Source organism: Microbulbifer hainanensis (assembly GCF_014904735.1).
Taxonomy (GTDB): Bacteria; Pseudomonadota; Gammaproteobacteria; order Pseudomonadales; family Cellvibrionaceae; genus Microbulbifer; species Microbulbifer hainanensis.
The window spans coordinates 1-57,671 of record NZ_JACZCR010000007.1; the positions used below are offsets into that span (position 1 = coordinate 1).

Below are 57,671 nucleotides of genomic sequence, written 5' to 3' on the forward strand. Positions count from 1 at the left end.
TGCACGGTGTGGATTGCGACTGGGACACGGCCATGACCCATATGGCCGAGCGCTTTGCACAGACCATCGCCGAGCACGGTCCCGACTCAGTGGCGTTTTACCTTTCAGGACAGCTGCTGACCGAGGACTACTATGTCGCCAACAAGCTGATGAAAGGGTTTATCGGCAGCGGCAACGTGGATACCAATTCGCGCCTGTGCATGTCGTCTGCCGTCGCCGCCTACAAACGCGCGCTCGGCGCCGACGCCGTGCCCTGCTGCTATGAGGACCTGGAACAGGCGGACCTGGTAGTACTGATCGGGTCCAATGCGGCCTGGACGCACCCGATCCTGTTCCAGCGCATGCAGTCTGCCGGTACCCGCCTGGTGGTCATCGATCCCCGCGCCAGCGCTACCAGTGAAATGGCCGACCTGCACCTGGCCATCAGCCCGGGCAGTGATGCGGCCCTGTTCAACGGCCTGCTCAATTACCTGTTGGAGCGCGACCATCTCGACAACGCCTTTATCGAGCGACACACAGAGAACTTTGCCGAGGCAATCATCGCCGCGCGGGACTGGACACTGGCACAGACTGCACAGGCCTGTAGTATCGACGAACTACAGCTGGAAAAATTCTACGCGCTGTTTGCACGCACCCCGAAGACCGTCAGTTTTTACTCGCAGGGCATCAACCAGTCCAGCAGCGGTACCGACAAGAACAATGCCATCATCAATTGCCACCTGGCCACCGGCCGCATCGGCAAGCCCGGCTGTGGTCCCTTTTCGATCACCGGTCAACCCAATGCCATGGGCGGGCGCGAAGTGGGCGGTCTCGCCAACATGCTCGCCGCCCATATGGAATTCCGCCCGGAGGATATCGAGCGCGTCGGCCGGTTCTGGCAGTCGGATCGGGTCGCGCGCCAACCGGGACGGAAAGCCGTGGAGTTATTTCAGGCGATCGAGCGCGGCGACATCAAGGCGGTGTGGATCATGGCCACCAACCCGGCTGTCAGCATGCCGGATGCCGAACGGGTCGCGCGCGCACTGCGAAAGTGCCCGCTGGTCGTTGTATCTGACTGCGTCGCCGATACCGATACCGCGCGCTGCGCGGACCTGCTGTTGCCGGCGACCACCTGGAGTGAAAAGAACGGCACCGTCACCAATTCCGAGCGCCGTATTTCCCGGCAGCGCGGATTCCTGGCCGCGCCCGGCGAAGCCCGCCACGACTGGCAGATTGTCTGCGACCTGGCCGCGCGCCTCGGCTATGCCGAACAGTTCGCCTATTCCCATCCGGTGGAGATATTCCGCGAGCACGCCGCCCTGTCCGGTTTCGAAAATGGTGGCCGGCGCGCTTTCGACATTTCGGCGCTGGCCGACCTCAGCGAGCGCCAGTACGATCAGCTGGCGCCGCTGCAGTGGCCGGTCAACCAGGCCAAACTTGAAGGTAGCCAGCGCTTGTTTAGCGATGGAAAATTCTTCACCGACAGCGGCCGCGCCCGTTTCGTGCCGATCGAACCCCGTGCACCGGAACAACTGCGCACCCCCAAATACCCACTGTGGCTCAACAGCGGCCGCATGCGCGACCAGTGGCACACCATGACCCGCACCGGCCGCGCGCGCCAGCTGCTCGATCACAGCGAACTGCCGGAACTGCAGATACACCCCGCCGACGGCGCCCGCTTTGGGATCGACGACGGCCAGCTGGTTCAGGTCCGCAACCCTCGCGGTCGTATGCGCGGTCGCGCCAGGCTCACCGCTACGCAGAAAGTCGGCGAAGTGTTTGCGCCGATTCACTGGAGTGAGAGCCTCGCCGGCGACAGCCGGGTCAGCGCCCTGGCAGAAGCCGTGATCGACCCCCACTCGGGACAGCCGGAATTCAAGCAGATCGCCGTGCAACTGCAGCCGCTGAAGGTACACAGTTACCTTTGCCTGATCTGCCCGGCGGCAACCGCACCGGCGCTGCAAAAGACCCTGGCCAGAATCGAGGCACTGGTGCACTGGTATCGCGTGCCCTGTGAAAACGGCTACCGCTACGAACTGGCACTGGCAGAGGCGCCGGACTGCCGCTCACTGGTTGAGCTGTTGCTCGGCGATAGCGTAAACGGGCTGCACTGGCGACAGTTGCAGCTGTCCGATGCCGAGCGCTGGCTGGTACACGACGACACCCTGCAACTGCTGCTGTTCTGCGTGCGCGACTGGAAACAACTACCGGATCGCCGTGCGCTGGAGCAGTGGCTGGCGACACCGCTGCCGCAGAATCCTGCGCAACTGCTGCAGACAATGACAGCATCGGCCCCGGTGGTCTGCAGCTGTATGCAGGTTTCGCGGCAGCAGATCGAATCCGCCATTGTCGCCGGCGCCGACTCCGTCGAAGCGCTCGGCGCAGAACTCGGCTGTGGCACCAACTGCGGGTCCTGCAAACCGGAGATTGCCTCAATCTTGCGCACTCAGATCCGGAGCGTCGCCTGACCCGGGCAAGGCTTGCCAGCGACCCGCCAGATGGAATCTTCCACTGATCCGATTTTATTTTTTCGCCGATCGCGCTAAGGTCGAAACCATCAACCACTGAATAGCCCGGATCCCTATGAATATCGATGTCTGCCATCAGCCAGGCCTGCTCCCTGTCGAACGCGCGCGCTCGCAGTTGCTGGAGGCGGTGACGCCCCTGCGGGAAACGGAAATCCTGCCGCTGGAAAATGCCTGTGGTCGTGTACTGGCGGAGCCGGTGCGGGCGCAACTTGACCTGCCGCCCTGTGACAATTCGGCGATGGACGGTTACGCCCTGTGCGGCGAGTGCGAGACATTCACCCTGGTGGGCAAAAGCCTCGCCGGGCATCCCTACGCCGGCGCCATCGGTCCCGGCGAGTGTATCCGCATCACTACCGGAGCTCCGCTGCCCGAGGGCGCAGACCGGGTGGTAATGCAGGAAAACACTGCACTCCAGGGCGAGACACTGACCCTGCAACAGCTTCCGGCGGCCGGTGAACATATCCGTCGCCGCGGCGAAGATGTGCGCGCCGGGCAGTCGTTGCTCGAACCGGGTCGGCTGATCCGCATAACGGATATTGCCCTGCTTGCCGCTGCCGGCATCGAGCGGGTGACAACGGTACGCAAACTGCGTGCAGCACTGCTGTCGGTGGGTGACGAGCTGCGGCCGCTGAATACTCCGGCGACAGAGCTTAAAACCGGTGATATTTACGACAGTAACCGTATCGCATTAAAAGCCGCGCTGACCCAGCTCGACTTCGACATCGTCGACCTGGGCTGCCTGCCCGATGATCCGGAGGCCATTCGCGCGGCCTTTATCCGCGCGCGGGAAAGCGCCGATATCGTGATCACCAGTGGTGGTGTCTCCGTGGGCGAAGCGGACTTCACCCGCCGCGTGCTGGAAGAACTCGGCCAGCTGGAAATGTGGCGCCTGGCCATCAAACCCGGCAAACCCTTTGCCTTCGGCCGCCTGCCCCGCGATGAAAGCGGCAACGCAGGCGAAGCGCTGTTTTTCGGTCTGCCCGGCAATCCAGTATCAGCGCTGGTTACCCTCTATCAGCTGGTCCTGCCGGTACTGGAAAAAGTTCGCGGTGTCGACGACACGCAGCGCGCGGCGAACTTCCAGAGCCGTGCGCGACTGCTCAACCCGATTCGCAAGGTGCCCGGCCGCACCGACTACCAGCGCGGTTTCACCTATCGCGACGGTGACGGCCTGCAGGTTGTCGAGAGCACTGGACTCCAGGGCAGTCATATCCTGTCCGGGTTTTCCCAGGCCAACTGTTTTATTGTGCTGCCGCGGGACGGTGGCAACTGCGACACCGGCGACTGGGTGACCATTGAACCTTTCCAAAAACCGCTGGTATAAACAGCGTGTTCCGGATTCAACAGATCGATCACATTGTCCTGCGCGTCATCGACCTGCAGGCGATGCTGGATTTTTACATCGATGTGCTCGGCTGCACACTCGAGCGGGAGCAGCGGGATATCGGCCTGTACCAGTTGCGCGCCGGCAGCAGCCTGATTGACCTGGTGCCGGTGAACCAGAAACTGGGCCGCGCTGGTGGTGCCGCACCGGGCAAGGAGGGGCGCAACCTGGATCACTTCTGTTTGCGCGTCGAACCGTTTGACGCCGATTTCATCATTACCTATCTGCGCGACAAAGGCATCGATCCCGGCCAGGTGGAATCCCGCTACGGCGCCGAGGGGGAAGGTCCCTCGCTCTATCTCGCCGATCCAGAAAACAACGTGGTAGAACTGAAGGGTTCTCCCTGGGATAGCTGATTTCCAAATCAGTCTATCCTCCACTCACAGCAACATTCCCGTCAGGAGGTTTTTGTGCACAGCGAAACGGTCGAATATTCGGTCAATGGCGATTCCTTTACCGGTTACGTTACCTACGACGACAGTGTCAGCGGCAAGCGCCCGGGCATTCTGGTCATTCACGAGTGGTGGGGTCACTGTGATTTTATCCGCAAGGAGGCCGACAAACTGGCCGCCGCCGGCTATACCGCATTTGCACTCGATCTGTTCGGCACCGGCAAGCAGGCGGATAATCCCACCGACGCCGCCGCGATGATGAACACCGCCCTGGAAAACCCCGGCGCCATCGAGCAGCGATTTCGCACTGCAATGGAATGGCTGCAGCAGCATGAAACGGTGGATGCAGAACGCATCGCTGCACAGGGCTACTGTTTCGGCGGTGCCGTTGCCCTGAATATGGCGCGGCTGGGTATCGACCTCAAGGGCGTCGTTTCTTTCCACGGCACACTGAGCAGTGACATCAAAGTGGAGCCTGGATCGATCAAGGCCGAAATCCAGGTCTATACCGGCGGTGCCGACGATATGATTCCGGCGGAACAGGTGGCCGCATTTGTCGAGGAAATGCAGAAAGCGGCAGTGAAATTCGAACTGACCAGCTACCCCGGCGTAAAGCACGGATTCACCAACCCCGCCGCCACCGGCAGGGGAGAAAAGTTCAGTATTCCCCTCGCCTACAACGAGGCGGCGGCGAACGATGCACTGCGCGGGGCCCTGTCCTTTTACCAGAAAATTTTTAGCGAATGAAATGGCGCGGCGGTACCGGCGCTGGCCGGTATCGCCAGCGGTATTTTACGGGAAAGGGAGATTCACTTGGTTCTGGAAGTCGCGCTACTGGATGTTAAGGCCGGCGAGGCGAGCGCCTTCGAGCAGGCCTTCGCCCGGGCACAACAAATCATTGCCGCCATGCCCGGCTACATTTCCCACCAGCTGCAGAAGTGCGTGGAAAAAGAACGGCGCTATCTGTTATTGGTGCAGTGGGAAACCCTCGAGGATCATACCCGGGGATTTCGCCAGTCGGCCGCCTACCTGGAGTGGAAAGCGCTGCTGCACCACTTTTACGATCCCTTTCCCGAAGTCGAGCACTACGAGCTGCTGCTGGAGGGCAACCGCCTTTAGTCACACTGCCCGTCGAATCACGACTGTGGTTCCAGGTAACGGGGTCCACTGCCGTGCTCCCCGGCCTGGTCACCGGGATTGCGTAGCGGGCAGTTCTCCATCGACAGGCAACCGCAGCCGATACAGCCCTCGAGGCGATCGCGCAGCCTGGTCAGCTGGGCGATACGCGCATCCAGGTCCTCCCGCCAGCGCGCGGACAACCGCGCCCAGTCTTTCTTGTTCGGCGTGCGCCCGTCCGGCAGTGTATCGAGTGCGGCCTTGATTTCGGCCAGGGGGATACCGGTGTTCTGTGCCACCTTGATGATCCCCAGCCGCCGCAACACATCGCGCGCATAGCGCCGCTGGTTGCCGCCAGTCCGCCAGCTGCTGATCAGCCCTTTGCTCTCGTAAAAATGCAGCGCCGACACCGCCACGCCACTGCGTTCTGCAACTTCGCCGACGCTCAGCTCACGGCCGAGCCCACCGCCGACAGTGCCTGCCCGCTGTTTCATTGCCATTTTCCACCTTCTCCAATAGCGATAATCAATCGCCCGAAGCCATTGACCTAAAGTTTACTTGAGCTTTTACACTGCCCGGCGTTTGCTGACAACCCCGGAGAACACAACATGGATAGCAGGATCCAAGTGGCCATCATTTACGGCAGTACCCGCAGCGGCCGGCTGTGCGACACCATCGTCAACTGGACGGCAGCGCAACTGGAAAACCAGACCGACTTCCGGCTCGACCTGATCGATCCGGCCAACGCAATCGACGAGAGCACACTGCGCCAGCGACTGGCCCGGGCAGATGCGTTTGTCGTCGCCACCCCGGAATACAACCACGGCTATCCAGCGCCATTGAAGGCGCTGATCGACTCCGCCAAGGTGGAATGGCAGGCAAAACCGGTGGCTTTTGTCAGTTACGGCGGCTTGTCCGGCGGCATCCGTGCCGTGGAGCAGCTGCGACAGGTATTCGCTGAATTGCAGGCGGTAACCCTGCGCGACAGCGTCAGTTTTATCAGTGCCTGGGAGCAGTTCGATGACAGCGGCAACCTGCGTGCGCCGGAGCGCGCAGAACGCTCCATGCGTCGCCTGCTCGCGCACCTGCACTGGTGGGCCACCGCCCTGCGCGAAGCCCGCAACTGCCATCCGTATGGCGAGGTTTACGCATGAGCGTCACCGCAGCGCCCGGGACGCTGCCCGGATTCGAGGCACTACCGACCCGCGCGACACTCCTGTGCCTGGCGGCGCTGACGGTCATGTCCGGCGCCACCATCGCGCCATCCCTGCCCGCGCTGCAGGCGCACTTTGCCGACAGCCGCCACAGCGAATTGCTCATCCGCCTGGTGCTGACACTGCCAGCGCTGTTCATAGCGCTGGGCGCCCCCGCGGCGGGTTTCGCCGCGGACCGCTGGGGACGTTTGCCCCTGTTGCTGGCCTCGGTAGCACTGTATGCGGTTGCCGGGTCTTCCGGCATGTTTCAGAACGGGCTGCCGGGCCTGCTCGCAGGCCGCGCCCTGCTGGGTATCGCCGTGGCCGGCACCATGGTCTCGGTGACCGCTCTGGCGGGGGACTACTATCGCGGCGCACGCCGGGAGAAATTCCTGGGCCAGCAGGCGGCATTCACCAGTTTCGGCGGCGTTGTCTTCCTGATCGGCGGCGGCCTGCTGGCGGACTGGCACTGGCGCGCGCCCTTTGCGATCTACGCGCTGGCCCTTGGACTGCTGCCCGCCGTACTGCTGTACCTGCGCGAACCCGGATCGCCTGGTGACATTGCCAGCGGCGCCACCGGCAATGCCGGACCGCTGACACGCCGCAGCGGCCTATTGCTCGGCGCCGCGCTGGCCGCGGCATTGATCAACAGCCTGTCGTTCTTCCTGATCCCGACACAGTTGCCCTTCCTGCTGCGGGAGTTGGGCATCGACCAGCCCAGCCGCGCCGGCCTCGCCATCGGCTTCGGCAACCTGGCGAGTGCGGTCAGCGCGCTGCTGGTTTACCGGCGCATCCGTCCGCGGCTCGGAGCAAGCGGAGTTTTCGTGTTCAGCTTCACCCTGATGGGACTGGGACAGCTGCTGATCTCCTCCGCCACCGGCTACGGCAGCCTGTTCCTGGCCCTGTGCCTTTTCGGTCTCGGCATGGGATCGATGATGCCGCACCTGGTCAGCACTGTGCTCGGCCTCTCTCCCCCATCCGTACGCGGGCGCGCCGCCGGAGCGCTGACCACCAGTATTTTTTTCGGCCAGTTTCTGTCGCCACTGGCCAGTCAGCCATGGGCGGACCACTTCGGACTTGCCGACTGCTTTGCATCCGCGGGCATTATTTTGCTGCTGATAGCTGCCGTTATACTGGCCGTGCACCGGCGGCCAAGAACACCCACCAAAGCAATTCTCCAAACTCCGGAAATTCCGGACAATTCACCACGAGGGCCCCGTTATGAATGACACACAGACGCCAAATACCCGCGTATACCGGCTGGACAGATTTGTAGTACCAACAGCCGCACACGACGAATTCATCCGCCGCGTGCAGGAGACACACTCCCTGCTTCGCGAGCAGCCGGGCTTTGTCCAGGACTTCCTCCTGGAGAGCCCCCGCGACAGCGGCAGCTTCACGCTGGCGACACTGGTGGAGTGGCGCGACCAGCAAGCCATTGAAGCCGCCCGCACAAAAGTTGCGGAACAGCACCGCATTTCGGGTTTCAACGCACAGGCGCTGATGGCAAAGCTTGGTATTCAGGCAGAATTAGGCAACTACAAAAGCCTGTAAAACTGATACAACTACGATCCGCAGACTGAAGCCGCCGCCTCCTTACATCCGGTTCGATCAGCCAATTCGGCGACGTGCCGCTGTCGAATTGGAAGGCCGGTGAACGACTAGCGAGTAGGGAAAAGTGAACTGGACGAAGGAGACAAAGTGGAACCGATCATTTCCGTCAGGGGGCTCGGTAAGACCTACGCCGGAGGTTTTACCGCATTAAAAAACGTTGACCTGGATATTCGGCGCGGGGAGATTTTCGCCCTGCTGGGCCCCAACGGCGCCGGTAAAACCACACTGATCAGCATTATCTGCGGCATCGTCAACCCCACCGGCGGCAGCGTGACCGCCGCGGGGCACGACATCATTCGCGATTTTCGCGCCGCGCGCAGCGCAATCGGCCTGGTGCCCCAGGAACTCGCCACCGATTCCTTCGAGAGTGTGTGGGCGACCGTCAATTTCAGCCGCGGCCTGTTCGGCAAAGCACCGAATCCGGCCTACATCGAAAAGCTGCTGCGCCAGCTGTCACTGTGGGAAAAGAAAGACAGCAGGATCATGGCGCTGTCCGGCGGTATGAAGCGCCGGGTCATGATCGCCAAGGCCCTGTCGCATGAACCCGGCATTCTGTTCCTCGACGAACCAACCGCGGGCGTCGATGTGGAGCTGCGCAAGGACATGTGGGAAATGGTGCGCGGACTGCGCGAGTCCGGCGTGACCATCATCCTCACCACCCATTACATCGAGGAGGCCGAGGAGATGGCCGACCGTATCGGCGTCATCAACCGCGGTGAACTGGTACTGGTGGACGACAAACACTCGCTGATGCAGAAAATGGGCGAAAAGGAACTGAGCCTGCAGCTACCGGCGGCGCTGGACCGCGTACCCGAGTCCCTGTCGGACCTGCCGCTGTCCCTGAGCGAGGACGGCACCCAGCTGGTTTACCGCTTCGATATCAAGAGCAGTGACACCGGCATCGCCGAGCTGTTGCGCCGTCTCAACACTGCCAATATCGAATTCCGCGACCTGCACACCAGGGAAAGCTCGCTGGAGGAAATCTTTGTCGGCCTCGTGCGAGGGGCGCGCGAGGAAAAAGCCGAATCCCTAACCAAGGAGACGCAGGAATGAACTGGTACGGAATTCGCGCCATCTACAAGTTTGAAATGGCACGCACCTGGCGCACGCTGATGCAGAGCATCGCCTCGCCGGTACTGTCGACCTCCCTGTACTTTATCGTCTTCGGCGCCGCTATCGGCTCGCGCATGGGGGATATCGACGGTGTCAGTTACGGGGCCTTTATCATCCCGGGGCTGATCATGCTGTCGCTGCTGAGCGAAAGTATCTCCAATGCCTCTTTTGGCATTTTCTTCCCGAAATTTTCCGGCACCATCTACGAGGTCCTGTCCGCGCCGGTATCGGCCTTTGAAGTCGTTGCCGGTTATGTCGGGGCGGCGGCAACCAAGTCTCTCATCCTCGGCCTGCTGATCCTGGTAACCGCGCGCTTTTTCGTCGATTACGAGATACTGCACCCATTTTGGATGCTGGGTTTCCTGGTTCTGACGGCACTGACCTTCAGCATGTTCGGCTTCATCATCGGCATCTGGGCGGACGACTTCCAGAAACTGCAGATAATACCGCTGATGGTGATCACCCCGCTGACCTTTCTCGGCGGAGCCTTCTATTCCATCAACATGCTGCCGGAGTTCTGGCAGAAGCTCACGCTGTTCAACCCGGTGGTCTACCTGATCAGCGGTTTCCGCTGGGCTTTCTTCGGGATGGCCGACGTCAATGTGGGGATCAGCCTGGGAATGACACTGCTATTCCTGCTGCTGTGCATGCTGGCAATCTGGTGGATTTTCCGCACCGGTTACCGCATCAAGACCTAGTAGAACTACAGCCCCTGAGCCGCGTGTGTGGGCATACGCGGCTCAGGGGCTGTAAGCCCGCATGAATAACCGCGCGGCCTCGGCAACGCGCTCGCGCTTTTCCTCTTCACCGGGCGCCTCACAACAGCCGATCAATACCTGGATATGCCGGCAGCCCCCCTGCAGCATGCCAAAGAAAAACTCCGCCGCCCCGGTGGGGTCGTCCAGCCGCAGCAACCCCAGCTCCGCGGCACGACTCAGGAAGCGGGTCATTCCATTGAGGGTGCGCTGAGGGCCGGCCTCGTAAAAGAGCCGCGTCATTGCTTCGTCCTGGGCGGCCATGGCGCACATAACGCGCAGCAGCCGCACTGAATCCTCGCCATCGATCATGCCCAGGAAGGCCACACCGATGCGATTCAGCATCTCCTCCAGCGAATCGCCCTCGGCGAGGGTGAACATCGGCATCGGCATCAGGTTTTCACACTTGGACTCGACGGCGCTGAAGAACAGCGTCTCCTTGTCGGAAAAGTGGCTGTACACCGTGAGCTTGGACACGCCGGCCTCAGCGGCCACCGCATCCATGCTGGTACCCGCAAATCCCTGGGACAGGAACAGATCCTTGGCCGCATCGAGAATGGCCTGGCGCTTGGCCGGATCCTTGGGGCGGCCCCGCGCGGCGACCACTGAAGATTGTTCAGACATAAGGCTCCATATACTGGACTGGCGAGTTTAATAAAATTACTATACTGACCAGTATAGCATTGTCGGCCCTGCTGGCGCCCGTTTAAACCAGCCGCCAGCAACATGGCCACCACCACAGGGACGAGGTCTATTCATGTACCGATCGCTACTACTCGCGGCACTGCCGCTCTGCCTGACACTCTCCGCCTGCTCCCCCTCCGAGGCCCCCGACGTCGCGAAGCCGCGCCCGGCAGTCATGGTGCAGCCGCAGCGAGCGGGAAATCTACAGGAAGTCTATCCCGGCGAAATTCGCGCCCGCTACGAGCCGGCCCTGGCTTTCCGCATCGGCGGCAAGATCAGCCGGCGCCTGGTTGACGTTGGCGACCGGGTTAAAAGCGGTCAGGCGCTGGCGGAACTCGACGCCGATGACCTGCGCCTGCAGCTGGACAGCGCGCAGGCGCGCCTCGCTTCCGCGCAGGCGGAACACCGCCTGGCCAGCAGCGAGCTGGAGCGTTACCGGGCACTGCTCCAGCGCCAGCTGGTCAGCGCATCCCAGTTCGATGCCGTGGAAAGCCGCTTCGACGCCAGCGCGGCACAGTTGAAACAGGCCAGCGCGCAATTCGATGTCGCCCGCAACCAGGCCGGTTACGCGGTACTGAAGGCACCACAGGACGGCGTCATCGCCCAGCGCCTCGCCGAGGCCGGTCAGGTGGTAGCCGCAGGCCAGGCAGTCTTCGCGCTGGCGGCAGACGGCGACCGCGAAGTGCGCATCGACCTGCCCGAACAGGATATCGAGCGCTTTCGTGTCGGCCAGACACTCGCAGTGGAACTCTGGTCGCGCCCCGGGGAGCCCTTCCCCGCCCGAATTCGCGAACTCTCACCCGCCGCCGACCCCACGTCCCGCACTTTCGAGGCGCGGGTGGCGTTCGACAATGCCAAGGTCGGCGCGGAACTGGGACAGAGCGCCCGGGTATTCGTCAACGGCACCAGGCCGGACAACGTACTGTCGCTGCCGCTGTCTGCGGTGACAGCCGACGACGGCCAGCCCTACGTGTGGGTGCTGGATCCGGAAACATTCACGCTGCACCGCACCCCGGTGACCGTCGGCCCCTATGGCGAGGACAGCGTGCCGGTACTGGGCGGCTTGCAACCGGACAACTGGGTCGTCGCCGCCGGCACCCAGCTGGTTCAGGACGGCCAGCAAGTGCGGCCGGTGGACAGGATGAACCGCCCGATTGAAATCGAATTAGCACAGCAACAATAAACCGCGACGATTTCGCGCGAACCGGAATTCGCGCCATACAGCCAGGAATTAACCCCATGCGTTTCAATCTCTCCGAGTGGGCCCTGAAAAACCGCACGCTGGTGCTCTACGCAATGATTGTGCTCGGCCTGCTGGGCGCCGTTTCCTATACCCAGCTCGGTCAGAGCGAGGATCCGCCGTTTACCTTCAAGGTGATGGTCGTCAACACCCTGTGGCCCGGCGCCAGTGCCGAAGAGGTTTCCCGCCAGATTACCGAACGGGTGGAAAAGAAGCTGATGGAGACCGGCGACTATGCCCGCATCATGTCGTTTTCCCGCCCCGGCCAGTCCCAGGTGATGTTTGTCGCCCGCGACGATATGCACTCCAGCAAAATCCCCGATCTCTGGTACCAGGTGCGCAAGAAAGTCGGCGATATCCGCCACACACTGCCACCGGATATCCAGGGTCCGTTGTTCAATGATGAGTTCGGCACCACCTTCGGCAACATCTACGCACTGACCGGTTCCGGGTTCGATTACGCCCTGAAAAAGGACTATGCCGAACGCCTGCAGCTGGCACTGCAGCGGGTACCCGACGTGGGCAAGGTGGAATTGATCGGCCTGCAGGATGAAAAAATCTGGGTCGATATTTCCAATACCAAGCTCGCTTCGCTGGGGCTGCCCATGTCCGCCGTGTTGAACGCACTGCAGGCGCAGAACAGTGTTGCCGATGCCGGCTTTGTGGAGACACCCAGTGATCGCGTGCGCATTCGTGTCAGCGGCCAGTTCCGCTCCGTAGACGAAATCCGCCATTTCCCCATCAGCGTCAACGGACGCACCCAGCAGCTCGGCGACATTGCCGAAGTGCACCGCGGCTTCAGCAACCCTCCGCAGCCGCGCATGCGCTTTATGGGAGAGGATGCCATCGGCATCGCGGTATCGATGAAAAAAGGCGGCGACATACTCGCACTGGGCAAACACCTCGATGCCACCTTCGCCGAGCTGCAACAGGACCTGCCCCTCGGACTGGAGCTAAACAAGGTTTCCGACCAGCCCGCAGCGGTGCAGCGCGGTGTGGGGGAATTCCTCAAGGTCCTGGCGGAAGCCCTGGCCATCGTACTGCTGGTCAGTTTTTTCTCTCTCGGCGTGCGCACCGGCCTGGTGGTGGCGCTGTCCATTCCGCTGGTGCTGGCGATGACTTTCGCACTGATGCATTACTTCGATATCGGCCTGCACAAGATTTCGCTGGGCGCGTTGGTGCTGGCACTCGGGCTGATGGTAGACGACGCCATCATCGCCGTGGAAATGATGGCAATCAAAATGGAGCAGGGCCTCAGTCGCCTCAAGGCAGCCGGCTTCGCCTGGACCAGCACGGCCTTTCCGATGCTGACCGGCACCCTGATCACCGCCGCCGGTTTCCTGCCCATCGCCACGGCACAGTCCGGCACCGGTGAATACACCCGCTCTATTTTCCAGGTGGTCACCCTATCCCTGCTGGCATCCTGGGTCGCCGCGGTGGTCTTTGTGCCCTACCTGGGCAGCAAACTGCTGCCCAGCCTGGCCCGCCGCGACGACAGCGGCACCGTGCACGATCCCTATGCCAAACCCTTTTACCGGCGCTTCCGCAGCGTGGTGCTCTGGTGCCTGCGGCACCGCAAGTCGGTCATTGCCCTGACCCTGGCGGTATTTATCGGCTCGCTGATCCTGTTCCGCTTCGTGCCGCAGCAGTTTTTCCCGTCGTCCGGGCGCCTGGAGCTGATGGTCGACCTGAAGCTCAATGAAGGGGCATCGCTGAAAGCCACCGAGTTCCAGGCCAAGCGTCTGGAGGAACTGCTTTCGCACAATCAACAGGTGGAAAACTATGTCGCCTATGTCGGCACCGGCTCGCCGCGTTTTTACCTGCCCCTCGACCAGCAGCTGCCGGCGGCGAGTTTCGCCCAGTTCGTGCTGCAGACACGCAGCATCGAAGAGCGCGAGCAGGTGCGCAGCTGGCTGATCAAAACCATGCGCGAGCAATTCCCCACGGTCCGCACTCGTATCTCGCGGCTGGAAAACGGGCCGCCGGTGGGCTATCCGGTGCAGTTCCGCGTTTCCGGCGAATACATTCCTGAAGTGCGCAAACTGGCCCGCACTGTGGCGGACAAGGTACGTGAAAACCCGGCAGTGGCCAACGTGCACCTGGACTGGGAAGAGCCCAGCAAGACGGTACACCTGAATGTGGACCAGGCCCGCGCCCGCGCCCTCGGTGTCACCTCGGCGGATCTGTCGCGCGCCCTGCGCAGTTCGCTTTCCGGCGTCACTGTCAGCCAGTACCGCGAGGATAACGAGCTGATCGATGTGCAGGTGCGCGGCGACGAGCGCGAACGCCACGCACTCGGCCAGCTCGGCAACCTGTCGGTACAGACCGCCAGCGGTCGCAGTGTTCCGCTCAACCAGGTGGCCACACTGGAGTACGGTTTCGAGGAGGGTGTGATCTGGCATCGCAACCGCCTGCCGACGGTGACCGTGCGCGCGGACATTTACGGCGAGCAGCAGCCCTCCACAGTGGTCAACGAAATATGGCCGCACCTGCAGCAGATCCGCAGCCAGTTGCCGCCCGGCTATCTGCTGGCGATCGGCGGCAGCGTGGAGGAATCGGCCCGTGGCCAGCAGTCGGTCAACGCCGGTATGCCGCTGTTCCTGCTGGTGGTACTGACGCTGTTGATGCTGCAGCTGCGCAGCTTTTCCCTGTCGGCGATGGTCTTCCTGACCGCACCGCTGGGCATTATCGGTGTGACGGTATTTCTGCTGGTGTTCCGCCAGCCATTCGGGTTTGTCGCCATGCTCGGCACCATCGCTCTCGCGGGCATGATCATGCGCAATTCGGTGATTCTGGTCGACCAGATACAACAGGATATCAGCCAGGGCCTGAGCCGCTGGGATGCGATTGTGGAATCCACCGTACGGCGCTTCCGCCCGATTGCACTCACCGCGCTGACCGCAGTGTTGGCAATGATTCCACTATCGCGTAGCGACTTCTTCGGCCCCATGGCCGTGGCCATTATGGGCGGACTGATCGTTGCCACCGCACTCACTCTACTGTTCCTGCCGGCACTCTATGCTGCCTGGTACCGTGTGCGTGAAGACGAGGTCACGGATCAGGAGTCACCGCAGGGCTTCGCGCCAGGTTTTGCGCAATTGCGCGCACGCCTGCTCGGGGCCAGTCGCTCCGTGAGCCGCAAACTGTCTCGCTCTACGGACCCTGCCTCTTAACAACCTGAGTGCATCACTCACCGGAGCGGAGCCGCGCGAATTAAATATCGCGCGGCGCCGGCACGAAAGACCGAAACACGGTTGGCAAAACTTGGGTTGGTCCAATTGGAGGTTCGCGGGTATTGCTATTTGACTCGGCGGGGGTCAGCCAGCTCCGCGCAGGTTTTCATCCAACAGAGACAGCAGCCTGTCCGGGCGGTTTGTCACGATACCGTCCAGTCCGAGGTCGATATGGCGCTGCATTTCCACCTCATCATCGACAGTCCAGACCGAAATATGCAGATTGCAGTTGCGCGCCGCGCGCACGAAGCGCGGTGTGTAAACGCGGATACCGTGGAAGTGAATCGGCAGCTGCATGGTCTGGTAGGCGGGACTCAGCAAGCGCTCGGCGCCGAATAGCTGCGCCACAAAAAACAGCAGGGCTTCCGGCATGGTGGCACCGGTGGCGACATCCGGACACAGGCGGCGGAACTCGGCAATTACCCCCCGGTGGAACGAGGAAACGATCACCCGCGAAGTCGCCCCTGCATCCTGCACGCTGCGGCACAGCGCTTCCGCCGCACGGGGATCATCGTTCTTCAGTTCGATGATCATGGGAGTATCCGGCAGCGCCGCAAAGACCTCATCGACGGTAGAGATTTGCAGTGGCGCGTCGCGGTAAGGAAAGGAGCCGTCACTGCCGCCCCAGTGATACCCCGGGTTCAGCCCGCGTAACTCTTCCAACGTCTTTTCCTGAATCGCGCCGCTCCCCTCGGTAGTGCGGTCCACGAAACCATCGTGCATCAATATCAGCTGGCCGTCGGCGGTGAGATTCAGGTCAAACTCCAGGGCATCGACACCGAGGGCGACCATTTCCTGTAGATAATGCAGGGTATTGCCCGGATAGAGACCATTGCCGGCCTCATCGCCGTGGGAGATAACCAGCGGCTCCGGTTTTTGCGGCAGGGAAAGGGCGCACGGCGGCGCCGGGCGCGCCGTGGCATAGCGCCACAGCAGAAAGGTTGTTAATACGAAAAGCAGCAACCAGTTCATGGGTTACCCGAATTGGATTGGTCGTAGCCCGCAGGCACCCGGGTGGGCACCTGCAGATTACCGTCAGGGCAGGATTTTCTCGAGACGCTCCAGGTCGTTGACCACGCGCCAGTGGCCACCGCTCTGCTCTACCCGCTTCTGCCACTGGTCGAGCCGATCGATGTATTCATTCGGATCGATATTGTCACTGCGCAGCTTGGTCACATTCAACGCTACCAGGTTGAAGCCATCCAGCTGCAGCGGCACATCGCGGTTGTAACCCTTTTTGATTTCTTCCTTGAGGTCGGAAAAGATCAGGATTGTCTTGGTGCCCGGATGCTTCTCATTCAGGTATTCCACCGCCTGCAGCAAGCCACCGGTAATATCCGTATAGGCCGCGGGCTTGGTGTCGTCGACGAATTGCTGGATCTCCTGCTGGAACACCCGCTTCTGCTTGTTGGTCACACTGGGCCGGTCGTCAAAGGTGACTTTGGCTTTGATGTTTTTTTCGCTGAAACTGCCGGTATTGATACTGGCCACGGCAAAGGTATCGCCCGGGTTCATTTTGGCCAGGGTGTAGTTGATCACCTGCTGCGCCTTGTCCAGCTCCTGAGTGTAGGTGCCCGAAGTATCGATCAGCATATAGACGCCCTGGTTGCGCGCCACCGGTTCCCCACAGCCACCCAGCAACAGGGCGCAGGCTGAGGCGATCAGCATTCGGTAAACATTCTTCATCAGGCTTTCTCCGCACCGCTCGACGCCGACGCACTGGCCCGCCAGTCGAGGAATTTGTTTTCCAGCCACAGCGGAAAGAAGATCACGATATCGTACAGGCGCACAAACATTGCGCCGAGGCGCAGTGCCGCCGTGCCGCACAACCGCAGGGTGACAGACAGGACGCGCAACAGGAAGGCCGTCAGCACGCCGATCACGGTGCGCGCCGAGGCGATGAAGTTTTCCAGCGGAATGGCCACGAACGTCAGCGCAAACGGCAGGATAAAGCCCATGCCCATCTGTGCTGCAGTGGTGATCCAGTAGACGCCGCTGGTTGCGGCAGCCACATCGCCGCCGCGCAACTGCGCACTCACCGCCAGGTCTTCCTGCATCAGGATCTCGCGCATAAAGGCCAGCCCCGCCTCGATGGAAGCGAGGAAGAACAGCAGCGCGAAAGCGGCCCACATCATGCGCATGCGCAGCTTGTCGTTGAGCGCACTGATCACCGGAAACAGGCGCGTGATACGCAGGCACTCCATGACGAACAGCCCCATGGTGATCTCTACCAGAATGATCACCAGCGCGGAAATATTCGCCACCTTGAAACTGCCGATATAGCTGGTGCCGCCAACCATTTCAGTCATCGGCCGCGCAATCAGATGGAAATTGATCAGCGCCCCGCCGACCGCAACCGCGAGCACGACAGCGGCGATAAAGAACTGGCTCAGCGAGGAAGAAGACAGCATCCGCTGGGCGCGGTCGCTGCCCTCATGGATTTCCTCGTAGCGCGCCATATGGCCGTCGAGCACTTTGGCACGGCGGATGACGGATTCGACATTCTTGTTGACCTGCCCCAGGGTGACCAGCATAGAGCGCCAGTGGGGCATCATGCGCTTGAGCAACTGGTGGCGTTCGCGGGCGGATTCGCGGTAGGCCTCCAGCGCCTTGGATTCTGCCTTGCGCATGGAGTGGTGGATGGTTTCCAGCACATCGCCGACCACCGGGTCCTGCTTGGCAGGGATATCCGCCACCGCCTTGATCGCCTTGGCCCAGTTGGTGGGCTCCGGCGGCACCTCGGCGCTGCGGACGTAATCTTCGTCGATCGCCGTCAACTGTTCGCACAGGTGGCGGTGCAGCGTGGGATACTGCGCCAGCTCCTTCTTCATGGTGCCTTCGATACGGTCGAATTCGCGCTCCACATGACGCTCCGCCGCTTCGCGCCCCAGAGCCAGCAGCACTTCACGATTGCGCTGCTGCAGCCGCTGCTCGGCGCTGGCCACCGCATTGGCGCCCAGACGCAGGGACTGGTGAAAGAAACGGGCCAGGGAGAAAATGCCCTGGTGCACCGGCTTGCGCGCAACAAACAACGCCACCAGCCCCAGCACAAACCACAGCCAGAGCGGCAAGCTATCCAGAAGTCCTGTCACGTTGTCGCCTCCTCGGTATTATTCGGCTATTTATCCATCGTAACAGCAGAAGGCAACACAATCGTCCACAAGTTCACACTTCCGCCGGAATTGAACTGGCGCGATTGTACCATTTAGGAGCATCAATCGAGACTTTTGCGGAATCGCAAGATGGCCAGAGTCATCATCAATGCAATAAAGCCCACCAGCGCCAGCAGTTCATGCCAGAGCTCGAACAGCCCGGCTCCGCGCAGCATCACGCCGCGGATCAGGCGCAGAAAGTGGGTCAACGGCAGTATTTCGGCGATCCACTGTGCCGGTCGGGGCATCCCGTCGAACGGAAACATGAAGCCCGACAACAGGACCGACGGCAGGAACACGAAAAACGTCATCTGCATCGCCTGGAACTGGGACTGGGCGCGGGTGGATATCAACAGGCCCATGCTGAGATTGGCGAGAATCAGCAGGATTGCTGCCCAGTAGACATCGAAAACACTGCCGCGGATGGGCACACTGAACAACAACATACCCAGCAGCAGGATCAGGCTGGTCTGGACCAGGCCGATGATCCCGTAGGGCAGCACCTTGCCGATCATCAGTTCCGCACTGCTGAGCGGTGTCGCAATCAGCAACTCCATGTTGCCCCGCTCCCGTTCGCGCACAATGGCGACGGCGGTGAACATCACCATGGTCATGGTCAGGATGATACCGATCAGACCGGGAACGATATTGATTGCCGAGACCCGCTGCGGATTATAAAAGCTCACGACGCTGATGGGCCGCGTCGGCAGCGGTACCGAAGACGCCCGGGGATCGCCGGGCGTATAGGTCAGCGGCATTTGCGCCAGCTGCCCGGCGGCACTCTGCACCACCGTATCGCTTCCGTCGACAAGTATCTGCACCGCCTCCTCCCCGGAGGCCAAGCGCCGCTCAAAGTCCTGGGGTATGGCCACACCCACGCTGATTTCACCGCGGCGCAACATGGTCATCAGTTCCTGCGGGCTGCGCGCATCGGCCACCGGTTCGATCACGCCGGTGGCCAGCATGTCCATCACAACCTGGCGAGACCCACTGGTCAGAGCCTCGTCGGCGATGGCCGCTGGCAGGTGGCGCAGGTTCAGGTTGATCGCGTAGCCGAACAGGGCCAGCTGCATGATCGGAATGCCGGCGATCATTGCCAGGGTCACGCGGTCGCGGCGGATCTGACGCAATTCCTTGATGACAATGGCCCACAGGCGACGCCAGTTCACGAAGCCTCCCGGTCTTGCTCAGTGTCCTGGCGGTTGGTGACCGCGACAAAAACATCCTCGAGGTTGGGTGGCGTCTGGGCCACTTTGGCGTCGACCGATGCCGCCGCCAGCGCCGCCTCCACGCGCCCGGCACAGCCTTCGGTATCTGTGCACAGCACCCGCAGGCTGTTGCCGATTTGCGCGGCGCTGAGCACACCTTCGACACCCACGATGACTTTCTTCGCACTGCGTGGCCGCGCAGCGCTGACTTCCAGCGTACGGTGCTCCAGCGCACCGGTAAGTTCCGCCGGACTGCCGTCTGCCACCAGCCGCCCCTTGTCGAGAATTGCCAACCGGTGGCAGCGCTCCGCCTCGTCCATATAGTGGGACGACACCAGGATCGTCGTGCCGGCGTCCGCCAGCTCAAACAGCTTTTCCCAGAAATCCCGCCGCGATTCCGGATCCACGGCACTGGTGGGCTCATCGAGAAACAACAGTTCCGGGTTGTGTATCACACTGCCAGCCAGCGCCAGACGCTGTCTCTGGCCGCCGCTCATGGTGCCCGCCAACTGGTCGGCGCGCCCGGTAAAATGGTATTCCTCCAGCAGTTCATCGACGCGCTCGGCGGTGCGCCGCCGCGAGAGGTTCTGCACGGCGGCGAGAAACTCCAGGTTCTCGCGCACGGTGAGATCCGTAAACAGGGAAAATTGCTGGGTCATGTAGCCGATGCGCTGACGCAGGGTTTCCGCCTCGTCGGGAATACGCAGGCCGAGCACTTCAATCTCACCGCTGGTCGGCGTCAGCAGGCCGCACAGCATGCGGATGCTGGTGGACTTGCCCGAACCGTTGGGGCCGAGAAATCCGTAGACCTGGCGGTGCTCGACGGTGAGGTCGACGTCGTCGACCGCGCGCAGGTTGCCGAAGACCTTGGTGAGTCCCCGTGCGCGGATCGCGATGTTGTCGTCAGCGGTCATTGGCGCTCACCAGAAAGGCGGCAGAAATTTCACGCTGGGCATTCGCAGGCAAGGTGAAATCCGCGTGCACCGGCAGTCCAGCGGGCAAATCGACCGCATCCTCCCCCAGCTGGATTTCCGCCAGGTAACTGAGTCGAGCCACGTCGTCGCCAGTGAGGGCGAAGTAAGGGGTAAAACTCGGATCGCTGCGGATCATCCGCACCTGTCCGGTATAGGATTGATTCGTACCCTGAACGTAAACCTGCGCAGAATCCCCAACCTGTATATCCGCACGCATCGGCTCGGGGATATACACCCGCGCATAGGGTGTGTCGCCCACCAGCATGATCGCCAGTGGTCCCCCCACCGGTGCCTCATCACCGAGTTTGTAGGGCAGGTTATCCACCAAGCCGTTGCGGGGCGCCTGAACGTTGAGCTTCTGTAACAGGACAGCCTGCGCTTCGGCATCGGCGCGCGCCTGCGCCAGTGCCGCCTCGCCCTGGGCAATTTCCTCACTGCGGGTACCCCGCTCCAGTTCCAGCAGCGCGGCCTCGGCGGAGGCCACCTGCGCGTCGGTGGAATCGGCAGCGGCCTTGGCCCGGTCGATATCAGCCTGGGAAATAAAATCCTTATCGCCGAGCGCGCTCAGGCGGCGGTAATTGTCGCGTGCGTCTTTGGCATCGGCGCGCGCCGCCTTCAGGCTCGCCCGCGCCCGGTCGATCTCTTCGCTGCGCGGCCCTTTGCGCAGCTCATCCAGTAATGCGGCATTGCGTTCCGCGGATGCGCGCGCCGCAGCCAACTGCGCGCGGGTGCGGCTTTCATCCAGTTGTAACAATGTCTGCCCGGCTTTGACCCGCTCACCTTCGCGCACGTCAATTGAGACTATTTTCTCCGCGGCCGGCGCGGGCAACGCGATGCGATCCCACTCGAGCGTACCGAGTGCGCGCTCCGGCTTAGGCTGGCAGGCGGACAGGAGCAGCAGGGCAAGCAGCAGGAAGCCGCGGTGAAAAAACAGGCGGGCAAATTGATTACAATCCATGGCGCAGCTCCAGTCCCCGCTCCAGCAGAGCCGCGGTATGCTTTTGCTGCTCGGCAGGACCGAGATCATCCGCATCCAGCAACTTCCGCCAAACAGCCGCGCCGGCCGCGGGAAATAACGTAAGCCCCAACAACGAGACCAGCAATAGACGCGGGTCCAGCGCGCCATTGAGCTCGCCCCGCTGTTGTGCCGCTGCAAAACGCTGTACAAATGCTTGCAGAAATGTCCGCCCCACTTTTTCGATCAGGACTTCGCGCAGGGCCCCACCTTCGCACAGAACCTCGCGCACCCACAGCGCCGGCCACCAGGGATTTGCCGTCACCGCGGCATTCATCGCGTCCATAAATGCACCAATCAGTGCCGCGACGTCCTCGCCGGCGCCGTGAACCTTTTCCTGAACAGCCTGTATTAGCGGCAGAATGCGGTCGTCGATAACCGCCTGCCGCAGTTGATCCCGGCTGCCAAAGTAGTAGTGCAGCAACGCAGGCGTGACGCCCGCTTCCGCGGCAATGGCCTTTATAGAGGTTGCGGCAACACCCTCGCGGGTATAGCAGGTCAGCGCAGCATCGATCAGGGTGCAACGCAAGTCCTCGGAATCGCGACCCGGACGGCCGGGGGAACGCCTGCGGGACATAGTCAGTTAACCGGGTTAGCCACAGATAACAGAAATTTAATTAATTTTTAAATTAATTACAAGTCACGAAACCATTTATTTGCATCCGTCATTGTTTCAGAAACCCTAACTTCGCCACCCACCCGATCTAGTGCACCGAAAATGCATTTAATTTCACATCTGCCCTCCCCTCGAAAAAAAGCACTTTCCCGCGCCGCACCAATATTGGTAACTGGCACTTTATCTCTCTAGCAATCGCGCCAACAGGGTCTACACTCCAAACTAACTTCTCACTCACTGAGTCATTTAACCTATATTTTTCGAGTAACGGCGCCACCAAAACTTTGGCACTGGGAGAAGTAGCTTCATTAAATCCGAGTATCCAAACGACAGAAATACGCAGTTTTATTTCACGCGCCTCAGAAATATATAGACAGCACGGAAAGCGATGCGCAAAGGGGGCACAGAGAGGCATATGCCGATTTTGTTTTTTAGTAATTCCGGCCTGCACGGCGATCTTTTATATTCCCTGATTTCCGACGCGCTATCGTTTGATTGGGAAAAGGCTGAAATCAGTAAACAGCGCCACTGCCTGCAGCATTATCAAGCGATCGTCATCGACTGCTGGCAGATTTCGATTAATTTAGAACCTGGCAACCTGCTCAACCAGCTAAAAAATCTCCATCACCCCAAGATCCTTCTGATCAATTACCCGCCTGACCTGCCCGCGCATGTTGCCGACCAACTCAAGCAGCAGAAACTGCGCCTGGTGTGTGACGCGTCTGCCAACCAGGAACATCTGATCAGGAAGTTAGGTGCTGCCCTTCAAAATGCCGAACGCGATGCCAATGACAAGTTAACCAATGGCCTGCTACTGACTCGACGTGAGCAGGAGATCCTGAGCGAATTGACGTCCGGGGAGCCCAACAGCGTTATCGCTTCGCGACTCCACCTCAGTGAGCACACCGTTAAAAACCATATGTACAACATTTTCAGAAAAATTGGCGTCAAGAACCGGTTACAGGCCAGCAACTGGGCAAAGTTGCACCTGCAGGCCGAGCGGATATGAAACGCCTGATTCTAACCTGGCTGCTAGTGGTAACGCCGGTATTGGCCCAGGATCCATCCGACCACGACGCTATTGAAGATACCCCCCTGGAAAGTAACGACGGAAAAATCGAGGATGAAATCAGCGGCTTCAATGTCGACCAGACGATTACGCGAACCGGGCACGACTTCGCCCGCTTTATGAGCGAGTACCGGAACCTGCACTATCCGGACAGCAGATACAACCTCACCATTCGTGAACGGCCTTCTGCACGCTGGGGTAATCTGATCTGGGTAACCTACAACAACAAAACAGTTTTTCGCCGTTTCATCAGGCCCGGCACCAATAACGTACACACCCTGGCCGAAGAAGCCTCACAACGAATTCACGAAATAGTGCTACAGGAAAAAATACGTCAGGCACTCACTGACCACCATGATTTAGGCAAGGATGAATTCTAATGAAAACAGCAAAGTTAACAGGGATCATTCTCTCTCCCATACTCCCCCTCGTCGGCGGTATCGCATCCGCAACAGAGCTCGTTTACCAGCCGATCAACCCCAACTTTGGCGGCAACCCCCTGAACGGCAGCTACCTGCTTTCCAATGCTCAGGCACAGGACACCCACGAAGACCCCAACAAACCACAAGATCTGTATGAACAACCCAGCGCCCTGAGTCGCTTTACAGACTCTTTGGAAACACGACTCCTCAACCAGTTATTGACGGATGTCGGCAATGGCAATAGCGGCGAACTGATTACCGACGATTTCCTTGTACAGATCGTCGATAACGATGGCGTCCTCACCGTCCTGGTCACTGACCGCAGCACCGGAGATACCAGTGAAATTGTTGTAAGCGGATTAAACCCGACCAACTGATTCAGCAATACCGTCAGCGCTTTAAAAAGTTTAATAACCGCAATCCTCTGCAGGAGAGATGTGCAATGCGTATTACAATCAATCGGCTGCTTTTGCCGATATTGGCACTTTCAACCACGCTCAGTGGCTGCTCGCTGATGAAAACCACGAGTGATGCCCTATTTGGTCCTGGAGTGCAAGACGCAAAACTGACACCCAGAACGAACACTTTCGTAGACCTGCTGAATCTGCCGCAACCCAAAGGAAAAATCCCCGCGGCCGTCTATAATTTTCGCGACCAGACCGGCCAGTACAAACCCGCGCCCGCCAGCAGTTTCTCTACAGCCATCACCCAGGGTGGCGCCTCCATGCTGATGGACGTCCTGAACAAGTCCGGTTGGTTTATTCCCGTTGAGCGCGAAGGCCTGCAGGACCTGCTGACGGAACGAAAAATCATCCGTGCAGGGCAGCAGAAATCGGATGCAGAAAATCAGAATAGTGGCTACCTGCCGTCACTGATGGCAGCCAATGTACTGCTTGAGGGAGGTATCGTCGCCTACGACTCCAACATTCGCACTGGCGGGGCCGGCGCCCGCTATTTTGGTATTGGCATTGCCAATCAGTACCGGGTTGACCAGATCACGGTCAACCTGCGCGCAATTGATATTCGCAGCGGCAGAGTACTGCACTCTGTACTGACGTCGAAAACAGTCTATTCCAAGGAAATAACCACAGGCGTCTATCGATTTGTAAGATTTCGCCGCCTGCTGGAACTGGAAACCGGCATGACCACCAATGAACCCGCGCAACTGGCGGCACTGTCGGCAATGGAGTCCGCCGTCATACACCTTATCGGCGAAGGGATCGTGAACAATTCCTGGGCTCTGAAAAACCCGGATGATATCAACAACCCGGTTCTGCAGTATTACCTGAACGAAAGCACAACAATCATGTAAGCAAACGCCAACAGCGCCGCATTAGATAACGCAAAGGACGGCATTTGATTGGAAACCGGACACTACAAGAGTCTGCAATGAGGTCTAACCCGGGATGAGCAGAGTTACTCCCTTCACAATGCGTGCCGTACTGGCGCTGGTATTTACCCTGGCCGCAATCAATCCCGCCTACTCCGCTGACCTGGACAGCACCTCCGAACTCGCCACCGGCAGCGAGTTGGATCTCAATGTAGTAAGCCCCGTCGCCAACCTGGCTTTGATCTACCAGGAGGGAGTATTTAACGAAATCGATGCGCGTCAATATGGCCTGCTGAATTATCTCTCCGTATTACAAGAAGGGCGGAGTAATTCTCTGGTGACGGATCAGGCGGGTAGCGAAAACGCGATCACTGCAAGGCAGAAAGGTGAGGATAATACCGCTGCCATCCTGCAGCTTGGCTACGAAAATTACATCCTGCTCGAACAAACCGGATATGCACACAGGGCGGCAATTTCCCAATATGGCATCCAGAACTCTGCCCAGGTCGAACAGGTGGGCGCCATCCACTCGGTTGACATCTATCAAAGCGGCAACGGGCTGCATACCAGCGTCAAGCTGGTAGGTACCGGCATCTCCACTACCGTCAACCAGTATGACTAGCCCGGAGCAACCCGTGAAAATGACACAGTACCTGCTCTTTTCCGCCCTTTTCTGTGTGGGCAGCGCTTGCCTGGCGACCGACAACGCCATCGAACAACACCAGGACGGCACCGGCAACCAGGCTGTTGCGGAACAGGAATACCCCGCGACCAGCAACGACCGTATTGAGCAGGACCAGACCGGTTACCTTAATAGTGCCGAGGCGAGCCAGAGAGAGGAGCGCAACAGTACAATTCTGGAACGCCAGGATGGCGCGCTGAATGAAGCGCAGGTATTACAACAAAACGGGGCAAGTAACGATATCGGTATTGAACAGGTCGGCACGTTCAACACAGCTACCAGCCTGCATTACACAACCCTCGGCAGCAAAACAGCCATTCGCCAACGGGGTTTCAGTAATAGCGCCGAGGTCAGCCAGATTTTTGGCGCGGGTAACGTGGGATATGTCGAACAGCGAGGTCTGTTACAGGAAGCTACCATCACGCAAACATCCAGCGTTGCCTCACGGGGCTATATAGGCCAGGACGGATCTGACAACGATTCAATCATTCTGCAGTCGGGCAACGCGCATTTTGCCAGCACCAGCCAGCAGGGCACATTTAATGACGCCAGAGTAGATCAAGAGGGTCATGGCCAGGACGCAGATATCGCCCAGACCGGCGTCTCCAATAGTGCCGATGTCATCCAGGAGGACGGCTACAACAGTGCCGTCATCACGCAGGACGGCTTCTTCAATCAAACGGATGTCATACAGGGCGGCGCTTTCGGAATGGGGGGCAGCCACCTGACGGTTATCAGCCAGTCGGGGGGACTCAATCAGGCAGCGGTGGTTCAAAGTGGTTACGGTCAGTCCACCATTGTGACGCAAGTGGGCAGCGGCAATTCGGCCAATATTGTTCAATGAACCACGCGAAATACCGCTCTGCCTTTTTACATGGTTTTTTGCACGCTCCTGAGCATCCAGAGCGTGCCTTTTTAGCAACAGAAATTCGCGTAAAGTACCCTGCCCCGGTTGAACCTCCGGCGTCCCCCAATGCGGCCCCTCTATTGCCCTGATGCTGCCCCGGCAATGCGCTTTCACACCGCCATAATTTAACGGGTTCGGTAACCCCTCATCTGACGTCGCCACACACTTCAGCGCCGCAAGCCTCCTGAATCGCCTAACTCGCGCCAGCGCACTTGCCGGCAATTCAACCATTGATCAAAAAACGAACTTTTTTCCTAGAGTTTCGACACTTCCCTCCTATAGCGACCCGTCTGTTCTCCAACAAAACTCTCCCCACATAGATTATTAATTGATCAATATGGTCACTTGATGATCGCCCAGGTAACCGGTTTTCATCGAAACATAAATCACCAGCTTACTGCCGCAGAACTCTATCGCTTTATTTTTCGGCTCAGCTTGTGGCGCAGTCTCCGCCTCTCGGACAGCCCGGGGTTGGGAGGCACACATTGAAAACCGTGCAGCGGTTCAACGTGAAAGCGATGCCAAATTGTCCAACAACCCGGACGGCATCAATCGCGCAAGAAGGAAATGGCCAGCACGAAAAGTCAGATGCCATCGAAAAAATTTTCAGTAAAGGTATCGGATGACGCAACCAGCGTCCCCTTTACTGACCCCGATATGGCGCAGGAGTTAGCGCCATTGTAATTCAGTACGGAGTGTGCTGATGCATTCAACGTCGACAGTTAAAGGAGATACTTATGAAGACGTTAACCCCCATCGCCGCGGCGATAGTATTTGCAGCAAGTGGCAGTGCCTTTGCAGATGGCAATTCGGTGGAGCAAACACAGGTTGGTTTTGGCCATAATGTTTATGCCCACCAGTCTGAATATACCGACGGCGACACGATAAAACAGATTCAAGTCGGAGCCTTCCATTCCTCTGCAGCGTTCCAGTATTACGGTGAAGAATACAGCAACATCAAACACGAGCAGTACGGCGCATATCAATTCGCCCTTTCCTCGCAAGAAGGTGGCGAAGAAAACATTGCGCAAATTGAGCAGTACGGCGCCGGTAACGAAGGTGTAACCTGGCAACACTATGCCCAATACAGCGCGGCCAAAATCCATCAGGACGGGCATTACAACAATGCCAATGTTGACCAGATTGCAAGCAGTGACGCCAGAGGCGTCGTTTACCAGGACGGCGCCCACAACCATGGTGGAATCAGCCAAATCGCGACCATAGATGCCTATTCCCTGATCGTGCAGAAAGGTGCACACAACTATGCCGATACAGATCAATTCCTGGTGATTAATGCTGTCTCGAACATAGACCAGGACGGTCACGGCAACGACGCCGATGTATATCAAGGATTTGGTTACGATCTCGACTCTATGGTGACGCAAAGCGGCGAGTACAACGACGCTGATGTTGAGCAGTATGGTTTTTACAACGCTCAGGTAACCACCCAAGCTGGCTGCGCCAACTATGCATCTACGGTGCAGGGGGGCGCAGGTAACCACTCCTATACCACGCAAGTTGGTGCCCACAACTATCACTGGACGACCCAAACGGGTTTCGGTGGTACCGCTACGGCTACCCAGATCGGTATCGGAAACTCAGGAGCCATTGTTCAGAACTAACGGCAGATCCATTCACGCAACAAGGGCGGCCCAAGTGGCCGCCCACTCTATGCACCGACAGTGGATAGGATTAAGCCCTGGTGGCTGAAACCTTCGCGCGGATAAGCACGCAAAATCCCTTTGAAATGTGATGTAAAGGAGACACTTGTGAAAGCGCTACCCCCAGTATTCTTAGCAACTTTCCTGACTGCAAGTGGCTTCGCTATAGCCGCGGATAATACCGTCATTCTCCAACAGAATGGGACGGCCAATGTCGCTACTGCTAACCAGGATGATCCCGCTGCGATCGGTAACTTGATTCATCAGCAGCAGTCAGGAAAGTTCAACAACGCCGAATCAACGCAACGCCATCAGGTCGACAGCACGATTTATCAAGTTCAGGACGGAACACTCAATCGCGCCTATTCCCTGCAGCTCGATGGATCCGAAAACCACAGCAACATTTACCAATCCGGTATCTACCAGCAAGCGTCTACCTTGCAGATTGCAAGCGACGGAAGCAGTGCGACAATCAGGCAACAGGGATCTCATAACGACGCCGAAATTTACCAGTATCTTGGCCGAGATAATGTGGCAGTGATCGAACAGGTCGGCTCCCTGCATGGCGCCAGTATTGGCCAATACGCCAGCTATCACTCGGAAGCTTATATTTATCAACAGGGTTCAGGACAGCGTGCCGAAATCGCACAGGACGGTGCAGACCACTACGCGCGTATTGCCCAGCAAGGCATCGACAATCGGGCTGAAGTAACGCAGCAGGCCATGAACAACTCGGTGGATATTATGCAAAGTGGCTACGGCAACGATGCCAATGTGTTGCAGACAAGCTGGTACAACAGCGCAATCGTCAATCAGGATGGTCAATTTAACTCTGCAGACATCATCCAGTCCGCTGGTTTCGGGCCCGCGGGTGGCAACCAGGCGATGATCAGCCAATCCGGTGCACTCAACCAAGCGCTCATTATCCAGAGTGGATACTCGGGCAGCGCCTCCGTCTCCCAAGTTGGATCCGCCAATACGGCGACAGTCATCCAACATTGATTGTCTCCCCCAAAGGAACAAGCGCCTTGCCAAGGCAGATTGGGAGAATTGGGTAGAGCCATAGAATACCGGGCTATCCGTGCACTTTTACGGTGCTATTCCCGAAAATCCTGGCGCGTCTAATTACACAACGAGGATTTAGATGCCGAAACCCAAACTTTCTTCCTAGAGAAATCCGCACTTCTCTCTCATGGCAGACCCATCGTACAGCGGCGAGAATTTAAACATCACCGACCGGATGTCGATCCATTCATGGATGAAAGCAGCAGTACTTCCAATGAATCCATCGCAAACTTCTCTGCCAACAGGCCCGTTTTACATTTCACCTCGTGCCGGAGCGTCGCTTCGGCCCCCACCGAATTGCAGCCCCACGCCACCGTTTTATCGGCAATAGACAGCGTGTAGCTGAAGCCCGACATGGTATTCCACTGGGAACCATCGTGATCCGGCACTCGAAGTGCCGGTTTTTTCAACGTCAGTCGCTCAATGTAGTAATGGAGACACTCATGAAGACGTTAACCCCTATCGCCGCAGCCCTTGCACTCGCCATCAGCGGTACCGCCCTGGCGGCCGACAACGCCGTCGAACAGGAGCAGGAGGGTGTAGGACACACCGCCATGGCGACCCAGACCGGCTACGCCACCGAAGACAACATAATCTTGCAGAACCAATCCGATTTTTTTAACCGTGCCTACGCCACGCAGTCAGCCCAATCTGGAAGCCTGATCGAGCAGGAGCAGCATGATGGATTCAACAAGTCCACTGTCCTGCAAAGCTATGGTAATGGCACTCATGCGGTCACCCTGCAAAGCGGATATTTCAACTCTGCTTACATCAAGCAGGTGGCCCAGTTCAGCTCTTTAATGGAAATTACCTCTATAACCCAGTCGGGCTTAGGTAATGACGGCGCTATTACCCAACTGATTGGCGCCAATAACACGGCAACTTTGGAGCAATCGGGCATCGGTAACGACGCCCATATTTATCAGGTATTCAGTTTCGGCGGTAGTGTCACCGTCACTCAATCCGGCCTTAAAAACGACATCAAGGCCGGTCAGTCAGGCGTTGATAACGACCTCTTGCTGACCCAAGAGGACGGTGGCTTTAACGACTTGTCAGTGGACCAGGTCGGGATCGACAATATTGCCCTTATCTCGCAATTCGGATGGGGCAATAAGGCGCATCTCGGCCAGTATGGTGCAATGAACGAAGCGCAGATTATTCAGGACGGCTTCCTGAACTGCGCCAACGTCGAGCAGTATGGCTATGGCCATTCGGCAGTACTCTTCCAGAGCGGTGGATTCAATACCGCGCTTGTCACCCAGCGCGGAGTGGGTGAAAGCTCAGACCAGACTCAGACTGGCTATGGCCACATGGCAATCGTCAATCAGTAAGCTGTTTGTAGCCATTAAAAATGAAAAGGGCGGCCTGTGGCCGCCCTTTTTTGTCGGGAAATAAGCGCTTTTTAGAGGTGCTCTACCGAATCGATCTCATATTCCACCGCACCCGAGGGGGTATGTACCACGACAACCTCGCCCACTTCCTTGCCGATCAGGGCGCGGGCAATCGGTGAATTTACCGAAATCTTGCGGTTTTTCACATCCGCTTCGTCATCGCCGACGATGCGGTACGTCACCTCTTCATCAGTTTCCATGTGAATGATGCTGACCGTGGTGCCAAAGATCACCTTGCCGCTGGGCTCGATGGCTTTCACATCGATCACCTGGGCCATGGACAGCTTGGCTTCAATTTCCTGGATCCGGCCCTCGATAAATCCCTGTTTTTCGCGCGCGGCGTGATATTCGGCGTTTTCTTTCAAGTCGCCGTGTTCGCGCGCCTCGGCAATCGCCTGCACCACGGATGGACGCTCGACTTTCTTCAGGTTATCCAGTTCGGCGCGCAGAGCTTCGGCGCCTTCAACGGTCATTGGTACCCGGTTCAATGTGGGACCTCCAATATTTTTATTACAACAAAGCCAGGCCTCGCCCCTATCGTGAAATAGGAGAGCGAAGTCTGGCTGGTATGTACAGTCCTTAATCTATTCCGGCAGCTTTACCACACGCTGGTGCAGGTCCTGCAGGCGGCGAACCTGGAGCGGTTCACCCTGCTGCATCGCCAGGGCCATGGCCTTGGCCGCGGCCAGCGTAGTGGTGTAGCACACCTGGTGATTCTCCGCGCTGCGGCGGATATCGGCGGAATCGCGAATGGCCTGGCGACCCTCGGTGGTATTGACCACCAGGGCGATCTCGTCGTTTTTAATCATATCGACGATATGCGGGCGCCCTTCGCTCATCTTGTTGACGGTTGTAACGGGAATATCGCTGTCTTGCAAGACCTTCGCAGTACCGCGGGTGGCCACCAGCTCAAAGCCATGGCCCACCAGGTCTCTCGCCACGTTCACGACGGCGGGCTTGTCGAAGTCGCGCACGGAGATGAACACCTTGCCGGATTCCGGCAGTGTGTCACCGGCTGCCAGCAACCCTTTCCCGAAGGCTTCGGCGAAGGATTCGCCCACGCCCATCACCTCACCGGTGGATTTCATCTCCGGACCGAGAATCGGATCCACCGCCGGGAACTTGTTGAACGGGAATACCGACTCTTTGACGGAGAAGTAGTCCGGCACGATTTCCTTGGTAAAGCCCTGTTCGGCGAGGGTCATACCGGCCTGGCAGCGCGCCGCGATCTTGGCCAGTGAGGTACCGATGCACTTGGACACAAACGGCACGGTACGGGATGCGCGCGGATTTACTTCAATGACGTAGATCTCGCCGTCCTGGTAGGCCAGCTGGGTATTCATCAGGCCCACGACGCCCAGCTCACGCGCCATGGCTTTCACCTGCTCGCGCATCAGGTCCTGCACGTCTTCCGGCAGACTGTAAGGCGGCAGGGAGCAGGCGGAGTCGCCGGAGTGCACACCACACTGTTCGATGTGCTGCATGATGGCGCCAATTACTACATCCTGGCCATCGGATACCGCGTCGATATCCACCTCGATGGCGGCATTGAGGAAGTTGTCGAGCAGCACCGGGGCCTCATCGGACACCTGAACCGCTTCCTTCATGTAGTTCAACAGCTCGTCTTCCTTGTAGACGATCTCCATCGCGCGGCCACCCAGTACATAGGAAGGGCGCACCACCAGCGGGTAGCCCACGTTCTTGGCGGCCTGAATCGCTTCGGATACCGAGCGCACGATGGCGTTTTCCGGCTGCTTGAGGCCGAGGCGCATGATCATCTGCTGGAAGCGCTCGCGATCTTCCGCGCGGTCGATCTGCTCCGGGGTAGTACCGATAATCGGCACACCCTCGGCGGCGAGGAAGCGGGCCAGGTTCAGCGGTGTCTGGCCGCCAAACTGCACGATCACCCCCACCGGATTTTCCTTGCGCACGATTTCCAGAACGTCTTCCAGGGTCACCGGCTCGAAGTAGAGGCGGTCGGAAGTGTCGTAATCGGTGGAAACTGTCTCCGGGTTACAGTTGACCATGATGGTCTCGTAACCGTCGTCGCGCATGGCCAGTGCCGCGTGCACGCAGCAGTAGTCAAACTCGATGCCCTGACCGATACGGTTGGGGCCGCCACCGAGCACCATGATCTTCTTGTTGTCGGACGGATTCGCCTCGCACTCCTCGTCGTAGGTGGAGTACATGTAGGCGGTGCTGGTCGCAAATTCGGCCGCGCAGGTGTCGACACGCTTGTAAGACGGGAAAATGCCCATCTTGTGGCGGAATTCACGCACGGTTTTCTGGCTCACCCCCAGCAGGTCCGCCAGGCGCTTGTCGGAAAAGCCTTTGCGCTTGAGGAAGCGCATGGTCTGACTATCCAGAGCAGAAGTCGGCATCGACTTGAGCGGCTCCTCGATCCGGATCAGCTCCTCGATCTGTACCAGGAACCAGGGGTCGATGCCGGACAGCTCGTAAACATCCTGCACGCTCATACCCATGCGGAAGGCATCCCCCACGTACCAGATACGCTCGGCGCCGGGTACGGACAGTTCGCGGCGCAGGCGCTCCTTGGCGCCCTCTTCGTTCGGGTCAATCTTGCTCTCGAGGCCGAAGCTGCCCACTTCCAGGCCGCGCAGCGCTTTCTGCATGGATTCCTGGAAAGTGCGGCCGATGGCCATCACCTCACCCACAGACTTCATCTGCGTGGTCAGGCGCGCGTCCGCCTCACCGAATTTCTCGAAAGTGAAGCGCGGAATCTTGGTCACGACATAGTCGATGCTCGGCTCGAAGGAAGCCGGGGTGGCACCGCCGGTGATGTCGTTCTGCAGCTCGTCGAGGGTGTAGCCCACTGCCAGCTTCGCCGCGACCTTGGCGATCGGGAAACCGGTGGCCTTGGAGGCCAGCGCCGAGGAGCGGGACACCCGCGGGTTCATCTCGATGATCACCATGCGGCCGGTGTTCGGGCAGACGCCGAACTGCACATTGGAACCGCCGGTCTCAACGCCGATCTCGCGCAGCACCGCGATGGAGGCGTTGCGCATCAGCTGATATTCCTTGTCGGTCAGCGTCTGCGCCGGGGCCACGGTGATGGAATCACCGGTGTGCACGCCCATCGGGTCGAAGTTCTCGATGGCGCAGACGATGATGCAGTTGTCGTTCTTATCGCGAACCACCTCCATCTCGTACTCTTTCCAGCCGAGCAGGGATTCGTCGATCAGCAGTTCGTTGGTCGGAGACAGGTCGAGGCCGCGTTTGCAGATTTCCTCGAATTCCGGCCAGTTGTAGGCCACACCGCCGCCAGAGCCGCCCATGGTGAAGGACGGGCGAATGATCACCGGGAAACCGAATTCCTCCGGGACCTTCTTCGCCTCATCCAGGGAGTGCACGATTTTCGCGCGCGGGGTCTCGAGGCCGATGGATTTCATCGCCTTGTCGAACAGGTCGCGGTCCTCGGCCTTTTCGATCGCGTTTTTGTCCGCGCCGATCAGCTCCACACCGAACTTTTCCAGCACGCCGTGCTTGTCCAGGTCCAGGGCGCAGTTCAGCGCGGTCTGGCCGCCCATGGTGGGCAGCACTGCGTCCGGGCGCTCCTGCTCGATGATCTTGGCCACATTGCGCCATTCCACCGGCTCGATATAAGTGGCATCGGCCATGGCCGGGTCGGTCATGATGGTGGCCGGGTTGGAGTTCACCAGAATCACCCGGTAGCCCTCTTCCCGCAGCGCCTTACAGGCCTGGGCTCCGGAATAGTCGAATTCGCAGGCCTGGCCGATCACGATGGGGCCGGCGCCGATAATCAGAATGCTTTTGATGTCTGTGCGTTTTGGCATCTTTCTTCCGTTTCACTCCGGCCTGTCACCGGTAGGTCTTGAATAAGGGTTCGCGATTTGGGGCGGGCGCTCTACCCGCGGCGGCGCGCCTCAGCGCTCCGCCTTCATCAGCTCGATAAACCGATCGAACAGCGGTGCCATGTCGTGCGGGCCCGGACTCGCTTCCGGGTGTCCCTGGAAGCTGTACACCGGCTTGTCCTTCAGGCTGATGCCCTGCAGCGTGCCGTCGAACAGGGACTTATGGGTCACCTCGACGTTGTCCGGCAGGGAGTCCGCGTCGACAGCGAAACCGTGGTTCTGCGCGGTGATCATTACCTTGCTGGTCGCCAGGTCCTGCACCGGGTGGTTGCCGCCGTGATGGCCGAACTTCATCTTCAGGGTGCGACCGCCCACGGCCAGGCCCAGCAGCTGATGCCCCAGGCAGATACCGTATGTGGGGATGCCCTTGTCGATAAAGGTCTTGATGGCCTCGATGGCGTAGTCGCAGGGCTCGGGGTCGCCGGGACCGTTGGACAGGAAGATACCGTCCGGATTCATGGCCAGCGCCTCTGCCGCCGGGGTCTGCGCCGGCACCACGGTGACATCGCAACCGCGGTCCACCAGCATACGCAGGATGTTGCGCTTCACACCGAAGTCGTAGGCCACCACTTTAAAGGGCTGCTCCGGTGCCGGCTTGTGGCCGCTACCCAGTTCCCAGGTGCCCTCGTTGAACGGGTAGGCGGATTTGGTGGAGACCACCTTGGCCAGGTCCATGCCCTTGAGACCGGCAAATTCCTTGGCTTTGGCCAGTGCCGCTTCGCGGTCGCTCTCTTTGTTAACTGACTCTCCGGCGACGATGCAGCCGCTCTGGGCGCCCTTGTCGCGCAACAGGCGGGTCAGGCGACGCGTGTCGATATCGGCGATACCGACCACGTTCCGCTCCCGGAGATAGTCCTGCAGCGACTGCTCCTTGCGGAAACTGCTCGCCAGCAGCGGCAGGTCGCGGATCACCAGGCCCGCGGCCCAAATATCCGCGCACTCCTCATCCTCGGAGTTAGTGCCGGTATTGCCGATGTGGGGGTATGTCAGGGTAACGATCTGGCGGGCGTAGGAGGGATCGGTGAGGATTTCCTGGTAGCCAGTCATGGAAGTATTGAAAACGACTTCGCCAACGGCGCTGCCATGGGCGCCGATTGCGCGCCCCTCAAATACGCTGCCGTCTGCCAATACCAGCAGGGCCGGTGTGGAGGTTCCCATTAGGGTGCGGGGCATCTGGGGCTCCGGCGTGGGGACAGTTTTAGTCAAATTGATCTCCAATCTTCAGAACTGCTTGCGGGCGGATTTTGCGGACGCTAATTGTAAAAAAGCGAGATGAAACCCCTCAGTCTCATCTCGCTCTTTTGAATTATTCACGCGCGGCTCTCACTTTTTGTGGCCGGCGCTTGCCGCCGGCGATGACCGGGCAGCCTCACCGCAACACATTTCCCGCCAAAGGGGAATCTACGGGGCCGGCCCAAACCGGGCGCAGATTCTACGCGAATTCACCTTCAGGTGCCAGTGCTAAAAAGACGCCGAGCGGCGACTTACGCCGACCCCAGACGACCGGGCATCCACACTTACTGCAACTTGCGACTGACGCGGAACAGGCTGTCGCCCATCTTCAACTCGGCCCGGTCGAGCATCGTCTTGTTCAGCTGCAGCGCCACGTTGTCTCCGGTGCCGGTAAAACCGACGATGCCCCCGGTGGCGGCGAAGCGCTCTGCGTCGCTGACCGTCAGTACCGGGAAAAACTCCAGCTCGCCCACCGCCTTCAGCAGTGTGGCGCGCTTCATTTCCCCCATCACCATAATCTGACAGCTACGCGCGCGGGTCAGTTCGCCCTGATTGACCCTTTCCAGCGCCACCCGGCGTCCCGCCACCCGGTGGTGCGCGAGCCGCTCAGCCAGGGTATCGCGCAGCTGGTCACCGCCCATCACGCAGATTCGAAACGGTGCGTCGGTGCCGGTAAATACCTCGATGGGCCACTGCACGTGATGTGCGAAGTGCAGGATATAGTTGACCATGACCCGTCGGCCGGCCGGTGAGTCAGAGAGCAAGGGGCCCGCCTGTGCCGCGGGAGTCATCAACGCCATCAACAGCACGAGCAGGGCCAGGTGCGCCAGTGCCAGGCTGAAAATGTTCAGGTAACTGTGGGTTCTGCGATTCTTCATATCGCGCATAGCCTTGTAGAGGTCACCGCCCAACCGCGACGAGGCACGGCGTGCCGGATTTGGTCCACCATCCGTGACGGCCAGGAGTTGTGACAGAGGTAACGACGCAGGGAGACGGGCGGCGGATGAAACTCCCGCCGCGGGTGCGGCTGCAGCTCACCAGAAGGTTAGTCTCGGGGGAGAAGCTTCGCCAAACCGGGCCGGAGGGACCGGCGCCAGTCGACAAACGGGGTGAGGGCGGCTACCTCAGGGGCAACCCGGGCGCAGCGGTAGCGCCCGGTGAATTTGACGCGGTGAAGGACCGGAACCTACGGGCCGCCGGCCGCCGGACCGCTCCAACCTTACTCCTAAATTGGCGACTCTACCGGCGTGGCAATCGCCGGGCGCCATTTGAGCGCCTTTTCGATGGAGAGGATCATGGATCCGGCAACGTCCTTGCGGGTTGCGCTCTCGATTCCCTCGAGCCCGGGCGACGAGTTGACTTCCAGCAGCAGCGGCCCCTTGCGCGAGCGGATGATATCGACACCGGCCACTTTGAGCCCCAGCACCTTTGCCGCCTTCACCGCCAGGCGCTTTTCCTCCGCGGTGACCTTGACCACGGACGCCGTGCCACCCTGGTGGATATTGGCGCGGAATTCGCCCGGGGCCGCCTCGCGCTGGATCGCCGCCACGACCTTGCCGTCGATGACGAACAGGCGCAGATCCCGGCCCTGGGCCTCGCGGATAAATTCCTGCACCAGCAGGTTGGCTTTCAGCGACTTGAAAGCGTTGATCACCGATTCGCCCGCCTTGCGGGTTTCCGCCAGCACCACGCCGCGCCCCTGGGTGCCTTCGAGCAGTTTCACGATCAGTGGCGCACCGCCGACCATCTCAATCAACTCGCTGGTGTCCACCGGCGAGTTGGCGAAACCGGAAGTGGGGATATTCAGGCCGCTCTGCTGCAGCAACTGCAGGGAGAACAGCTTGTCCCGCGACTGGCTGATGGCCGCCGATCCGTTAAGGGCAAACACACCAATGCTCTCGAAGTGACGCGTCAGCGCGCAGCCGTAGAACGTCTGGCTCGGGCGAATACGCGGAATCACTGCGTCCAGGTTGTTGAGGATACGGCCGTCGCGGTAATGCACTTCCGGCTCGTTGGCATCCAGCTTCATATAACACTGGCGGATATCCAGGAAGCTCATGCGGTGGCCGCGCTCTGCCCCCGCCTCCATGATCCGCTGATTGCTGTACAGGTCCGGATTGGACGCGAGCAGTCCGATACGCAGGCCGGTGCCGGCGATATGGTGCTCGTCCCGGTAATACTCCTCCAACTGGCTGGGCGGCATATCGCCGAGACAGAAACTCTCGGATGGATCCACCAGCATGCGCCCGAGCATTGCCTCGCGGCCGAGCAGCATGCGGTAACCCATGGAGTCGCGATTGGTCAGCGTCAGTTCGATATCCCAGACGCTGCCGCCAATGGACAGCGCGGTGCGGATCACCGGGCGTTTTTCACTGTCGCCGGAGGAACTGCGCACCAGGCGCTTGTCGAGCAGCCGCGCTTCGCAGCGCACCGACGGGCGGCGCAGATGCTGCAGGGGGTGCGCCTCGAAACTCACCCAGGGATCGCCGTCGCGCTTGAACGTCTGGATGTTGTAGGCGTGCAGCGACGAAGTCTTGGCCCCGGAATCCACCCGCGCCTTGATCGCCGGCACTCCGAGCCCAGGAAAGCTGCACCACTCCTCACTGCCGACAATTAATTTTTTTTCCAACTCGTGATCCTCGATAAGGTTTGTGCGACGCCGGGCTCAGTTTTTCAAACCCAAGACATCGCGCATATCGTAGTGGCCGGGCTGCCGACCGTTTTGGACATCGTCGCCCATCAGCCAGATGGCGGCACGCACGGCGCCGCGGGCAAACGAAAGGCGACTGCTGGCCTTGTGAGTAATCTCGACCCGCTCGCCGTCCGCCAGGAAACTGACCGTGTGCTCGCCGACGACATCACCGCCGCGCACCGTCGCAAAGCCAATGGTTTCGCGCTCGCGCGCGCCGGTCTGACCCTCGCGGCCATAGACTGCGACCTTTGCCAGGTCGCGGCCCAGGGTTTCCGCCACCACTTCGCCCATGCTCAGCGCTGTGCCGGAGGGCGCATCCACCTTGTGGCGGTGATGGGCTTCCACGATTTCGATATCCGAATCGTTCCCCATCACCCGCGCCGCGGTTTCCAGCAGATTGAAGCAGAGATTAACGCCGGTAGAAAAGTTACTGGCAAGGCACAGGGGCACCTTTTCCGCATGGGCCAGCAATGCCTTTTTTTGCTGCGGATCAAATCCGGTGGTACCGACCACGATCGGTCGGCCCTGCTCAGCACAGTATTCGGCATTGGCGAGCGTGGCTGCCGGCGCGGTGAAATCGATCAATACATCGAAGTCGGCCTTGTCCAGGCTGTCGACGATGACGATCCCATTGCGCCCGATGCCGGCCACCTCGCCGGCATCGGCGCCCACCAGGCTCGATCCCGGACGCACTATGGCGGCGCTCAGTTCGGCGGCGTCCGCTTGTATGACCGCTTCCGCCAGCGCGCGCCCCATACGCCCGCCGAACCCTGTAATCGCTATTTTTACCGCCATGGTGGAATCTCCTGCTCGCCCTGAGGAACCTCTGATCAAGTCCGTATTGTCTCTGCGGGATCTGAAGGTTGCAGATGTTAGGCGCAGTTCGCCGCGAATGGCCGCAGCCCTTTGCAAGAGCGGCAACGCAGCAGCTGCTGCCTTCAGATCCCGCCCCGCGGGGCTTTCAGAGCAATTCACACTCCGCGTTGCGGCTCCTTGAAAGGTCCAGACATTCCAGCGAAGCCGCGCCTTGATTGTGAACCGCTCTGAAAGCCAGAGGCATCACGGGCTTGGTCAGAGGTTCCTAAAAGCCGCGGATTCTACCCTGCCCCCGCCATATCGGCATAGGTTTCGCGTAGACTGCGGAGAACAATAACAAACCCCCGAAGGGTACCCAATGGAAGCTTCACGACTGCAACAATTCAAGCAGAGACTTTTGGCTATGCAATCGGAGCTTGCCGCACTGGAGGAAACCGCCTCGCGGGCGGGGCGCCCGGTGGAACTCGACCAGTCCAGCGTCGGCCGTTTGTCGCGAATGGAAGCCATGCAGGCACAGCAGATGGCCATCGAGTCGGTGCGCCGCCGCCAGTTACAGTTCGCCGCCATCGGCGGCGCCCTGCAGAGGATCGACAGCGGCGATTTCGGCTACTGCTACGTGTGCGACGAAGACATCGAGTCCCGCCGCCTGGAGGCAGACCCCACGATCACCCGTTGCATCCGGTGTGCGGAGTAATAAGGGATCACAAACTGATAACAAAGTGCACTACCTTGCGCACAACACCAACCGGCGCTGCTGCTACGCTTCAAGTCATATAGATGATTGGAGCGCCAACCATGCAATCACTTGATCGTCCGACGACCGGAGGCCGCTACCTGGTCCTGCTACTTGCCATTAGCCTGCTGTTCTCCGCCCTGCAGTTGCGCGCCGGCGATGAGGGGCTCGGGGACGATTTCTGGGAGAAATACGACGATATTGCCGACTGGATTACCCTGCGGCTGAAGCTGACACCGGAACAGGAAAGAGTCGCCCTGCCCATTCTCCAGGAGGATTTTGAAAAGAAGAAGGAAATGCTGAAAAGTTATGGTTTCCTCTCCGGCAGCAAGCCCAAGCTCAGCACCAAGCAGAAAGAGGAAATCGACGCGAAAATGATCGCCATCCGCGCCGAAACCCGGGCGAAACTGGTCGACCTGCTGGATGCAACGCAGCTTGCGGAACTGAAAAAGATTCAGCGGGAATACCACGAGGAGTTTCGCCGCCGCCTGGCCGAGTACTGACACCCGGCAGATAAAAAAAGAGCGGCCACTGGCCGCTCTTTGGAGAAGTTTCCGAATCGATGGCGGTTACAGTTTCATATCGCCAAAGAAATTCTTCACACCTTCAAACCAGCCCGTCTGACGCGGCGAGTTTTTCTTCTCGCTGAGGGTACCGGCGAACTCTTCCAGCAACTCTTTCTGCTTGCCGGACAGGTTGACCGGGGTTTCCACCACAACGCGACACAGCAGGTCGCCCGGCGCGCCGCCGCGCACCGGCGTCACGCCCTTGCTGCGCAGGCGGAACAGTTTGCCGGTCTGGCTCTCTGCGGGGATCTTCAGCTTGACCTTGCCGTCCAGCGTCGGCACTTCCAGCTCGCCACCGAGCGCCGCCGTCACAAAACTGATCGGCACTTCACAGTAGAGGTTCTTGCCATCGCGCTGGAACAGCTCGTGCTCGCGCACGACGACCTGCACATACAGGTCGCCGGCAGGCCCGCCGTCGGGACCGGCTTCACCCTCGCCGGACAGGCGGATACGGTCGCCAGTATCGACGCCCGGTGGTACTTTCACCGACAGGGTCTTGGTCTCTTCCACACGGCCGCGGCCATGGCAGCTGCCACAGGGATCGGAAATGATGGTTCCGCGACCGCGACAGTTGGGGCAGGTCTGCTGTACAGAGAAAAAGCCCTGCTGCATCCGCACCTGACCGACACCGCCACAGGTACCACAGGTCTGCGGCGATGAACCCGGCTTGGCGCCGGAGCCGTGACAGGTATTACAGGAAGCCAGGGTCGGCACGCGGATCTTGACCGTGGTGCCTCGCACCGCGTCTTCCAGGTCCAGCTCCAGGTCGTAGCGCAGGTCGGAGCCCCTGGCAGGCCCACTGCGGCGACCGCCACCCCCACCGCCAAAAATATCGCCGAAGACGTCGCCGAAAATATCGGAGAAACCGCCGAAGCCACCGGCGCCACCGCCGCCCATCTGGCCTTCCACACCGGCGTGGCCAAACTGGTCGTAGGCCGCCTTTTTCTGCGGATCAGACAGGACTTCGTAGGCCTCGTTGGCCTCCTTGAACTTGTTCTCCGCCTCTTTATCGTCAGGATTGCGGTCCGGGTGGTATTTCATCGCCACCCGGCGGTAGGCCTTCTTCAGATCCTTTTCCGAGGCACTCCGATCGACATCAAGGACTTCGTAATAATCGCGTTTCGACATAAAAATGGGTTCTCTGGCCCGGCTTCGCGGCCGGCCAAACTCTGTTCTTTTACTATCCGGTTGCTAGCCACACCCCGGGTCCCTCCCGATCCGGGGTCACCACCGGTCGCCCTGGGGGCGCAATCACCGGTGGATCTGAAACAACACAGGGCGCGGGGCCGATTTGGTAATGGCGCCGCGCCCTGGTGCCCCGGCAATCGCGGCCAGTAGCCGCAGGTGCCGGGAAGTAAGCGAGAGCTTACTTGTCTTCTTTCTTGTCGTCTTTAACTTCTTCGAATTCGGCGTCCACGGCGTCGTCACCACCAGCCGGTTCCTCGGCCTGGGCGCCAGCGGCACCTTCCGCACCACCGGCGGCCTGGGCCTGCTCGGCATACATCTTCTGTGCCAGCGGGCCAGAGGCTTCGGTCAGCTTGTTGGTAGCCGCTTCCATCGCCGCCTTGTCGTTGCCTTTGACGGCTTCCTCGGCTTCGGAGATGGCCGCCTCGATCGCGGACTTCTCTTCGGCAGTCGCCTTGTCACCGGCCTCTTCCAGGGTTTTCTTGGTCGCGGAAATCAGGCCGTCGAGAGTGTTGCGGGTGGTTACCAGCTCCTCGAACTGCTTGTCCGCTTCGGCATTAGCCTCGGCATCCTGGACCATCTTGTCGATCTCTTCCTCGGACAGGCCGGAAGAGGCCTTGATCACGATGGACTGCTCTTTGCCGGTGGCCTTGTCCTTCGCGTGTACGTGCAGGATACCGTTGGCATCGATATCGAAGGTTACTTCGATCTGCGGCACACCGCGCGGAGACGGCGGAATGTCGGCGAGGTCGAAACGCCCCAGGGACTTGTTCTGCGCGGCCTGCTTGCGCTCACCCTGTACCACGTGAATGGTCACGGCAGTCTGGTTATCGTCAGCCGTAGAGAAGGTCTGCGACTTCTTGGTCGGGATCGTAGTGTTCTTGTCGATCAGCGGGGTGGCCACACCACCCATGGTTTCGATACCCAGGGTCAGCGGAGTCACGTCCAGCAACAGTACGTCCTTGACGTCGCCGCCCAGTACCGCACCCTGAATCGCAGCGCCCACAGCCACCGCTTCGTCCGGGTTGACGTCTTTGCGCGGCTCTTTGCCGAAGAACTCGGTAACCTTCTGCTGCACCATCGGCATGCGGGTCTGACCGCCTACCAGAATCACTTCGTCCACACCGGAAGCAGACAGGTCCGCATCTTTCAGGGCGATTTTTACCGGCTCCAGGGAGCGGGTTACCAGGTCTTCCACCAGGCTCTCGAGCTTGGCACGCGTCATTTTCACGACCAGGTGCTTGGGACCGGTGGCGTCTGCGGTGATATACGGCAGGTTCACTTCGGTCTGCTGGCTGGAGGACAGCTCGATCTTGGCTTTTTCCGCGGCCTCTTTCAGGCGCTGCATCGCCAGCGGATCGCCTTTCAGGTCGATGCCCTGCTCTTTCTTGAACTGCTCGGCGAGGTAGTCGATCAGGCGCAGGTCGAAGTCTTCACCACCGAGGAAGGTGTCACCGTTGGTGGACAGCACTTCAAACTGTTTCTCGCCGTCGACGTCGGCGATTTCGATGATGGAGATATCGAAGGTGCCGCCACCCAGGTCGTAAACCGCGATGGTGCGGTCACCACCGGCCTTGTCCATGCCGTAGGCCAGCGCCGCAGCGGTCGGCTCGTTGATGATGCGCTTCACGTCCAGACCGGCAATGCGGCCGGCGTCTTTGGTGGCCTGGCGCTGGGAATCGTTGAAGTAGGCCGGTACGGTGATCACCGCAGCGTCTACCTTCTCACCGAGGAAATCCTCGGCGGTCTTTTTCATTTTCTTCAGGACTTCGGCAGAAATCTGCGGCGGGGCTTTCTTGTCGCCCTTCACTTCTACCCAGGCGTCGCCATTGTCGGCTTCGACGATGCTGTAGGGCACCATCTTGATATCTTTCTGGACGACATCGTCCTTGAACTTGCGGCCGATCAGGCGCTTAACGGCGTACAGGGTGTTCTGCGGGTTAGTCACAGCCTGGCGCTTGGCGGACTGGCCCACCAGCACTTCGTTGTCGTCGGTGAACGCAACGATGGACGGCGTGGTGCGATCGCCCTCGGCGTTCTCGATCACGCGCGCCTTGTCACCTTCCAGAACTGCGACGCAGCTGTTGGTGGTACCCAGGTCGATGCCGATAATTTTTCCCATCTGTTGAATCCTCGTAAGTGTTTCGCGCCGGCGGCCCGGAGGCTCGGCTGCGCATTTGTATTCGGTGTTGCCAGCTATATTGGTGCCGGCCTTACTATTTCAAGGGGCTTTCGCCCAATCTCTTGCCCGATTCTCCGGACAGCGCCTCACGGCGCCTTGCTGACGACGACCATCGCCGGACGCACCAGTCGGCCGTTCAGGCGGTAACCCTTCTGGAACACGTCCAGTACGGTGTTCGGCTCCACATCCCCGTTCGGCACCTGGGTCATGGCCTGGTGCAACTCCGGGTCGAAGGGCTCTCCGGCCGGGTCCACCACCTCGACCGAGTGCTTGGTCAGGGTATCCACGAAGGACTTGCGGGTCAGCTCGATGCCCTCGACGATCGCCTTGTTGGCCTCGTCGCCGGCATCGATGGTCGCCAGTGCACGCTCGAGGTTGTCCACCACCGGCAACAGGTCCTGCAGCAACTTCTCGGTGGCGAACTTGTGTGCCCGCTCCACATCCTGCTGCGCGCGGCGGCGGGCATTCTGCGCCTCGGCCTGGGCGCGCAGCGCCATATCCTTCTCGATCACCAGCTGCTCATGCAGGCCGACTATTTGCGCGTGCAGCGCCTCGGCGCTGTCGGCCTCCGCGTGCAGGGCCTCCTCCGCGTCGTGCTGCTCGTCGGCGGACGGCTCCTCGATCTCGGCGGTATATACCGGCTCGGGCTCGGGGGTGTGTTCGTCGGTCAGCTGTTCTGGCTGTTCAATCTGATCTTCTTCGCTGCGCTCTCTGGCCACTGCTTTCTCCGTCGCGTCGACTGTCAGTTACTTGGATAGATCCGCCCGCACCGCGGGCACTGCTCCCCTATATGGGGCTCAGACCCTGTAGTTCAAGTGGTCTTTTCCCATCGGAGCCGCAGCGCCGGCCGGTAGCGGCGCACAGGCAATATCAACGCAGGTTAATGTGCGCCGGCAGCGCTGGCGAACCCGCAACGATTACTGTATAAATAACCACTGATTTGCGCTGTAGCGCCCTGCTAATAAAAACGGCTTATTACTATGTTGCTGCACCTGTCTATCAGCCAATTCACCCTGGTGGACCAACTGGAGTTGGAATTCGGTCCCGGCACCAGCACCCTCACCGGCGAGACCGGCGCGGGCAAGTCCATCACCCTGGACGCCCTGGGCCTCGCTCTGGGCGACCGCGGGAACGCGGAACTGGTTCGCGCCGGCGCTAAACGCGCGGACATTCACGCGACCTTCGATATCAGTGACCACCCGGAAGCCGCCACCTGGCTGGAAGAACAGGAAATGGACGCCGGCCGCGAGGTGATCCTGCGCCGCGTCATCGGTGCCGATGGCCGCTCCCGTGCCTATATCAATGGCCAGCCAGTGACGCTACTGCAGCTCCGCGCCCTGGGCGAGCAACTGATCGATATCCACAGCCAGCACGAGCACCAGTCCCTGCTGAAGAAGGACACCCACCGGCGCCTGCTGGATGAGTACGCCCAGGCCCAGGAACTGGCCGCCGAGACCCGCATTCACTTCAAGAGCTGGCGCGACCAGTACCGCCGCTACCGCGCCCTGGCCGACAGCGCGGAGGAAACCCAGGCCCGTCGCGACCTGCTCGAGTACCAGCTGGAAGAGCTGGAGCAGCTGAACCTGCAGGCGGGAGAAATCGAGGAGCTGGAGAGCGAGCAGCGCACTCTGGCCAATGCCGGCGAAATCCTGAGCGGCAGTTATCAGCTGGCAGCAATGCTGTCCGGCGGTGAAGGCGATATCGCCGAGCAACTGCACCGCGCCCTGCAACTGATGTCGGCAATGCCCGAACAGTCGCCGGCGCTGGCGGAGGTGGCGCAGATGCTCGACAGCGCGCGCATCCAGGTGGATGAGGCCGCCGGCACCCTGTCCCGACATATCGACGGTTTCGAGATGGATCCGGAGCGCCTGGCCGAGGTGGAGGAACGCCTCAGCGCCATTTACCAGACGGCGCGCAAGCACCGCGTACAACCCGACGAACTACCGCAGCTACAGCAGCAACTGCAGACCGAACTGGACGAAATCGGCGCACCGGATGCCCTCGACCGGCTCGCTACCGAGTGCGAGAAGCTGGAACAGCAGTTCCGCGCCACTGCCGCCAAACTGAGCGCACTCCGCGCAGACGCCGCCCTGCGCCTGGCCGAAGCCGTCAATGCCCAGCTGGCAGACCTGGCCATGCCCCACGCGCGGGTCGAACTGGCACTGCAATCCCTCGAGAACCCGGCCGCCAGCGGGCTCGAAGAGGTGGAGATCCTGATTTCAACCAACCCGGGCCAGCCGCCACGGCCACTCGGCAAGATCGCGTCCGGTGGTGAACTGTCGCGGGTCAGCCTGGCAATCCAGGTGGTGACGGCCCAGACTTCGCGCACACCGACCCTGGTGTTCGACGAGGTGGACGTCGGCATCGGGGGCGCCACCGGCGATGTGGTTGGGCGCCTGCTGCGCCAGCTGGGGGAAACCCGCAACGGCCGCGCCGGCCAGGTCATCTGTGTCACCCACCTGGCCCAGGTGGCAGCCCGCGCCCACCGCCAGTATCTGGTGGAGAAGCACAGCGATGGCGAGGCGGCATTTGTGTCCCTGCGCGAGCTGAAAAATGGCGATCGCCGGGAAGAAGTCGCACGCATGCTCGGCGGTGAGACCACAGCCCAGTCTCTGGCCCATGCGGAGGAAATGCTGTCCCGCGCCTAGTACCGGGCCCCAACCGTCGACTGGCTGTTCACAAAAAGTGGGCGGAATAGCAGGGGAAAAGACCGAAAATGACCGGGAACTGCAGCAAAGGTCACCCTATACTGCAGCGCTTTGAGCAATTTCGAACCGACCCATGCAAAGAACGATTTTCAATACGCCCATTGTGACACCGCTGCTGCGCCAGCTCGCCCGACTGCTGCTCAAGCTGCACGGCTGGCGCGTGGTCGCCGACCAGCAGGCACTGAAACTGAAGAAGTACGTGCTGCTGGGTGCGCCCCACACCACCAACTGGGACGGCTACTACTTTATTCTCACCGCACTCAAGCTCGGTCTGGTGCCCCAGTGGATGGGCAAGGACAAACTGTTCAAGTTCCCGCTGGGGGGCACCATGCGCTGGTTCGGCGGTATCGCGGTGGACCGCAGCAAGTCGAACAACCTGGTGGAAGCCACTGTGGAACAGTTCAACAAGAGCGATGCGCTGGTCGTAGCGGTGCCGCCGGAAGGTACCCGCGGCGCGGCGGAGCGCTGGAAGACCGGCTTCTACCATATCGCCCGCGGCGCAGCCGTGCCGGTGGTCTGTGGCTTTATCAATTTTGCCAAGAAGGAAGTGGGCTTGGGCCCGGCGATGGAAATGGGTCGGGATCTGGCTGCGGAACTGGTGCGCTTCCGCGACTTCTACGCCGACAAGGTCGGCAAGTTTCCCGAGCGCTATACGCCGCCGGTGGCGTAGCTGACACACAGATAGAAAAACGGGGCCTGCGGGCCCCGTTTTGCATTGCAGCTGAAAGTAATCAGCCTTCTTTTTTCGTCACATAAAGCACCAGGCTGTGGCCGGTCAGCTCGTAACCGTGCTCTTCGGCAATCTGCTGCTGCAACTTCTCGATCTCATCATTGTGAAACTCGATCACCTTACCGGTATCAGTGCAGACCATATGGTCGTGGTGATCGCCGCGATCCAGCTCGAATACCGAGTGGCCGCCATCGAAGTTGTGGCGAATGACCAGGCCGGCACTCTCGAACTGGGTCAGCACCCGGTACACCGTTGCCAGGCCGACATCTTCACCCGCATCCAGCAGCATCTTGTAGACATCTTCGGCGCTCAGATGTTGTTCACTGGCGTTTTCCAGCAGTTGCAGGATCTTTACCCGCGGCAATGTGACTTTAAGGCCGGCTTTGCGCAGTTCCTGATTTTCGTTAGGCATGAATAAGTTTTTCCCGGCAGGATTTTCTAGAGTTCTTCGTTATCTTTACTGTTCGCGCAACGCACCGCTGCCATCCGCTTCGCAGATCGCGGCCGCGCCCGACACGCTCAAAAGGTGTCTGTCAGCGCGCAAACACTTCGGGTATTATCCCACGTTCAGCGGAGTCAGCGGAACCCCAGGCCCTCGCGGGTCATTCAGCGGCAGTTCCGAGCGGTCGGACAGCTGCCGGGGAACTTTCCCAGCCGCCAGGCGCCTATTCTGTTTAACCGTAAACATCCGGCGCGCGGCCCACCGTGTACCAGCCCAGATTCGGGCGAGAACCCCGCTGACTAAGAAGCCAAAAATGGAGCAATGAATGCCGTCTTCCCTGAAAATCCTCGCCATCGCTGGCCTCTGCGCCCTGCTCGGCGCCTGCAGCCTGTTCAAGTTTCCGGGCGTACACCGCATCCCGGTGCAGCAGGGCAATATTGTCACCCAGGAGATGGTCGACCAGCTGAAACCCGGCATGACCCGCCGCCAGGTACGCTTTGTAATGGGCACCTCACTGGTCGAGGACACCTTTAATCCCAATCGCTGGGATTACATCAATCGACTGCGCGACCCCAAAGGCAAGGTGACCGAAAAGCGCTTCACGGTCTACTTCAATGGCGACATTCTGATCGCCACCAGCGGTGACTGGCAGCCAGCCGGCTGGCCCCAGTAACTTCCAATCCGGCCCTCTGGGGCCGGTTTATTGTTGCTGTTGCTGCGCCTGACGCTTGGCCTTTTCCGCGCGCTGTTTTCGCGCCTCTTTGGGATCGGCGATCAGCGGGCGGTAGACTTCGACCCGATCACCGGGCTGCAGCACATACTGATCCGCCGGCGCCAGCCCCTTGGTGCCGAGGGCCTGGCCGAAGATACCCAGCCTGGCACCGGCAGGATCCACTTCCGGATACTCCTCCGGAATTCCCGAGCGCACCAGTGCCTCCAGCGCCGTGGTGCCCGGCTTCACCAACAGGCGAATCAACCGCTGCTCGTGCGGTAGCGCATAGACCACTTCCACTGCGATCGTCTTGATGTCCGTCATTGCTTGCTTCCGTATATTTCTTCGGCGCGCGCGCACATAGCGCCGACCATCTGGTTAGCCAAGTCGCTGAACAGCTTGCCCGCAGCTGCCGCCACCAATCGGTTCTTCAGGCTGAATGCCAGGGAAAAACTCACTTTGCACGCGTCTGGGGCCAGTGGGGTAAATTGCCACAGCCCGGTAAATTGTTCGAAGGGGCCGTCCACCAGCGTCAGGGTCATGCGCTGCGGAGGCTCCAGTTCGTTGCGGGTGACAAAACTCTGGCGAATACCAGCGCGGGACAATTCGAGGCGGGCCTCAAGAGTCTGCGCATCGCTGTACAAAATTTCTGCACCGCGACAACCGGGTAAAAACTGCGGATAACTGGCCACATCATTGACCAGGTCGAACATCTGTTCCGCGCTGAACATCACCAGCGCACTACGCTCTATTTCAGTCATTGTTCCTGCTTATTCCAATACTGCCGGCAATTTTGCCTTTATTGCCGGGCGAGCGGGCGATTTTGCCCGACGACGCTACTCAAGCACCGCAATTCCTGCAACAATCGCATTTTTTAGCCGGCGCCCCCGGACTGCAAGGGTCCGCCAGAGGCTCCCGGTTACTCACTCGACAAGAATAACAGGCAAGCGAGAATACTATGGCCGCAGCGAGAGAACATTTTGGATCACGCCTCGGGTTTATCCTGGCAGCAGCGGGATCCGCCGTCGGCATCGGAAACCTGGTTTCATTTCCGGTGGCCGCCACCAAGAGCGGCGGCGGCGCCTTCCTGGTGGTATATGCCATATTCGTGTTCTTTGTCTGCCTGCCGGTGATGATGGCGGAGCTCGCTCTCGGCCGCAAATCCGACAAGGACCCGGTGGGTGCCTACCGCCAGATGTCTGGCAACTCCCGGATGTGGCATATCCCCGGCTGGCTCGCGCTGATTACCCCTTTCATGATTGCGGTCTTCTACCTCGTGGTCACCGTCTGGGTACTGGGCTACCTGGTAGAAATCGTCATGGGTAATCTGGATCAACTGACCACAGAGGGTTATTTCACCCAGTTCATCAACTCACCACTGGTGTTTGTTTTCCTTGTGATCCTGATGTTGATGATCAACGGCATCCTCGCCCTCGGCGTAAAGGACGGCATCGAGCGCGCAGCGAAAACCCTGATGCCGATGCTATTCGTGATGCTGGTGCTGCTGGTGATCTTCGTACTCACCCGCGAAAACGCAGTGCTCGGGGTCAAGTATTACCTGATCCCGGATTTCGGCAAGATCGACGCCTCGGTGGTCAGCAAGGCCATGGCCCAGGCCTTTTTCTCACTATCATTGGGCATGGGGATCATGATCACCTATGGCTCCTACATGAAGAAACACGACTCGATCCCCGGCTCCGCCCGGGCGGTCGCGGTGACTGACACATTGGTAGCATTTATCGCCGGCCTGCTGATTCTGCCGAGCATTTTTCACTTTAACCCACAGATCGACCCGGCCGATCTGAGCGACTCCTCCGCCGGCATGATCTTCCTGTTCCTGCCGAAGATCTTCCTCGCGCTGCAGGACAGCGTCGGCTACTTCGGGGCCAGCGCCTTCGCCGCCGTGTTCTTCTTCCTGGTACTGGTAGCCGCACTGACCTCCCTGGTTTCCATCATCGAGGTGCCGCTGGCTACCCTGCGCGACGAGCGTGGCATGGAGCGCAAGAAGGCCATTTACACCGTGGGCGCGGTACAATTTGTGCTGGCCATCGGCTGTGCGGTTTCCTTTGGCATGGTGGACTGGTTCACCAACCTTACCCACATTGCCGGGCAGGGAAAATCCTTCTTCGACCTGATCGAGCTGGTGTTCTACGATACTATTTTGCCGCTGAACGGCCTGCTGATCTGCCTGTTCGTGATCTACAAGTGGAAGCGCGTGAACCTCGATCGGGAACTGCAGGATGGCGACCCCACGTTCGCCGGCTCCTTCTCACAGAAATATGTCAACTTCTCCCTGGGCACCTTTATTCCGTTGATCCTGTTCCTGGTCTTCGTCAATACGGTTGCCCTGAAGTTCTTCGGCATCAACCTGCTAGATTTAATTTAAGTTGTATTCATGGCCAAAAAGAAAAAGGCACCGACTTCCAACACCATCGCCCTCAACAAGAAGGCGCGTCACGACTACTTCATCGAGGAGAAGTTCGAGGCGGGCCTGGAGCTGCAGGGCTGGGAAGTAAAGAGCTGTCGCGAGGGCAAGGCACAGCTCACCGACAGCTACGTGATCTTTAAAAATGGTGAGGCCTGGCTGCTGGGTGCGCGCATCCAGCCGCTGCCGAGCGCCTCGACCCACTTCGTCACCGAACCAGATCGCACTCGCCGGCTGCTGCTCAACAAGCGCGAGCTGTCCAAACTGATCGCGGCGGTGGAACAAAAGGGCCACACCGTGGTGGCCACCGCGCTTTACTGGAAAAAACACCTGATCAAGTGTGAGATTGCCCTGGCGAAGGGCAAGGCCATGCACGACAAGCGCGATACGGAAAAGTCGCGCGACTGGAACCGCGAGAAACAGCGCCTGATGCGCACTGAGAACCGCTGATTCCACCGGCTCCGCCGGAAATACCCGGATACCGCGCGGTTCCGGGAACGCAATAACAGAGAAGAATAACGAAGAGAGTGACTATGAGTGCACCGCGAGGACAATTCAGCTCCAACATCGGCTTCCTGATGGCCGCGGCGGGATCCGCCGTTGGCCTCGGCAATATCTGGGGCTTTCCCACCAAGGCCGCCGGCAACGGCGGCGCCGCCTTTGTGGTGGTCTACCTGATCCTGGCCTTCCTGCTCGCCTACCCGGCCCTGATGGCCGAACTGACCATTGGCCGCCATGCGCGCCGCAATATGGTGCAGGCCCTGCGCGGCATTGCCACCGGGCCCATAAGCCGTTTTGTCGGCACCGTTGCCGGCCTCGGAGGCATCCTCGTCGCCTCGCTGATCCTCAGTTTTTACGCCATCGTCGCCGGCTGGATGGTTGCCTACCTGGTAGAGCCATTTGCCTCGCTGGTCGGCGCCAGCCATATCACGGACTGGCTCACCGGCGACAGCCCCGCTCGCAACCTGACCTTCACCGCCATCTTCAGCGGTTTCACCATGCTGATCATTGCCAGCGGCGTGGAAAAAGGTATCGAGCGCTGGTCTACGGTGCTGATGCCCGCACTGATCATCCTGCTCCTGCTCCTGATCGCGTACGTACTGACCCAGGACGGCGCCATGAAGGGGCTCGAGGTCTACCTGATGCCGGACTTCAGCCAGTTCACCCCGGAACTGATGATCTCCGCCATGGGGCAGGCATTCTTCTCCCTGTCCCTGGGGGTTGGCACCATGCTGATCTACGGCTCCTACCTCAGCCAGCAGGAGAGCCTCCCGCGCCTTGGCGCCATGGTGACACTGATCGACGTGGGCATCGCCTTCACCGCCGGGCTGCTGATCCTGCCCGCCATGTATGTCGCGCAGGAAGCCGGCACACAGATCTTCTCTGCCAGCGGGGAACTGATCGCAGGCCCGGGCCTGATCCTGCAGGTTCTGCCAGCGCTGTTTGACAGCATGGGCACTGCCGGCATGTTTGTGGCCATCGCCTTCTTCGCACTGATGGTTATCGCTTCCCTGACTTCCTCCATCTCCATGCTGGAAGTGCCGGTGGCCTTTTCGATCGAAAACCTGGGTATGAAGCGCAAACCGGCCACATTACTGATGGGGCTCATCATCTTTGCGCTCAGCAACATGATCATCTTCAACGTTTACAACTCCGACGATCCCCTGACGATGATTGCCCGCGTCAGCACGGAGTACGGCCAGCCACTGCTGGGCGTGGTTCTGTGCGTGTTCGCCGGCTGGATCTGGCGCCGCGACCAGTTGCTGACAGAGCTGCAGAAGGGACACGAGGATATCGAGCGGACCCTGTTCTGGAAGATCTGGCCCTGGTATGTGCGAATCGTCTGCCCCCTGCTGATCCTGGCCGCCTTTGCCGTCTCCCAGGGGCTGGTCGGCTAGCACAGCAATAATGACCAGACAGCCGCAGACAGCCATACACAGGTATTGTTTGCGGCCGTTTTCGGGTATAATTACCTGACACAAGTGAGTTTCTTTCCGGGGATGACTTGGATTCGACGCCGGTGACGAAACCATGGGTGCATGCCGTGAGGGTAGCGAATCACGTAAATCCAAAGCTGCATTTTATTAGTTGCCAACGACGACAACTACGGTGCCCAACTGGCTGCGTAAGCAGTCCGCGAAGCACTAACTAAGGGTTCGCCCTTAGCGGCCTTCAGTAAGGTTCCAGTACCGCGCTGCAGGCTGTCATACAGAACTGGATCGTCCTGAAGCGTGCCTGACGTGGATGGCCTAAAACTTATTCAGGCTCGCTCTTAACGTCCTGCCCGCTGGGCTGTATAGAGTTAAATCAATAGGCGGAACTAAGCATGTAGAGCCTCTGGCAGAGTGCTGACGGACGCGGGTTCGACTCCCGCCATCTCCACCAAATTAAAAAGGCCCGTTACCGCAAGGTAACGGGCCTTTTTAATTTGGCGAGCTATCGGCAGTGGAACGCAACAGCGCCGGGTTCGATCAACGCGCGCAGCGCGCTAAGACAGCCACCGCCTGCCCCGCAGGGGTGAGGAGCGCAGCGACGAATCACTCCCGCCATACGGACTTCCAGAATCCGAAATTCTCATTATTCCCACTATTTGTACAACATCAATTTCCCCGCATCGCCCCCCAAGGATCAAGCCCTAATGCTGGCCGCTAAATTAACTTTTCGTTAGACTGCTGACGATTTAAGACGACTTTAGGGCTTTAAGCTGGATGCAATTGCCATGACTGCTGAACCGTGGGTTACTGCCGAACAAGTCGCCCAACATCTGGGCGTAGCGAAAGACACCATTTACCGCTGGCGCGAACGCAAGGGGTTGCCCGCGCACAAAATCGGCCGACTGTGGAAATTCCAGCTGTCAGAAGTGGACGAATGGGTTCGCGAAGGCGGCGCCGATGACCAACCGGAAAACGGTCCCAAAACCCAATAATGTACCGCCAGCCGAGCCAAGCGCTATCGCTCTCTTCATGGCGATAGAAAATGGTCGATACGCCGGTAACGGCCCAATGAATCAAAGGTTTCTATCGCCCATTGCATATCAAGCTTGGGTCATAGAACCAGACATCAATACCAACGCGACTCTGGTGCTAAACCGAGCCTATCCGCCGAGATGATGCAAGCAACTTTCCAAGCGCCGCGTTAGGCCTTTTAGCCAAAACGCGCCCCCTGAAGCTACCGAAGCCTAAGAGAAAATACAGAACATGAACAAACAACAACTCGCCGCCAAAATCTGGGAATCCGCCAACCAGATGCGCTCCAAAATTGAAGCAAATGAATATAAAGACTACATACTCGGTTTTATTTTCTACAAATACTTAAGCGACCAGCTGGTCCAATTTGTAAGTGCCCAAGGCATGACGGCCGAGGACATTAAAGCCCTCAATGAAAGCGATGCCGAAACGGTAGAATTTGTGCAAAGCAACCTGGGTTACTTTATTGCCTACAACAACCTTTTTTCGACCTGGATAGATCCAACATCTAACTTTGATGAATCCAATGTGCGCGATGCACTCTCCGCCTTTAGCCGCCTGATATCCCCCAATCACAAAAAACTGTTTGAAGGCATTTTCACCACCCTCGAAACCGGCTTAAGCAAACTCGGCGAAAGCGCCGGAAAACGCACCAAAGCCATCAGTGACTTGCTGCACCTGATTAAAAGCATCCCCATGAATGGCAAGCAAGGCTACGACGTACTGGGTTACATTTACGAATACCTGATTGAAAAGTTCGCCGCCAATGCCGGTAAAAAGGCCGGTGAGTTTTACACTCCGCACGAAGTCTCGGTACTGATGTCACACATCATTGCACACGAGTTACAACATAAAGACACCATTGAAATTTACGACCCGACTTCCGGCTCTGGCTCGCTGCTAATCAATATCGGTGAAGCCGTTACAAAATACGCCAAAAACAAAGACAGCATTACCTATTACGCCCAAGAGCTCAAGGCCAACACCTACAACCTGACGCGTATGAACCTGATCATGCGTGGCATAAAAGCCAACAACATAAAAACCCGCAATGGCGATACACTGGAAGACGACTGGCCTTATTTTGACGAAAACGACCCGCAAGGCACTTACCAGGCTCTGTATGTGAATGCCGTGGTCTCTAACCCACCCTACTCACAGCAGTGGGATCCAAGCCACAAAGAAAATGACCCACGCTATTCGCGGTTTGGCCTAGCCCCCAAAACCAAAGCCGATTTCGCCTTTTTACTGCACGACCTTTATCACCTAAAGCCAGATGGCATTATGACCATTGTCTTGCCCCACGGCGTGCTCTTCAGGGGTGGTGAAGAAGGCGAAATTCGCAAGCAGCTGATTGAGAGCGACCACATTGATGCCATTATCGGCCTGCCCGCCAATATCTTTTTTGGCACCGGCATTCCGACCGTGATTTTGGTGCTCAAACAGAAACGGCAAAATAATGATGTGCTGATTGTGGATGCCTCCAAAAACTTTATAAAAGAAGGCAAAAACAACAAACTGCAAGCCAGCGATATCAAACGCATTGTGGATGCCGTGATTCACCGCGAAAGCCACCCGAAATTTTCGCAAGTGGTGAGCAAGCAAACCCTGCGCGACAACGGCTACAACATTAACATTCCCCGCTATGTGGATTCCTCCTCCGCTGCCGAAAGCTGGGATTTACACGCCACCATGTTAGGCGGCATACCCAATAGCGAAATTGCCCAGTTGCAAGATTACTGGCAAGCCTTGCCGCAATTGCACAGCGCATTATTTACGCCAAAATCAGCCGCTTACAGTGAACTGACACCTGCCAAAGACGCGGTAAATGCCACCATAAGCCAGCACCCGCAAGTACTGAGATTTATTCAGGCTTATACACAAGCCTTTAATGGGTTTGATAAACACTTAGACACCGTTTTGATTCAGGGCTGGCAAACGGCAAACCGCAATCAGATCGAGGCCGATTTAAGCGTAGAGCTATTTACGCGCTTAAGCAGAATTACCTTAATTGACAAATACCACGCCTACCAATTTCTCAACAACCAATGGCAAACCATCTGCGCCGACTTGGAAATGATGCAAACCGAAGGCTTTGCCGCCACTAAACAAGTTGACCCGAATATGGTCATAAAAAGGAAAGACGGCAAAGACACAGAAGTACAAGACGGCTGGAAAGGCCACATACTGCCGTTTGAGTTAGTGCAACAAACCCATTTAAGTGACGACTTGGCCGCACTCGCCAAGCAAGAAAACCGCCTGGCGGAAATCGCAAGCCGCTTAGAAGAAATTCTGGAATCACTCTCTGAGGAAGAAAAAGAGCAAGACACCGTAAAAGAAAGTAAAGATGGCTTTGCCAATGCCGAAGTGGGCAAAGCGGCTAAAACCTTTTTGAAAGAACAAAAAAATAACAAACAAAAGTTTGACACTGAAAGCTACGAAGCCAAAATCATTCAAGCCAGAAAATTAATCGACGAAGAAAAAGCCCTGAAAAAATCGGTTAAAGACGCCGCTACGTCACTGCACTTAAAAACCAAAACCACCATAGAAGGTTTAACGGATGCGCAAGCCAATGAATTGCTGCACCTGAAATGGATAACGCCGCTGTGCAATGCATTAGCGGCAATGCCCAACGCAGTGATTACCCAGATCACCAGCCAAGTACAAGCGCTTGCCGATAAATACGCAGTGACTTATTCGCAAGTAGCGAATGAAATTAAAACCACCGAGCAAGATTTGTCGGAGATGTTAGGCGAACTCACCGGTAATGAGTTTGATATGCAGGGCTTGGCGGAACTCACCAGCTTATTGAAGGGCGAATAAGATGAGTGTGTATAAGAATGTGCCTGAGATTCGGTTTAAAGGGTTTAGTGGCGAATGGATCGAAAATTATCTAGGTGGTTTAATAGATATTAGATCTGCCGCGCGAGTTCATAAAGAGCAATGGACGGAAGCAGGTGTCCCATTTTTTAGAACGAGCGATGTTGTATCTATTTACAAGGGGGCGAAAAACACTAAGGCTTACATTTCTCAAGAGGTTTATCAAGGTCTATCTGAAAAAATTGGCAAGGTAACAAAAGACGATCTACTTATAACGGGTGGCGGCTCGATTGGCATTCCTTACCTAGTGCCGAACGACGATCCCTTATATTTCAAAGATGCAGATTTGCTTTGGCTAAAGAACAATAAAAAGTTCGATGGCTATTTTCTATATGCTTTTCTCTTAAGCCAACCCTTCAGACAGTACATTAAAAGCATCTCCCATACAGGAACCATTGCCCACTACACAATTGAGCAAGCGAAATCAACCCCAATAAATACTTGCGACAACGAAGAACAAACCGCCATCGGCAACTACTTCCAAAAAATCGACAACCTAATCAACCAACACCAACAAAAGCATGACAAGCTCAGCAATATTAAACAAGCCATGCTGGAAAAGATGTTCCCCAAACAAGGCGAAACCATTCCAGAAATCCGCTTTAAAGGGTTTAGTGGGGAGTGGTCGGAGAAGGAGCTAAATAGTGAAGTCGAACTTTTTAGTGGACTAACGTACTCACCTAAAGATATTCGCAAAGAAGGGACATTTGTAATTCGCTCATCAAATGTAAAAAACGGCCAACTAGTTCAAGCGGATAACGTTTACGTCGACCCTGAAGTGGTTA

The 57,671-nt window shown here is 58.9% G+C and carries 55 protein-coding genes, 1 other RNA gene and 1 pseudogene (1 of these 57 running past the window's edge); 34 read left to right on the forward strand and 23 right to left on the reverse strand.

Going from position 1 to position 57,671, the window contains the following annotated elements; all coding sequences use genetic code 11:
• The 5 genes from IG168_RS02415 to IG168_RS02435 form a co-directional block, all read left to right on the forward strand.
• Positions 1-2,447: nitrate reductase (locus IG168_RS02415; RefSeq protein WP_193161557.1), on the forward strand; the 2,447-nt coding region annotated here is incomplete at its 5' end.
• 115 nt (positions 2,448-2,562) lie between these two features.
• Positions 2,563-3,831 carry a molybdopterin molybdotransferase MoeA gene (gene moeA, locus IG168_RS02420; protein ID WP_193161558.1) on the forward strand — a complete coding sequence of 423 codons (1,269 nt, stop codon included), beginning with the start codon at positions 2,563-2,565 and terminating at the stop codon, positions 3,829-3,831.
• 5 nt (positions 3,832-3,836) lie between these two features.
• Entirely contained in the window at positions 3,837-4,247 is a 411-nt protein-coding gene (locus IG168_RS02425) for a VOC family protein (protein WP_193161559.1), read from the forward strand.
• 54 nt (positions 4,248-4,301) lie between these two features.
• Complete coding sequence (locus IG168_RS02430) at positions 4,302-5,030, forward strand: dienelactone hydrolase family protein (protein ID WP_193161560.1); 729 nt, start codon at positions 4,302-4,304, stop codon at positions 5,028-5,030.
• A gap of 66 nt (positions 5,031-5,096) precedes the next feature.
• Entirely contained in the window at positions 5,097-5,402 is a 306-nt protein-coding gene (locus IG168_RS02435) for an antibiotic biosynthesis monooxygenase family protein (protein WP_193161561.1), read from the forward strand.
• Positions 5,403-5,419: 17 nt separating this feature from the next.
• Here IG168_RS02435 and soxR read toward each other — a convergent pair whose 3' ends face one another.
• Positions 5,420-5,893 carry a redox-sensitive transcriptional activator SoxR gene (gene soxR, locus IG168_RS02440; RefSeq protein WP_193161562.1) on the reverse strand — a complete coding sequence of 158 codons (474 nt, stop codon included), beginning with the start codon at positions 5,891-5,893 and terminating at the stop codon, positions 5,420-5,422.
• Positions 5,894-6,007: 114 nt separating this feature from the next.
• On the opposite strand from soxR, the gene IG168_RS02445 reads away from it, so the two are divergent.
• The 5 genes from IG168_RS02445 to IG168_RS02465 all read left to right on the forward strand — a co-directional run bounded on the left by IG168_RS02445 (position 6,008) and on the right by IG168_RS02465 (position 10,017).
• The gene (locus IG168_RS02445) at positions 6,008-6,553 is read left to right on the forward strand and encodes an NADPH-dependent FMN reductase (protein ID WP_193161563.1); all 546 of its coding nucleotides are present in this window, start codon (positions 6,008-6,010) and stop codon (positions 6,551-6,553) included.
• Complete coding sequence (locus IG168_RS02450) at positions 6,550-7,821, forward strand: MFS transporter (protein ID WP_193161564.1); 1,272 nt, start codon at positions 6,550-6,552, stop codon at positions 7,819-7,821. The genes IG168_RS02445 and IG168_RS02450 overlap by 4 nt, the downstream gene beginning before the upstream one ends.
• Positions 7,814-8,146: an antibiotic biosynthesis monooxygenase family protein gene (locus tag IG168_RS02455; protein ID WP_193161565.1), complete on the forward strand. Its 333-nt coding sequence runs from the start codon at positions 7,814-7,816 to the stop codon at positions 8,144-8,146. Before IG168_RS02450 ends, IG168_RS02455 begins: the two co-directional genes overlap by 8 nt.
• Positions 8,147-8,293: 147 nt before the next feature.
• Positions 8,294-9,259: an ABC transporter ATP-binding protein gene (locus IG168_RS02460; RefSeq protein WP_193161566.1), complete on the forward strand. Its 966-nt coding sequence runs from the start codon at positions 8,294-8,296 to the stop codon at positions 9,257-9,259.
• Entirely contained in the window at positions 9,256-10,017 is a 762-nt protein-coding gene (locus IG168_RS02465) for an ABC transporter permease (RefSeq protein ID WP_193161567.1), read from the forward strand. The genes IG168_RS02460 and IG168_RS02465 overlap by 4 nt, the downstream gene beginning before the upstream one ends.
• A 42-nt stretch (positions 10,018-10,059) precedes the next feature.
• Here IG168_RS02465 and IG168_RS02470 read toward each other — a convergent pair whose 3' ends face one another.
• A complete protein-coding gene (locus tag IG168_RS02470; RefSeq protein ID WP_193161568.1) occupies positions 10,060-10,698 on the reverse strand; it encodes a TetR/AcrR family transcriptional regulator in 639 nt (212 codons plus the stop codon).
• Positions 10,699-10,831: 133 nt separating this feature from the next.
• On the opposite strand from IG168_RS02470, the gene IG168_RS02475 reads away from it, so the two are divergent.
• Together IG168_RS02475 and IG168_RS02480 are read left to right on the forward strand one after the other, a co-directional pair.
• Positions 10,832-11,941, forward strand: a complete 1,110-nt coding sequence (locus tag IG168_RS02475) for an efflux RND transporter periplasmic adaptor subunit (protein ID WP_193161569.1) — start codon at positions 10,832-10,834, stop codon at positions 11,939-11,941.
• Between the two features lie 56 nt (positions 11,942-11,997).
• On the forward strand, positions 11,998-15,171 hold the full coding sequence (locus tag IG168_RS02480; protein WP_193161570.1) for an efflux RND transporter permease subunit: 3,174 nt from the start codon (positions 11,998-12,000) through the stop codon (positions 15,169-15,171).
• A gap of 144 nt (positions 15,172-15,315) precedes the next feature.
• Here IG168_RS02480 and IG168_RS02485 read toward each other — a convergent pair whose 3' ends face one another.
• The 7 genes from IG168_RS02485 to IG168_RS02515 all read right to left on the reverse strand — a co-directional run bounded on the left by IG168_RS02485 (position 15,316) and on the right by IG168_RS02515 (position 22,157).
• Positions 15,316-16,203 carry a glycerophosphodiester phosphodiesterase gene (locus tag IG168_RS02485; protein WP_193161571.1) on the reverse strand — a complete coding sequence of 296 codons (888 nt, stop codon included), beginning with the start codon at positions 16,201-16,203 and terminating at the stop codon, positions 15,316-15,318.
• Between the two features lie 63 nt (positions 16,204-16,266).
• Positions 16,267-16,917, reverse strand: coding sequence for a vWA domain-containing protein (locus IG168_RS02490; protein WP_226876461.1), 651 nt, complete (start codon positions 16,915-16,917; stop codon positions 16,267-16,269).
• The gene (locus tag IG168_RS02495; RefSeq protein ID WP_193161572.1) at positions 16,917-18,323 is read right to left on the reverse strand and encodes a hypothetical protein; all 1,407 of its coding nucleotides are present in this window, start codon (positions 18,321-18,323) and stop codon (positions 16,917-16,919) included. Before IG168_RS02495 ends, IG168_RS02490 begins: the two co-directional genes overlap by 1 nt.
• A gap of 122 nt (positions 18,324-18,445) precedes the next feature.
• A complete protein-coding gene (locus tag IG168_RS02500; RefSeq protein ID WP_193161573.1) occupies positions 18,446-19,552 on the reverse strand; it encodes an ABC transporter permease in 1,107 nt (368 codons plus the stop codon).
• Positions 19,549-20,505: an ABC transporter ATP-binding protein gene (locus IG168_RS02505; RefSeq protein WP_193161574.1), complete on the reverse strand. Its 957-nt coding sequence runs from the start codon at positions 20,503-20,505 to the stop codon at positions 19,549-19,551. Before IG168_RS02505 ends, IG168_RS02500 begins: the two co-directional genes overlap by 4 nt.
• Entirely contained in the window at positions 20,495-21,523 is a 1,029-nt protein-coding gene (locus IG168_RS02510; protein ID WP_193161575.1) for an HlyD family secretion protein, read from the reverse strand. The genes IG168_RS02505 and IG168_RS02510 overlap by 11 nt, the downstream gene beginning before the upstream one ends.
• Entirely contained in the window at positions 21,513-22,157 is a 645-nt protein-coding gene (locus tag IG168_RS02515; RefSeq protein ID WP_193161576.1) for a TetR/AcrR family transcriptional regulator, read from the reverse strand. Before IG168_RS02515 ends, IG168_RS02510 begins: the two co-directional genes overlap by 11 nt.
• A 454-nt stretch (positions 22,158-22,611) precedes the next feature.
• Here IG168_RS02515 and IG168_RS02520 point away from each other — a divergent pair, with 454 nt between their 5' ends.
• The 9 genes from IG168_RS02520 to IG168_RS20885 all read left to right on the forward strand — a co-directional run bounded on the left by IG168_RS02520 (position 22,612) and on the right by IG168_RS20885 (position 29,269).
• A complete protein-coding gene (locus IG168_RS02520) occupies positions 22,612-23,205 on the forward strand; it encodes a helix-turn-helix transcriptional regulator (RefSeq protein WP_193161577.1) in 594 nt (197 codons plus the stop codon).
• Positions 23,202-23,645, forward strand: coding sequence for a CsgE family curli-type amyloid fiber assembly protein (locus IG168_RS02525; RefSeq protein WP_193161578.1), 444 nt, complete (start codon positions 23,202-23,204; stop codon positions 23,643-23,645). The genes IG168_RS02520 and IG168_RS02525 overlap by 4 nt, the downstream gene beginning before the upstream one ends.
• Positions 23,645-24,064, forward strand: coding sequence for a curli assembly protein CsgF (locus tag IG168_RS02530; protein ID WP_193161579.1), 420 nt, complete (start codon positions 23,645-23,647; stop codon positions 24,062-24,064). The genes IG168_RS02525 and IG168_RS02530 overlap by 1 nt, the downstream gene beginning before the upstream one ends.
• A 65-nt stretch (positions 24,065-24,129) precedes the next feature.
• Positions 24,130-24,999, forward strand: a complete 870-nt coding sequence (locus IG168_RS02535; RefSeq protein WP_193161580.1) for a CsgG/HfaB family protein — start codon at positions 24,130-24,132, stop codon at positions 24,997-24,999.
• 94 nt (positions 25,000-25,093) lie between these two features.
• A complete protein-coding gene (locus tag IG168_RS02540; RefSeq protein WP_193161581.1) occupies positions 25,094-25,639 on the forward strand; it encodes a hypothetical protein in 546 nt (181 codons plus the stop codon).
• A 19-nt stretch (positions 25,640-25,658) separates the two neighbouring features.
• Positions 25,659-26,543: a hypothetical protein gene (locus IG168_RS02545; RefSeq protein WP_404931984.1), complete on the forward strand. Its 885-nt coding sequence runs from the start codon at positions 25,659-25,661 to the stop codon at positions 26,541-26,543.
• 548 nt (positions 26,544-27,091) lie between these two features.
• Entirely contained in the window at positions 27,092-27,232 is a 141-nt protein-coding gene (locus tag IG168_RS02550; RefSeq protein WP_193161583.1) for a hypothetical protein, read from the forward strand.
• A 111-nt stretch (positions 27,233-27,343) separates the two neighbouring features.
• Positions 27,344-28,228, forward strand: a complete 885-nt coding sequence (locus tag IG168_RS02555; protein WP_193161584.1) for a hypothetical protein — start codon at positions 27,344-27,346, stop codon at positions 28,226-28,228.
• Between the two features lie 147 nt (positions 28,229-28,375).
• A complete protein-coding gene (locus IG168_RS20885) occupies positions 28,376-29,269 on the forward strand; it encodes a hypothetical protein (RefSeq protein ID WP_193161585.1) in 894 nt (297 codons plus the stop codon).
• Positions 29,270-29,496: 227 nt separating this feature from the next.
• Here the strand turns inward: IG168_RS20885 and IG168_RS02565 are convergent, their stop codons facing one another.
• Entirely contained in the window at positions 29,497-29,742 is a 246-nt protein-coding gene (locus IG168_RS02565) for a hypothetical protein (protein WP_193161586.1), read from the reverse strand.
• Positions 29,743-29,775: 33 nt separating this feature from the next.
• Here IG168_RS02565 and IG168_RS02570 point away from each other — a divergent pair, with 33 nt between their 5' ends.
• The gene (locus IG168_RS02570) at positions 29,776-30,663 is read left to right on the forward strand and encodes a hypothetical protein (protein WP_193161587.1); all 888 of its coding nucleotides are present in this window, start codon (positions 29,776-29,778) and stop codon (positions 30,661-30,663) included.
• Positions 30,664-30,734: 71 nt separating this feature from the next.
• On the opposite strand, the gene greA is transcribed toward IG168_RS02570, so the two are convergent.
• The 7 genes and pseudogenes from greA to dapB all read right to left on the reverse strand — a co-directional run bounded on the left by greA (position 30,735) and on the right by dapB (position 39,336).
• A complete protein-coding gene (gene greA, locus IG168_RS02575; RefSeq protein ID WP_193161588.1) occupies positions 30,735-31,211 on the reverse strand; it encodes a transcription elongation factor GreA in 477 nt (158 codons plus the stop codon).
• A 96-nt stretch (positions 31,212-31,307) separates the two neighbouring features.
• On the reverse strand, positions 31,308-34,538 hold the full coding sequence (gene carB, locus IG168_RS02580; protein WP_193161589.1) for a carbamoyl-phosphate synthase large subunit: 3,231 nt from the start codon (positions 34,536-34,538) through the stop codon (positions 31,308-31,310).
• A 90-nt stretch (positions 34,539-34,628) separates the two neighbouring features.
• Positions 34,629-35,789, reverse strand: coding sequence for a glutamine-hydrolyzing carbamoyl-phosphate synthase small subunit (carA, locus tag IG168_RS02585; protein WP_226876462.1), 1,161 nt, complete (start codon positions 35,787-35,789; stop codon positions 34,629-34,631).
• A gap of 344 nt (positions 35,790-36,133) precedes the next feature.
• Entirely contained in the window at positions 36,134-36,727 is a 594-nt protein-coding gene (locus tag IG168_RS02590) for a YfiR family protein (protein ID WP_226876463.1), read from the reverse strand.
• A gap of 347 nt (positions 36,728-37,074) precedes the next feature.
• A complete protein-coding gene (gene rimK, locus IG168_RS02595) occupies positions 37,075-37,992 on the reverse strand; it encodes a 30S ribosomal protein S6--L-glutamate ligase (RefSeq protein ID WP_226876470.1) in 918 nt (305 codons plus the stop codon).
• An 84-nt stretch (positions 37,993-38,076) separates the two neighbouring features.
• Positions 38,077-38,478, reverse strand: a pseudogene (locus IG168_RS20580) (ATP-dependent zinc protease family protein); the annotation flags it as partial.
• Positions 38,479-38,514: 36 nt separating this feature from the next.
• Positions 38,515-39,336, reverse strand: coding sequence for a 4-hydroxy-tetrahydrodipicolinate reductase (gene dapB / locus IG168_RS02600; protein ID WP_193161591.1), 822 nt, complete (start codon positions 39,334-39,336; stop codon positions 38,515-38,517).
• Between the two features lie 424 nt (positions 39,337-39,760).
• Between dapB and IG168_RS02605 the strand changes: the two genes are divergently transcribed.
• Both IG168_RS02605 and IG168_RS02610 read left to right on the forward strand, forming a co-directional pair.
• Positions 39,761-40,051 (forward strand): TraR/DksA family transcriptional regulator, encoded by a 291-nt coding sequence (locus IG168_RS02605; RefSeq protein ID WP_226876464.1) that lies wholly within the window; start codon positions 39,761-39,763, stop codon positions 40,049-40,051.
• 101 nt (positions 40,052-40,152) lie between these two features.
• Entirely contained in the window at positions 40,153-40,593 is a 441-nt protein-coding gene (locus tag IG168_RS02610; protein WP_193161593.1) for a hypothetical protein, read from the forward strand.
• Between the two features lie 66 nt (positions 40,594-40,659).
• Here the strand turns inward: IG168_RS02610 and dnaJ are convergent, their stop codons facing one another.
• The 3 genes from dnaJ to grpE all read right to left on the reverse strand — a co-directional run bounded on the left by dnaJ (position 40,660) and on the right by grpE (position 44,742).
• The gene (dnaJ, locus tag IG168_RS02615; RefSeq protein WP_193161594.1) at positions 40,660-41,784 is read right to left on the reverse strand and encodes a molecular chaperone DnaJ; all 1,125 of its coding nucleotides are present in this window, start codon (positions 41,782-41,784) and stop codon (positions 40,660-40,662) included.
• A gap of 238 nt (positions 41,785-42,022) precedes the next feature.
• Entirely contained in the window at positions 42,023-43,963 is a 1,941-nt protein-coding gene (gene dnaK / locus IG168_RS02620) for a molecular chaperone DnaK (protein ID WP_193161595.1), read from the reverse strand.
• A 146-nt stretch (positions 43,964-44,109) separates the two neighbouring features.
• Positions 44,110-44,742 (reverse strand): nucleotide exchange factor GrpE, encoded by a 633-nt coding sequence (grpE, locus tag IG168_RS02625; RefSeq protein ID WP_193161596.1) that lies wholly within the window; start codon positions 44,740-44,742, stop codon positions 44,110-44,112.
• Between the two features lie 261 nt (positions 44,743-45,003).
• Between grpE and recN the strand changes: the two genes are divergently transcribed.
• Complete coding sequence (gene recN / locus IG168_RS02630; RefSeq protein ID WP_193161597.1) at positions 45,004-46,671, forward strand: DNA repair protein RecN; 1,668 nt, start codon at positions 45,004-45,006, stop codon at positions 46,669-46,671.
• Positions 46,672-46,804: 133 nt separating this feature from the next.
• Complete coding sequence (locus IG168_RS02635; RefSeq protein WP_193161598.1) at positions 46,805-47,401, forward strand: 1-acyl-sn-glycerol-3-phosphate acyltransferase; 597 nt, start codon at positions 46,805-46,807, stop codon at positions 47,399-47,401.
• Between the two features lie 61 nt (positions 47,402-47,462).
• Here the strand turns inward: IG168_RS02635 and fur are convergent, their stop codons facing one another.
• A complete protein-coding gene (gene fur, locus IG168_RS02640) occupies positions 47,463-47,873 on the reverse strand; it encodes a ferric iron uptake transcriptional regulator (protein WP_193161599.1) in 411 nt (136 codons plus the stop codon).
• Positions 47,874-48,228: 355 nt separating this feature from the next.
• On the opposite strand from fur, the gene IG168_RS02645 reads away from it, so the two are divergent.
• Positions 48,229-48,576, forward strand: coding sequence for an outer membrane protein assembly factor BamE (locus IG168_RS02645; RefSeq protein ID WP_193161600.1), 348 nt, complete (start codon positions 48,229-48,231; stop codon positions 48,574-48,576).
• Between the two features lie 27 nt (positions 48,577-48,603).
• On the opposite strand, the gene IG168_RS02650 is transcribed toward IG168_RS02645, so the two are convergent.
• Positions 48,604-48,939 (reverse strand): RnfH family protein, encoded by a 336-nt coding sequence (locus tag IG168_RS02650; protein WP_193161601.1) that lies wholly within the window; start codon positions 48,937-48,939, stop codon positions 48,604-48,606.
• The gene (locus tag IG168_RS02655; protein ID WP_193161602.1) at positions 48,936-49,376 is read right to left on the reverse strand and encodes a type II toxin-antitoxin system RatA family toxin; all 441 of its coding nucleotides are present in this window, start codon (positions 49,374-49,376) and stop codon (positions 48,936-48,938) included. Before IG168_RS02655 ends, IG168_RS02650 begins: the two co-directional genes overlap by 4 nt.
• 197 nt (positions 49,377-49,573) lie before the next feature.
• Here IG168_RS02655 and IG168_RS02660 point away from each other — a divergent pair, with 197 nt between their 5' ends.
• The 7 genes from IG168_RS02660 to IG168_RS02690 form a co-directional block, all read left to right on the forward strand.
• Positions 49,574-51,001, forward strand: coding sequence for a sodium-dependent transporter (locus IG168_RS02660; RefSeq protein ID WP_193161603.1), 1,428 nt, complete (start codon positions 49,574-49,576; stop codon positions 50,999-51,001).
• Between the two features lie 9 nt (positions 51,002-51,010).
• On the forward strand, positions 51,011-51,490 hold the full coding sequence (gene smpB, locus IG168_RS02665) for an SsrA-binding protein SmpB (protein ID WP_193161604.1): 480 nt from the start codon (positions 51,011-51,013) through the stop codon (positions 51,488-51,490).
• 83 nt (positions 51,491-51,573) lie between these two features.
• The gene (locus tag IG168_RS02670) at positions 51,574-52,938 is read left to right on the forward strand and encodes a sodium-dependent transporter (protein ID WP_193161605.1); all 1,365 of its coding nucleotides are present in this window, start codon (positions 51,574-51,576) and stop codon (positions 52,936-52,938) included.
• A gap of 98 nt (positions 52,939-53,036) precedes the next feature.
• Positions 53,037-53,425: a transfer-messenger RNA gene (ssrA, locus tag IG168_RS02675) on the forward strand.
• 319 nt (positions 53,426-53,744) lie between these two features.
• The gene (locus IG168_RS02680) at positions 53,745-53,966 is read left to right on the forward strand and encodes a helix-turn-helix domain-containing protein (protein WP_226876472.1); all 222 of its coding nucleotides are present in this window, start codon (positions 53,745-53,747) and stop codon (positions 53,964-53,966) included.
• A gap of 271 nt (positions 53,967-54,237) precedes the next feature.
• Complete coding sequence (locus IG168_RS02685; protein WP_193161607.1) at positions 54,238-56,829, forward strand: type I restriction-modification system subunit M; 2,592 nt, start codon at positions 54,238-54,240, stop codon at positions 56,827-56,829.
• 1 nt (position 56,830) lies between these two features.
• On the forward strand, positions 56,831-57,671 hold the 5' portion of the coding sequence (locus IG168_RS02690; RefSeq protein ID WP_193161608.1) for a restriction endonuclease subunit S. It continues 395 nt past the right edge of the window; only the first 841 of its 1,236 coding nucleotides appear in the window; its start codon is at positions 56,831-56,833; its stop codon lies beyond the right edge, outside the window.

What these genes read in the sequence shown, in the direction of transcription:
- moeA (WP_193161558.1), top strand. Translation starts at nt 2,563, where the DNA reads ATGAATATCGATGTCTGCCATCAGCCAGGCCTGCTCCCTGTCGAACGC.
- soxR (WP_193161562.1), bottom strand. Translation starts at nt 5,893, where the DNA reads ATGAAACAGCGGGCAGGCACTGTCGGCGGTGGGCTCGGCCGTGAGCTG.
- IG168_RS02445 (WP_193161563.1), top strand. Translation starts at nt 6,008, where the DNA reads ATGGATAGCAGGATCCAAGTGGCCATCATTTACGGCAGTACCCGCAGC.
- IG168_RS02450 (WP_193161564.1), top strand. Translation starts at nt 6,550, where the DNA reads ATGAGCGTCACCGCAGCGCCCGGGACGCTGCCCGGATTCGAGGCACTA.
- IG168_RS02455 (WP_193161565.1), top strand. Translation starts at nt 7,814, where the DNA reads ATGAATGACACACAGACGCCAAATACCCGCGTATACCGGCTGGACAGA.
- IG168_RS02465 (WP_193161567.1), top strand. Translation starts at nt 9,256, where the DNA reads ATGAACTGGTACGGAATTCGCGCCATCTACAAGTTTGAAATGGCACGC.
- IG168_RS02470 (WP_193161568.1), bottom strand. Translation starts at nt 10,698, where the DNA reads ATGTCTGAACAATCTTCAGTGGTCGCCGCGCGGGGCCGCCCCAAGGAT.
- IG168_RS02475 (WP_193161569.1), top strand. Translation starts at nt 10,832, where the DNA reads ATGTACCGATCGCTACTACTCGCGGCACTGCCGCTCTGCCTGACACTC.
- IG168_RS02480 (WP_193161570.1), top strand. Translation starts at nt 11,998, where the DNA reads ATGCGTTTCAATCTCTCCGAGTGGGCCCTGAAAAACCGCACGCTGGTG.
- IG168_RS02485 (WP_193161571.1), bottom strand. Translation starts at nt 16,203, where the DNA reads ATGAACTGGTTGCTGCTTTTCGTATTAACAACCTTTCTGCTGTGGCGC.
- IG168_RS02490 (WP_226876461.1), bottom strand. Translation starts at nt 16,917, where the DNA reads ATGAAGAATGTTTACCGAATGCTGATCGCCTCAGCCTGCGCCCTGTTG.
- IG168_RS02505 (WP_193161574.1), bottom strand. Translation starts at nt 20,505, where the DNA reads ATGACCGCTGACGACAACATCGCGATCCGCGCACGGGGACTCACCAAG.
- IG168_RS02510 (WP_193161575.1), bottom strand. Translation starts at nt 21,523, where the DNA reads ATGGATTGTAATCAATTTGCCCGCCTGTTTTTTCACCGCGGCTTCCTG.
- IG168_RS02515 (WP_193161576.1), bottom strand. Translation starts at nt 22,157, where the DNA reads ATGTCCCGCAGGCGTTCCCCCGGCCGTCCGGGTCGCGATTCCGAGGAC.
- IG168_RS02520 (WP_193161577.1), top strand. Translation starts at nt 22,612, where the DNA reads ATGCCGATTTTGTTTTTTAGTAATTCCGGCCTGCACGGCGATCTTTTA.
- IG168_RS02525 (WP_193161578.1), top strand. Translation starts at nt 23,202, where the DNA reads ATGAAACGCCTGATTCTAACCTGGCTGCTAGTGGTAACGCCGGTATTG.
- IG168_RS02530 (WP_193161579.1), top strand. Translation starts at nt 23,645, where the DNA reads ATGAAAACAGCAAAGTTAACAGGGATCATTCTCTCTCCCATACTCCCC.
- IG168_RS02535 (WP_193161580.1), top strand. Translation starts at nt 24,130, where the DNA reads ATGCGTATTACAATCAATCGGCTGCTTTTGCCGATATTGGCACTTTCA.
- IG168_RS02540 (WP_193161581.1), top strand. Translation starts at nt 25,094, where the DNA reads ATGAGCAGAGTTACTCCCTTCACAATGCGTGCCGTACTGGCGCTGGTA.
- IG168_RS02545 (WP_404931984.1), top strand. Translation starts at nt 25,659, where the DNA reads ATGACACAGTACCTGCTCTTTTCCGCCCTTTTCTGTGTGGGCAGCGCT.
- IG168_RS02555 (WP_193161584.1), top strand. Translation starts at nt 27,344, where the DNA reads ATGAAGACGTTAACCCCCATCGCCGCGGCGATAGTATTTGCAGCAAGT.
- IG168_RS02570 (WP_193161587.1), top strand. Translation starts at nt 29,776, where the DNA reads ATGAAGACGTTAACCCCTATCGCCGCAGCCCTTGCACTCGCCATCAGC.
- carB (WP_193161589.1), bottom strand. Translation starts at nt 34,538, where the DNA reads ATGCCAAAACGCACAGACATCAAAAGCATTCTGATTATCGGCGCCGGC.
- carA (WP_226876462.1), bottom strand. Translation starts at nt 35,789, where the DNA reads ATGCCCCGCACCCTAATGGGAACCTCCACACCGGCCCTGCTGGTATTG.
- IG168_RS02590 (WP_226876463.1), bottom strand. Translation starts at nt 36,727, where the DNA reads ATGAAGAATCGCAGAACCCACAGTTACCTGAACATTTTCAGCCTGGCA.
- dapB (WP_193161591.1), bottom strand. Translation starts at nt 39,336, where the DNA reads ATGGCGGTAAAAATAGCGATTACAGGGTTCGGCGGGCGTATGGGGCGC.
- IG168_RS02605 (WP_226876464.1), top strand. Translation starts at nt 39,761, where the DNA reads ATGCAATCGGAGCTTGCCGCACTGGAGGAAACCGCCTCGCGGGCGGGG.
- IG168_RS02610 (WP_193161593.1), top strand. Translation starts at nt 40,153, where the DNA reads ATGCAATCACTTGATCGTCCGACGACCGGAGGCCGCTACCTGGTCCTG.
- dnaJ (WP_193161594.1), bottom strand. Translation starts at nt 41,784, where the DNA reads ATGTCGAAACGCGATTATTACGAAGTCCTTGATGTCGATCGGAGTGCC.
- dnaK (WP_193161595.1), bottom strand. Translation starts at nt 43,963, where the DNA reads ATGGGAAAAATTATCGGCATCGACCTGGGTACCACCAACAGCTGCGTC.
- recN (WP_193161597.1), top strand. Translation starts at nt 45,004, where the DNA reads ATGTTGCTGCACCTGTCTATCAGCCAATTCACCCTGGTGGACCAACTG.
- IG168_RS02635 (WP_193161598.1), top strand. Translation starts at nt 46,805, where the DNA reads ATGCAAAGAACGATTTTCAATACGCCCATTGTGACACCGCTGCTGCGC.
- fur (WP_193161599.1), bottom strand. Translation starts at nt 47,873, where the DNA reads ATGCCTAACGAAAATCAGGAACTGCGCAAAGCCGGCCTTAAAGTCACA.
- IG168_RS02645 (WP_193161600.1), top strand. Translation starts at nt 48,229, where the DNA reads ATGCCGTCTTCCCTGAAAATCCTCGCCATCGCTGGCCTCTGCGCCCTG.
- IG168_RS02650 (WP_193161601.1), bottom strand. Translation starts at nt 48,939, where the DNA reads ATGACGGACATCAAGACGATCGCAGTGGAAGTGGTCTATGCGCTACCG.
- IG168_RS02655 (WP_193161602.1), bottom strand. Translation starts at nt 49,376, where the DNA reads ATGACTGAAATAGAGCGTAGTGCGCTGGTGATGTTCAGCGCGGAACAG.
- IG168_RS02660 (WP_193161603.1), top strand. Translation starts at nt 49,574, where the DNA reads ATGGCCGCAGCGAGAGAACATTTTGGATCACGCCTCGGGTTTATCCTG.
- smpB (WP_193161604.1), top strand. Translation starts at nt 51,011, where the DNA reads ATGGCCAAAAAGAAAAAGGCACCGACTTCCAACACCATCGCCCTCAAC.
- IG168_RS02670 (WP_193161605.1), top strand. Translation starts at nt 51,574, where the DNA reads ATGAGTGCACCGCGAGGACAATTCAGCTCCAACATCGGCTTCCTGATG.
- IG168_RS02685 (WP_193161607.1), top strand. Translation starts at nt 54,238, where the DNA reads ATGAACAAACAACAACTCGCCGCCAAAATCTGGGAATCCGCCAACCAG.